This is a genomic window from Vibrio sp. Vb1127 (genome assembly GCF_033338735.1).
Classification (GTDB): domain Bacteria; phylum Pseudomonadota; class Gammaproteobacteria; order Enterobacterales; family Vibrionaceae; genus Vibrio; species Vibrio alginolyticus.
Window position 1 is genome coordinate 57672 of the sequence record NZ_JAWOTF010000012.1, and the last position, 57671, is coordinate 115342.

Annotated in this window: 47 protein-coding genes and 1 other RNA gene (2 of these 48 cut by a window edge); 15 read left to right on the top strand and 33 right to left on the bottom strand. The window is 43.5% G+C overall.

The window, feature by feature from the left end; translation table 11 throughout:
- The 9 genes from R7H07_RS16245 to R7H07_RS16285 all read right to left on the bottom strand — a co-directional run.
- Positions 1 to 76: the 5' portion of a riboflavin synthase gene (locus R7H07_RS16245; protein WP_005383626.1), read on the bottom strand. It extends 578 nt beyond the left edge of the window; only the first 76 of its 654 coding nucleotides appear in the window; the start codon lies at positions 74 to 76; the stop codon falls past the left edge of the window.
- Positions 77 to 84: 8 nt separating this feature from the next.
- On the bottom strand, positions 85 to 1212 hold the full coding sequence (gene ribD, locus R7H07_RS16250) for a bifunctional diaminohydroxyphosphoribosylaminopyrimidine deaminase/5-amino-6-(5-phosphoribosylamino)uracil reductase RibD (protein ID WP_033905840.1): 1128 nt from the start codon (positions 1210 to 1212) through the stop codon (positions 85 to 87).
- Between the two features lie 7 nt (positions 1213 to 1219).
- On the bottom strand, positions 1220 to 1669 hold the full coding sequence (gene nrdR / locus R7H07_RS16255) for a transcriptional regulator NrdR (protein WP_005381578.1): 450 nt from the start codon (positions 1667 to 1669) through the stop codon (positions 1220 to 1222).
- A 206-nt stretch (positions 1670 to 1875) separates the two neighbouring features.
- Entirely contained in the window at positions 1876 to 3126 is a 1251-nt protein-coding gene (locus R7H07_RS16260; RefSeq protein WP_017635685.1) for a glutamate-5-semialdehyde dehydrogenase, read from the bottom strand.
- A gap of 17 nt (positions 3127 to 3143) precedes the next feature.
- Positions 3144 to 4283: a glutamate 5-kinase gene (gene proB / locus R7H07_RS16265; RefSeq protein WP_017820604.1), complete on the bottom strand. Its 1140-nt coding sequence runs from the start codon at positions 4281 to 4283 to the stop codon at positions 3144 to 3146.
- Positions 4284 to 4404: 121 nt separating this feature from the next.
- Complete coding sequence (crl, locus tag R7H07_RS16270) at positions 4405 to 4794, bottom strand: sigma factor-binding protein Crl (RefSeq protein ID WP_005381584.1); 390 nt, start codon at positions 4792 to 4794, stop codon at positions 4405 to 4407.
- A gap of 115 nt (positions 4795 to 4909) precedes the next feature.
- A complete protein-coding gene (gene frsA, locus R7H07_RS16275; RefSeq protein ID WP_005381586.1) occupies positions 4910 to 6157 on the bottom strand; it encodes an esterase FrsA in 1248 nt (415 codons plus the stop codon).
- Positions 6158 to 6248: 91 nt separating this feature from the next.
- Positions 6249 to 6713 carry an oxytetracycline resistance phosphoribosyltransferase domain-containing protein Tet(34) gene (gene tet(34), locus R7H07_RS16280; RefSeq protein WP_005381590.1) on the bottom strand — a complete coding sequence of 155 codons (465 nt, stop codon included), beginning with the start codon at positions 6711 to 6713 and terminating at the stop codon, positions 6249 to 6251.
- A gap of 263 nt (positions 6714 to 6976) precedes the next feature.
- On the bottom strand, positions 6977 to 8266 hold the full coding sequence (locus tag R7H07_RS16285) for an NCS2 family permease (protein WP_005381592.1): 1290 nt from the start codon (positions 8264 to 8266) through the stop codon (positions 6977 to 6979).
- A 1023-nt stretch (positions 8267 to 9289) separates the two neighbouring features.
- Here R7H07_RS16285 and R7H07_RS16290 point away from each other — a divergent pair.
- A complete protein-coding gene (locus R7H07_RS16290) occupies positions 9290 to 10762 on the top strand; it encodes an aminoacyl-histidine dipeptidase (RefSeq protein ID WP_065274230.1) in 1473 nt (490 codons plus the stop codon).
- Positions 10763 to 10826: 64 nt separating this feature from the next.
- On the opposite strand, the gene R7H07_RS16295 is transcribed toward R7H07_RS16290, so the two are convergent.
- On the bottom strand, positions 10827 to 11366 hold the full coding sequence (locus R7H07_RS16295) for a DUF3332 domain-containing protein (protein ID WP_206959681.1): 540 nt from the start codon (positions 11364 to 11366) through the stop codon (positions 10827 to 10829).
- A gap of 330 nt (positions 11367 to 11696) precedes the next feature.
- Between R7H07_RS16295 and R7H07_RS16300 the strand changes: the two genes are divergently transcribed.
- From R7H07_RS16300 to R7H07_RS16310, 3 genes are all read left to right on the top strand, one after another.
- Positions 11697 to 12764 (top strand): succinylglutamate desuccinylase/aspartoacylase family protein, encoded by a 1068-nt coding sequence (locus R7H07_RS16300; protein WP_054576939.1) that lies wholly within the window; start codon positions 11697 to 11699, stop codon positions 12762 to 12764.
- Between the two features lie 263 nt (positions 12765 to 13027).
- Complete coding sequence (locus R7H07_RS16305) at positions 13028 to 15214, top strand: TonB-dependent receptor domain-containing protein (protein WP_065274229.1); 2187 nt, start codon at positions 13028 to 13030, stop codon at positions 15212 to 15214.
- A gap of 118 nt (positions 15215 to 15332) precedes the next feature.
- Positions 15333 to 15773 carry a hypothetical protein gene (locus R7H07_RS16310; protein WP_005381599.1) on the top strand — a complete coding sequence of 147 codons (441 nt, stop codon included), beginning with the start codon at positions 15333 to 15335 and terminating at the stop codon, positions 15771 to 15773.
- Positions 15774 to 15863: 90 nt separating this feature from the next.
- On the opposite strand, the gene R7H07_RS16315 is transcribed toward R7H07_RS16310, so the two are convergent.
- Positions 15864 to 16172 carry a DUF3622 domain-containing protein gene (locus tag R7H07_RS16315; RefSeq protein ID WP_025998700.1) on the bottom strand — a complete coding sequence of 103 codons (309 nt, stop codon included), beginning with the start codon at positions 16170 to 16172 and terminating at the stop codon, positions 15864 to 15866.
- Positions 16173 to 16467: 295 nt separating this feature from the next.
- Positions 16468 to 20361 (bottom strand): phosphoribosylformylglycinamidine synthase, encoded by a 3894-nt coding sequence (gene purL, locus R7H07_RS16320; RefSeq protein ID WP_137281754.1) that lies wholly within the window; start codon positions 20359 to 20361, stop codon positions 16468 to 16470.
- 299 nt (positions 20362 to 20660) lie between these two features.
- On the opposite strand from purL, the gene mltF reads away from it, so the two are divergent.
- On the top strand, positions 20661 to 22238 hold the full coding sequence (gene mltF / locus R7H07_RS16325; RefSeq protein ID WP_031779069.1) for a membrane-bound lytic murein transglycosylase MltF: 1578 nt from the start codon (positions 20661 to 20663) through the stop codon (positions 22236 to 22238).
- 588 nt (positions 22239 to 22826) lie between these two features.
- Here the strand turns inward: mltF and tadA are convergent.
- From tadA to R7H07_RS16355, 6 genes are all read right to left on the bottom strand, one after another.
- A complete protein-coding gene (gene tadA / locus R7H07_RS16330) occupies positions 22827 to 23375 on the bottom strand; it encodes a tRNA adenosine(34) deaminase TadA (RefSeq protein ID WP_082240141.1) in 549 nt (182 codons plus the stop codon).
- 212 nt (positions 23376 to 23587) lie between these two features.
- Positions 23588 to 25147, bottom strand: a complete 1560-nt coding sequence (locus tag R7H07_RS16335; RefSeq protein ID WP_017635695.1) for an AbgT family transporter — start codon at positions 25145 to 25147, stop codon at positions 23588 to 23590.
- A 394-nt stretch (positions 25148 to 25541) separates the two neighbouring features.
- On the bottom strand, positions 25542 to 25955 hold the full coding sequence (locus tag R7H07_RS16340; RefSeq protein WP_017635696.1) for a prepilin-type N-terminal cleavage/methylation domain-containing protein: 414 nt from the start codon (positions 25953 to 25955) through the stop codon (positions 25542 to 25544).
- Positions 25945 to 27255, bottom strand: a complete 1311-nt coding sequence (locus R7H07_RS16345) for a hypothetical protein (RefSeq protein WP_149192386.1) — start codon at positions 27253 to 27255, stop codon at positions 25945 to 25947. The genes R7H07_RS16340 and R7H07_RS16345 overlap by 11 nt, the downstream gene beginning before the upstream one ends.
- Entirely contained in the window at positions 27252 to 27842 is a 591-nt protein-coding gene (locus R7H07_RS16350) for a PilW family protein (RefSeq protein ID WP_017635697.1), read from the bottom strand. The genes R7H07_RS16345 and R7H07_RS16350 overlap by 4 nt, the downstream gene beginning before the upstream one ends.
- On the bottom strand, positions 27823 to 28329 hold the full coding sequence (locus R7H07_RS16355) for a GspH/FimT family pseudopilin (RefSeq protein WP_149192398.1): 507 nt from the start codon (positions 28327 to 28329) through the stop codon (positions 27823 to 27825). The genes R7H07_RS16350 and R7H07_RS16355 overlap by 20 nt, the downstream gene beginning before the upstream one ends.
- A 103-nt stretch (positions 28330 to 28432) precedes the next feature.
- Here R7H07_RS16355 and R7H07_RS16360 point away from each other — a divergent pair, with 103 nt between their 5' ends.
- Positions 28433 to 28864 (top strand): type IV pilin protein, encoded by a 432-nt coding sequence (locus R7H07_RS16360; RefSeq protein ID WP_033905821.1) that lies wholly within the window; start codon positions 28433 to 28435, stop codon positions 28862 to 28864.
- A gap of 69 nt (positions 28865 to 28933) precedes the next feature.
- Here the strand turns inward: R7H07_RS16360 and dnaJ are convergent, their stop codons facing one another.
- The 4 genes from dnaJ to grpE form a co-directional block, all read right to left on the bottom strand.
- Positions 28934 to 30082: a molecular chaperone DnaJ gene (gene dnaJ / locus R7H07_RS16365; RefSeq protein WP_005381620.1), complete on the bottom strand. Its 1149-nt coding sequence runs from the start codon at positions 30080 to 30082 to the stop codon at positions 28934 to 28936.
- A gap of 204 nt (positions 30083 to 30286) precedes the next feature.
- The gene (gene dnaK, locus R7H07_RS16370) at positions 30287 to 32200 is read right to left on the bottom strand and encodes a molecular chaperone DnaK (protein WP_149192387.1); all 1914 of its coding nucleotides are present in this window, start codon (positions 32198 to 32200) and stop codon (positions 30287 to 30289) included.
- A 347-nt stretch (positions 32201 to 32547) separates the two neighbouring features.
- On the bottom strand, positions 32548 to 33822 hold the full coding sequence (locus R7H07_RS16375) for a dicarboxylate/amino acid:cation symporter (RefSeq protein ID WP_206959682.1): 1275 nt from the start codon (positions 33820 to 33822) through the stop codon (positions 32548 to 32550).
- A 417-nt stretch (positions 33823 to 34239) separates the two neighbouring features.
- Positions 34240 to 34836: a nucleotide exchange factor GrpE gene (gene grpE, locus R7H07_RS16380; protein ID WP_021034134.1), complete on the bottom strand. Its 597-nt coding sequence runs from the start codon at positions 34834 to 34836 to the stop codon at positions 34240 to 34242.
- A 146-nt stretch (positions 34837 to 34982) separates the two neighbouring features.
- Here grpE and nadK point away from each other — a divergent pair, with 146 nt between their 5' ends.
- The 5 genes from nadK (at position 34983) to bamE (ending at position 40260) form a co-directional block, all read left to right on the top strand.
- Complete coding sequence (nadK, locus tag R7H07_RS16385; protein ID WP_005381631.1) at positions 34983 to 35867, top strand: NAD(+) kinase; 885 nt, start codon at positions 34983 to 34985, stop codon at positions 35865 to 35867.
- Positions 35868 to 36132: 265 nt separating this feature from the next.
- Positions 36133 to 37323, top strand: coding sequence for a DUF3103 domain-containing protein (locus tag R7H07_RS16390; RefSeq protein ID WP_005383752.1), 1191 nt, complete (start codon positions 36133 to 36135; stop codon positions 37321 to 37323).
- A 166-nt stretch (positions 37324 to 37489) separates the two neighbouring features.
- On the top strand, positions 37490 to 39154 hold the full coding sequence (recN, locus tag R7H07_RS16395) for a DNA repair protein RecN (protein WP_005383750.1): 1665 nt from the start codon (positions 37490 to 37492) through the stop codon (positions 39152 to 39154).
- Between the two features lie 21 nt (positions 39155 to 39175).
- Positions 39176 to 39658, top strand: coding sequence for a GNAT family N-acetyltransferase (locus R7H07_RS16400; RefSeq protein WP_005381636.1), 483 nt, complete (start codon positions 39176 to 39178; stop codon positions 39656 to 39658).
- A gap of 242 nt (positions 39659 to 39900) precedes the next feature.
- Positions 39901 to 40260 carry an outer membrane protein assembly factor BamE gene (gene bamE, locus R7H07_RS16405; protein ID WP_017820585.1) on the top strand — a complete coding sequence of 120 codons (360 nt, stop codon included), beginning with the start codon at positions 39901 to 39903 and terminating at the stop codon, positions 40258 to 40260.
- A 101-nt stretch (positions 40261 to 40361) separates the two neighbouring features.
- On the opposite strand, the gene R7H07_RS16410 is transcribed toward bamE, so the two are convergent.
- Both R7H07_RS16410 and R7H07_RS16415 read right to left on the bottom strand, forming a co-directional pair.
- Positions 40362 to 40721 carry an RnfH family protein gene (locus R7H07_RS16410; RefSeq protein ID WP_025768875.1) on the bottom strand — a complete coding sequence of 120 codons (360 nt, stop codon included), beginning with the start codon at positions 40719 to 40721 and terminating at the stop codon, positions 40362 to 40364.
- Positions 40711 to 41154 carry an SRPBCC family protein gene (locus tag R7H07_RS16415; protein WP_005381641.1) on the bottom strand — a complete coding sequence of 148 codons (444 nt, stop codon included), beginning with the start codon at positions 41152 to 41154 and terminating at the stop codon, positions 40711 to 40713. Before R7H07_RS16415 ends, R7H07_RS16410 begins: the two co-directional genes overlap by 11 nt.
- Before the next feature lie 119 nt (positions 41155 to 41273).
- Between R7H07_RS16415 and smpB the strand changes: the two genes are divergently transcribed.
- The 3 genes from smpB to R7H07_RS16430 all read left to right on the top strand — a co-directional run bounded on the left by smpB (position 41274) and on the right by R7H07_RS16430 (position 43594).
- Positions 41274 to 41759 carry an SsrA-binding protein SmpB gene (smpB, locus tag R7H07_RS16420; RefSeq protein ID WP_005381642.1) on the top strand — a complete coding sequence of 162 codons (486 nt, stop codon included), beginning with the start codon at positions 41274 to 41276 and terminating at the stop codon, positions 41757 to 41759.
- A 66-nt stretch (positions 41760 to 41825) separates the two neighbouring features.
- Positions 41826 to 42193: a transfer-messenger RNA gene (ssrA, locus tag R7H07_RS16425) on the top strand.
- Between the two features lie 159 nt (positions 42194 to 42352).
- On the top strand, positions 42353 to 43594 hold the full coding sequence (locus tag R7H07_RS16430) for an integrase domain-containing protein (RefSeq protein ID WP_206959683.1): 1242 nt from the start codon (positions 42353 to 42355) through the stop codon (positions 43592 to 43594).
- A gap of 54 nt (positions 43595 to 43648) precedes the next feature.
- Here the strand turns inward: R7H07_RS16430 and R7H07_RS16435 are convergent, their stop codons facing one another.
- Positions 43649 to 43849: a helix-turn-helix transcriptional regulator gene (locus tag R7H07_RS16435; RefSeq protein WP_206959684.1), complete on the bottom strand. Its 201-nt coding sequence runs from the start codon at positions 43847 to 43849 to the stop codon at positions 43649 to 43651.
- Positions 43850 to 43990: 141 nt separating this feature from the next.
- Here R7H07_RS16435 and R7H07_RS16440 point away from each other — a divergent pair, with 141 nt between their 5' ends.
- Complete coding sequence (locus R7H07_RS16440) at positions 43991 to 44293, top strand: hypothetical protein (protein WP_069513737.1); 303 nt, start codon at positions 43991 to 43993, stop codon at positions 44291 to 44293.
- 9 nt (positions 44294 to 44302) lie between these two features.
- Here R7H07_RS16440 and R7H07_RS16445 read toward each other — a convergent pair whose 3' ends face one another.
- The 8 genes from R7H07_RS16445 to R7H07_RS16480 all read right to left on the bottom strand — a co-directional run.
- Entirely contained in the window at positions 44303 to 45010 is a 708-nt protein-coding gene (locus tag R7H07_RS16445; protein ID WP_140338391.1) for a hypothetical protein, read from the bottom strand.
- A gap of 11 nt (positions 45011 to 45021) precedes the next feature.
- Positions 45022 to 45729 carry a hypothetical protein gene (locus tag R7H07_RS16450; RefSeq protein ID WP_206959686.1) on the bottom strand — a complete coding sequence of 236 codons (708 nt, stop codon included), beginning with the start codon at positions 45727 to 45729 and terminating at the stop codon, positions 45022 to 45024.
- Positions 45707 to 47686, bottom strand: a complete 1980-nt coding sequence (pglZ, locus tag R7H07_RS16455; RefSeq protein WP_206959693.1) for a BREX-3 system phosphatase PglZ — start codon at positions 47684 to 47686, stop codon at positions 45707 to 45709. Before pglZ ends, R7H07_RS16450 begins: the two co-directional genes overlap by 23 nt.
- Positions 47687 to 47688: 2 nt before the next feature.
- A complete protein-coding gene (locus tag R7H07_RS16460; protein WP_206959700.1) occupies positions 47689 to 50484 on the bottom strand; it encodes a DEAD/DEAH box helicase in 2796 nt (931 codons plus the stop codon).
- On the bottom strand, positions 50484 to 53270 hold the full coding sequence (locus R7H07_RS16465; RefSeq protein WP_206959703.1) for a DNA methyltransferase: 2787 nt from the start codon (positions 53268 to 53270) through the stop codon (positions 50484 to 50486). The genes R7H07_RS16460 and R7H07_RS16465 overlap by 1 nt, the downstream gene beginning before the upstream one ends.
- A 62-nt stretch (positions 53271 to 53332) precedes the next feature.
- Complete coding sequence (locus tag R7H07_RS16470) at positions 53333 to 57058, bottom strand: DUF6079 family protein (protein WP_206959706.1); 3726 nt, start codon at positions 57056 to 57058, stop codon at positions 53333 to 53335.
- The gene (gene brxF / locus R7H07_RS16475) at positions 57055 to 57564 is read right to left on the bottom strand and encodes a BREX-3 system P-loop-containing protein BrxF (protein WP_129147715.1); all 510 of its coding nucleotides are present in this window, start codon (positions 57562 to 57564) and stop codon (positions 57055 to 57057) included. The genes R7H07_RS16470 and brxF overlap by 4 nt, the downstream gene beginning before the upstream one ends.
- Positions 57561 to 57671 carry the final stretch of a WYL domain-containing protein gene (locus R7H07_RS16480; RefSeq protein WP_206959715.1) on the bottom strand. It continues 795 nt past the right edge of the window, so the window shows 111 of its 906 coding nt (coding positions 796-906); the start codon falls outside the window, past its right edge — the gene reads right to left on this strand; its stop codon occupies positions 57561 to 57563. Before R7H07_RS16480 ends, brxF begins: the two co-directional genes overlap by 4 nt.

Below are 57671 nucleotides of genomic sequence, written 5' to 3' on the forward strand. Positions count from 1 at the left end.
CCGTGACGGTGATGTCTTCGCCCTTCGGCGTAATCGCAGCTAACTTGCCAACTGCTTCTACTATTCCTGTAAACATACTATTTCTTATCTAATTTCATTACGTTTTATGGTGGCGGTGATGCGAATGTCTACCCCAACCATACGAACGTCTGTAATGTTTAAATCTATGACGTCAGCCATAGCGCTTAACCCTAAAGCACCGATAAGCCCCCGACCATCGCTGCCCATGAGTTTTGGCGCAAGGTAAACAATGAGCTCATCTACAAGATTAGCCTTTATCATCGCACTCGCTAGCGTAGCTCCAGCTTCAACCCATAAGTGATTGATGTGGTGCTCATCCGAGATACGTTTTAATGTCGTTGATAAGTCAATTTGGTCAGCGCTGTCCAATAGAGGGATACAGTCTCCATCAGAGCGAATAATAACTCGCTCTCCATCGGTGTGGAACAGCTTGAGCGCACCCGTTAAATGGTTCTGACGGTCTAAGATTACACGTACTGGTTGACGAAGTTCTTCTCGTAAATACTGCGCTTGAACACTGGTAGGTAAGTCATCCCAACGCACATTGAGTGACGCATTATCATCAATCACCGTTTTGCTGGTAGAGAGAATACCACCACTCATCGCTCGATAACGCTGCACATCTTGGCGGGCCGCAGGGGAGGTGATCCATTGGCTCTGACCATTACTGAGTGCGCTTTGCCCATCCAAACTGGCTGCCATTTTTAATTGAACAAACGGCATGCCTGTACGCATGTACTTTATAAAACCAGGGTTAAGGGCAAGGGCATCTTGCTCTAACAAGCCGATTTGTACTTCAATTCCTGCATCACGTAACATCTGGATGCCGCGACCTGCAACTTTCGGGTTTGGGTCTACCATGGCGCAAACCACACGTGCCACTTTGGCTTTAATCAGCCCTTCGGCACATGGCGGTGTACGGCCGTAATGAGAGCAAGGTTCTAGCGTCACATAAGCGGTTGCACCAACTGCTTTTTCACCCGCCATGCGCATCGCGTGCACTTCGGCATGCGGCTCACCAGCACGATGGTGATAGCCTTCACCGACAATTTCTTCATCACGAACGATGACACACCCTACATTTGGATTAGGGGCGGTGGTATAAATGCCACGTTTCGCTAACTTAATAGCTCGTGACATCATGGCGAAATCTAAATCAGAAAACGCTCTTTCAAGAGTGTGTTGAGTCATGAGCTACTCAGTCTTCTAGGCGGGCAATCTCTTCGCCAAACTCGCGAATATCTTCAAAGCTGCGGTAAACGGAAGCGAAACGAATGTAAGCCACCTTATCGAGCTCTTTGAGCTGGTCCATGACTAAATTACCAATCATTTCACTCGGAACCTCTCGCTCACCCGTCGCACGCAGTTGTGATTTGATCATACTGATCGCTAACTCTATAGAATCGGCACTCACTGGGCGTTTCTCTAAAGCGCGTTGAATACCGCCAACCATTTTATCTTCATCAAATGGTTCACGGTTGCCATTCGATTTGATCACTTTAGGCATCACTAACTCTGCGCTTTCAAACGTAGTGAAACGCTCGCTACACGCCAAGCACTGACGGCGACGTCGAACTTGATGGCCATCAGCCACTAAGCGGGAATCAATAACTTTGGTATCGTTCTCGGAACAAAAAGGACAATGCATATCACCTCCATATCTATACCAAAATAACCTCATGAGCAATCACGGATAACCACGCGTTCATGGTTATACGGACTCTATTAAAGCTATTTGGGTATAACGCTTTCAAACCGAAATAAAAGCTCATGTAGTGTAGCGGAATTGGTATGTTAGACAAAACAAAAAGGGGCGCAAAGGCCCCTTTTTCACTCAAGATCTCGTCGAATGTGTTAACTGCGTGCTAAGTAGTTCGCTTTACCAACCCACTTGTAGCTAGTTAGCTCTTCTAAGCCCATCGGACCGCGTGCATGTAGCTTTTGCGTAGATACTGCGACTTCTGCGCCAAGGCCAAATTGCGCACCGTCTGTAAAGCGCGTTGAAGCATTCACATAAACCGCCGCCGAACCGACAGAATTGATGAACAGCTCTGAGTTTTCCAAGCTATTGGTCATGATCGCATCTGAGTGGCTCGCGTTATGGACACGCATATGATCAATGGCATCTTTCACATCAGACACAACTTTTACACCAAGAGTGTAGCTCAACCATTCCGTATCAAAGTCACCTTCAACAGCATCGCGAATTTGTGTTGCTTGAGGCATCAGTGCTTTTGCCTTAGGCTCTGTCACGAAGGTCACTTTATCGTTCATGCGCTCTACGATCATTGGTAGGAATTGCGCTGCAATTTTTTCATGCACGAGCAGCGTATCTAATGAGTTACACGCAGATGGACGTTGAACTTTAGAGTTCTCAACCACATTCAGGGATTTCTCTAGATCAGCGGATTCGTCGACAAAGATATGGCTGATACCAAAGCCACCAATAATCACCGGAATCGTGCTGTTTTCTTTACACATTTTGTGTAGGCCAGCACCACCGCGTGGAATGATCATGTCGACGTAATCGTCCAACTTAAGCAATTGAGAAACAAGCTCACGATCTGGTTTTTCAATGTACTGCACAGAAGCGGCTGGAAGGTTCGCCTTTGCGAGCGCAGACTGAATAACCTTCACTAATTCCATATTCGAGAAAAAGGTCTCTTTGCCACCACGTAAAATGCTTGCGTTGCCGGTTTTCAAGCACAACGCTGCGATATCAATGGTTACGTTTGGACGCGCTTCATAAATTACGCCCACGACACCAAGCGGCACGCGACGACGAGACAGTGACATCCCATTTTCCAGTACCTTACTGTCTATTTCGCTGCCTACAGGATCGTTCAAGCTAATGACGTTGCGAACATCATTCGCAATTGCAGTCAATCGTTCTTCATTAAGCAAAAGGCGATCGAGCAGCGCATCGGTTAAACCCGCTTCACGGCCAAGTTCGATGTCTTTAGCGTTTGCCGCCAAAATAGCAGCAGAGTTTGCTTCTAGCTCATCAGCAATGATGGCTAATGCTTGGTTTTTTTGCGCAGTTGACGCTGTCGCTAATTCGAAAGCTGCATCTTTAGCAGCTTTACCCATATTCGTTAAATCCACTTTGCTTCCCTCTAATTCTATTCCTGAATGACGACCAAATCATCGCGGTGAATCACCTCAGAGCCATAATCATGACCCAAAATAGAGATGATATCTTTACTGTGCTTACCCGTAATTTTAGTTAGGTCATCACTTGAGTAGGCGCTGATGCCACGAGCCACCAACTTACCGTGAGCGTTTGTTACACGCGCCACTTCGCCTCGTGCGAAGTCACCACTAACTTTGATGACCCCTTTAGCAAGTAGGCTACTGCCCTTGCCGACCACAGCATTGACTGCACCATCATCAATAATGATGTCGCCCGATGCCGCAGGTCCCGCTAGAATCCAGCGTTTACGGTTCTCTAAGGCTTCAGCGCAAGGTAGGAAGCGCGTGCCCTGAGGTTCAGCACTTAAAGAGTCAAAGATAACATTCGGCGCACTACCAGCAGCAATAATAACCTCTATACCTGCGCGGCGAGCGATGTCTGCGGCTTGCAACTTCGTTGCCATACCACCAGTACCCAATGTTGTACCGCTTCCACCTGCGATTTTACGCAGCGTATCGTCGATGGTTTTTACTTCCTTGATAAGCTCTGCGTTCGGATCTCTACGAGGGTCAGCAGTAAACAGACCTTTTTGGTCCGTTAAAAGCAAGAGCTTATCTGCACCACATAAAATGCCTACCAAAGCGGAAAGGTTGTCGTTATCGCCAACTTTAATCTCGCTAGTCGCAACGGCATCATTTTCGTTTACGATAGGAACAATATCGTTCGCAACGAGCGCATTAATAGTGTCACGCGCGTTAAGGAATCGCTCACGATCTTCTAAATCGGCACGGGTTAGTAGCATTTGGCCGATCTTGATACCATAAATACCAAACAAAGACTCCCATGTTTGAATCAAGCGACTCTGCCCCACCGCGGCAAGTAACTGCTTACTCGCCATCTCGTTGGGCAATGCGGGGTAACCAAGATGCTCACGGCCTGCTGCAATCGCACCAGACGAAACCATTACGATTGAATGGCCTTGTTTTTTAAGCTCAGCACACTGGCGTGCTAACTCAACCATGTGTGCACGGTCGAGTGCCAGAGTGCCGCCTGTCAGCACACTTGTACCCAGTTTCACAACGACAGTTTGTGGTTGTGAAACAACTGCATTTTGTTGATTCGTTGTCATGATGTCTTCTGAAGTGAAAAACAAATAAAGAGAGGATGTTTTAACAATCAAATAGGGAATTAACAAGAGAAAAGGTGCGTTTTCGCACCTTTTTGTTTGGTATTAAATGAAAACAACCAAATTAAGCGAAATCGAAAGACTCCGTGTGATATTCGACTTCTAATTTGAAGTGTTCTTCTAAAGTATCAACCAGCTTTTGATGGAATGTGCTCTGCGTGAGATACACTTCCTCTACCACTTTTTTGGGAAGGGCTTCAGATACCCATTGCCCTTCTTTGTTGTACTTGCCAATATGATATTTAGCAGTAAAGCCTCCCTCGATGGATTCCAAATCCATCCACCAGCCCCAAAATTCACGCTTCTCAGGCGATTTTTTGTCGTCTACACATACAGATAAACAATCAAAATAATAGCGCCCTTCTTGCGATTGTGGTTCGCGCAGGTAAGGCCCTATCGCCTTCAACTTTGACATCAAGCGAAAGTGAGTCGGGCCCTGAGTCGTCTCTGACATATGAATCTCCGTTTTCATAGTTAAAAGTAAACACCCAAGAATGATTATTATTTTTAATTATCATGAGCTTATTTTTTGCTCAGATATATCACTCTTAACTAATTTAGGAGAATTGTCACCCTAATAATTCATCTTCTAGCCACTTTATGGCTAAATCGAGGGATTGCTCATATCCTTTTGTAATTGTTTTGGAACTGATTTTTTTTGCTCTACCATACTGGCTAAATAGAGCAACAAGTTGATTATCACTGTGTGGCGACACTGGATCGCCTTCAAGACTCAAAGCCAAAATAGGCACTTTGGTTTTTCGACTGCTCAGGAAGCCCTGAACCTTCAATGACCACGCCATCATCTGACCAGCCATGCTATTAATATCAACCGCATTTTTCCCCAAACGGGAAGCCAAAAGATCTAAATACATCTTCGGCATTTTTTGTAACTTCTGAGGGGAAGTAAAAATATCATGTACGGGTGCGCCTAGAGCGACACAAGCTTTGATCTTTTCCTGCTCGACAAAAGAGAGTCTGATCATGGCATTACCACCAAAACGAAACCCAACTAACCCCACTTTGTGATGATCAACCCAAGGTAGCGAGTAAAGCTCATTCAATACCGCTTGATGTAGGCAACTTGAATTCTCGGTCAAGGGCCAATGAGAGCTATGCCCTACTGAAGGCATGTCTACGGTTAACATCGCAATATCTCGCGGTGCAAGACGATTACGGAACAAACGCCACATGTCGGTTTGTAGAGTATCCAAACCAGCGCTCACCATGACCACAGGCAACTGTTTATCCGTTCTTGGTAAATGGAGGTTCGCGATGATTTTGCGATTTTGGTAAGGCACTTCAATTTGCTTGATGGTGTACTTAGTTTTTTCTGCGCCGTCAGAATACGCTTTGTTTGCCAGTACTTGAGCCTGCGATGCCAAGTTATCATTTTTTAAATGTGGGTAGCCTGCAATACTAAAACACAAAGAAGCAGTGAAGAGTTCATCCGCTGCCTCTTCTCCTTGCATTTCATTTGCTCGCTTCTGATGATCCATACCAAGCTTGATCCACTCAAATGTCCAGTTACCACTGTGATAACCCATTACAGTGTCTAACCAATCATCATTGGTTCGCGAGTGAGATGATGAAGCAATTTTGGACAGTACGCCTTCCATTTCGATCGGAGACAATCCTTGCCAAGCCCATTGCAAGCGACGCAAATGACGATACCAAGCACGATCACCCTGCGCTTCTCGTTCATCAAGTATTTTTTTACTGGTCGGCATGTACTGGGTAAGCGCGGAGGTTTCTTTTGCTTGCTTATGTTTCACGAACAAAGTTTCGGAAAGATTTTTACTGACGTCTTCAGACATAGGAAGAACCCTAGGCTATTAGCATGATTTAATATCATAATAAAAAAAATGCCCCTATAAAGGGGCATTTCTCAATATTCTTTAACCGCGCTTATTTTTGCTTGCGGTTTACTGGCTCAGCATACTGGATTGACATATCCCAAGGCTGCTCGATCCAAGTGTCTTGAGCAATATCTACAACGTAATCATCCAGCAGCTCTTTGCCTGATGGTTTCGCACACACAGCGATCATTTTCGCTTTTGGATACATCTCACGTAGTTTGCGCGCTGTATCACCACTGTCTACTAGGTCTTCAACGATTAGGTAACCTTCGCCATCACCTTCAGGTGCTTTTAGTACCGTCATATCGCGCTGATGATCATGGTCGTAGCTTGAAATACAGATTGTATCAACGTAACGAATACCCAGTTCACGAGCTAAAATAGCGCCAGGAACCAAACCGCCGCGGCTTACCGCCCAAATTCCTTTCCATTGCTCAGCTGGCATTTGTTTCTCAGCCAGTTCACGGCAGTAAGTCTGCATTGCATCCCAAGTGATAATGAATTTTTTACTCATTGTAATAACCTAATAATTTGAAAATATGCATCCTCAAAATCTAGCGAAGTCACTCAAAAGCGGAATGCTCACTAACTTCTCCAAAATGTTTGGAGACGAGGATTTCAAGCTGCGCAAACGATTATTCTACCGAAACACACCGCTAATACCAACGGTGATATCAAAATTCTCTGCCTATTCCGCAGAAAAACCGTCTTCTGTGAACAACGTAAAAAAGAAAAAGCCAGCGTGAATAAATCCACACTGGCTTTTTGCTCGAGAAATTAACCGACGAGGTATTTAACGATGAAGATGGCTGACATCACCCATACACTCATCGACACTTCACGGCCCTTACCGCTGAATAACTTGATCGCCGCGTATGCGATAAAGCCTAACGTGATACCTTCTGCAATCGAGAATGTTAGCGGCATAACTAAACAAGTCACAACAACTGGGGACGCTTCAGTTAGGTCACGCCAATCAATGCTTACTAGCCCAGACAGCATCAAGATCGCCACATAGAATAGCGCACCTGACGTTGCATAAGCAGGGATCATACCCGCAAGTGGTGAGAACAATAGAGCAAGTAGGAAGAGTACACCAACAACCACGGCTGTTAGACCAGTACGCCCACCCGCAGCTACACCAGAAACGCTTTCAATATAAGATGTCGTGTTGGAGGTACCAAGTAATGCACCTACTGACGTTGCTGTTGAGTCTGCAAGTAACGCTTTGTTTAAACGAGGGATGTTGCCATTCTCATCAGTTAGACCAGCTTTTTGAGAAACGCCAACGAGCGTACCTGCGGTGTCAAATAAATCGACAAATAGGAAAGCAAATACGACGGAAATCATGCCTACTTCAAACAAACCAGAGAAATCCAGTTGCATGAAAGTTGGCGCAATGCTTGGTGGCGTTGACATAATACCGCCCCACTGCACATCACCAAATAGAAGACCAAGCGCTGTAACGCCAAGAATGGCGATCATCACCGCACCTTTCACACCACGGTGAACCAGTGCAATCGTAAGAAAGAAGCCAATCGCGGCCAATACAGATGGCAATGATGTGATCTCTCCCATAGAAACTAATGTCGCTGGGTTATCAACGACGATACCTGCATTTTTTAATGCGATAAACGCTAAGAAAAGACCAATACCAGCTGAAATACCTGTTCGTAGAGAATGCGGGATCGAGTTAATAATCCACTCACGGATCTTAAATACGCTTAAAAGAATGAACAGAAGGCCAGAAACAAATACAGCCGCCAACGCAACTTGCCACGTATAACCCATTCCCAATACAACAGAGTAAGTAAAAAATGCGTTCAGGCCCATTCCTGGTGCCTGTGCGATTGGGTAATTGGCAACAAATCCCATGATAAAACAGCCGATTGCGGCAGCAAGACAAGTCGCGACAAAAATGGCGCCACGGTCCATACCGGTATCCGACAGGATCGCTGGGTTTACAAAAATAATGTAAGCCATAGTTAGGAAGGTCGTAACACCTGCAATGATCTCAGTGCGCACATTTGTGCCATTTTCACTGAGTTTAAAAAGCCTCTCGAGCATGATCGAATCCTGTAAAGGTAAAAAGTAAACGGTTGCGTAATCGATTGGCGGGAATTATAAAGTTATCAAATAGCAAATTCTAGATAGAATCTTCACTCTAATGCGTTTTTTTTCTTTGGATATGAAACACATTCTCTAATCTATCATAGCAAGCAAAGAAATATATTCTTATAAAACAATAGGTAACCCAGATAACACAGTTCTCTAAAAGAGAATAAAAACTGAGCAATGTACTAAACTTTCAGATGAAAAAGGCCCATTTTAAACATGGTATCTAACAGATTTGATGGAAAAGTCGATAAAACCGAAGAATGGGGAATAGAAGAAGGCTTTGATGGCAATAAGTGAGTCAGGAAGAGAAAATAGAGATAAAAAAACGCCACCCAATTTGGGTGGCGGTGAATCATGTCAGCACTATCACTGAAAAAAAATTCCAATTTATAGGGGTGAACAAACTGTTCGAGTCACATGCGTTGACTTCACTTAGTAGCCAAAGCTTGTTGGGTATACAAAGTTACCGGTGTAAACAGACTTGCTATTCCAGAACATTGTACTTGGTAAACCTTTCATAACTATCACCTTTTAAATCAATTAAACATTCGTTGATTTCTCGGTTCCTTGGAGGCGATAAAACGGACTCATCCTTTGAGCATTTCATTCTTCTCTCAGAAGCTGGTTACAAATATACCACCAAGAAATTTAATTACAAGCATTTTAGTGATTGGAATCACAAAAAATGCACAAATTGACCTTTATCAAAGTTTACGTGTAATTAAATTACAATTTTATGAATTAAAAAATAAAGCCACTTTCAGAATATATGATAGAGAACACATAGTGCTTGTTATTGTATTCACAAACTGTGACAGTTCTGAGAGAAATCCTTGTGATCGCGACTACTCGTACTCTTTATCTGGTGGTATGCTAACGGCAATTTGAAGGCCAAGTCGTATAGCATTTAATGCTACCTTGATAATATTTTTACGGTATATATTTGGCAAAGCACATCAAAAGGAGTCATCCGTGTCTGAGTTCCATTCTGAGATCAGTACCTTATCACCTGCTCCACTTTGGCAGTTTTTCGATAAGATTTGTTCTATCCCTCATCCATCGAAACATGAAGAAGCATTAGCACAGTACATTATCAACTGGGCAACAGAGCAAGGCTTTGACGTTCGCCGTGATCCAACCGGTAACGTGTTCATCAAAAAGCCCGCGACACCAGGAATGGAAAATAAGAAGGCTGTTGTACTTCAAGCACACATCGACATGGTGCCGCAGAAAAACGAAGACACTGAACACGACTTCACCAAAGATCCAATCCAACCTTACATCAATGGCGAATGGGTAACTGCGAAAGGCACGACGCTTGGTGCAGATAACGGTATTGGTATGGCTTCTTGCCTTGCTGTATTGGCATCTAAAGATATTAAGCACGGTCCACTCGAAGTTCTGCTGACGATTGATGAAGAAGCAGGCATGACTGGCGCATTTGGCCTTGAAGCTGGTTGGTTAGAGGGTGAGATTCTTCTAAATACAGACTCTGAGCAAGAAGGCGAAGTCTACATGGGTTGTGCAGGTGGCGTTGATGGCACCATGACTTTCGATATTTCTCGAGAATCAACGCCTGCAGGTTTTGTAACACGCCAACTGACGCTGAAAGGCCTAAAAGGCGGTCACTCAGGTTGTGACATTCACACAGGTCGCGGTAATGCCAACAAATTACTTGGTCGTTTCCTTGCCGGTCATGCTCAAGAGCTTGATTTACGTTTAGTCGAATTCCGTGGTGGTAGCTTACGTAATGCAATCCCACGCGAAGCGTTTGTTACTGTCGCGCTTCCTGTCGAAAACCAAGACAAACTTGCTGAGCTGTTCAACCACTACACTGAGCTGCTTAAAACTGAATTGGGTAAAATCGAAACAGGTATCGTAACCTTTAATGAAGCGATCACGACTGTCGCGCAAGTATTTTCAATCGCCGATCAGCAACGATTCATTGCGGCACTTAACGCTTGTCCAAACGGCGTAATCCGTATGAGTGATGAGGTGGAAGGCGTTGTTGAAACTTCTCTAAACGTTGGTGTGATCAGCACAGAAGAAAATAAAGTCACCGTGCTTTGCTTGATTCGTTCTCTCATTGACTCTGGCCGTAGCCAAGTGGAAAGCATGCTGCGCTCGATTACTGAGCTAGCAGGCGCACAAATTCAGTTCTCAGGCGCTTACCCTGGCTGGAAGCCAGATGCAGATTCCGAGATCATGGCAATTTTCCGTGATATGTATGAAGGCATTTACGGTCATAAGCCGAACATCATGGTCATCCATGCTGGTCTTGAGTGTGGCCTATTTAAAGAACCATACCCACACATGGATATGGTTTCTTTCGGTCCAACAATAAAATTCCCTCACTCTCCAGATGAGAAAGTGAAGATTGATACTGTTCAGTTGTACTGGGATCAGATGGTCGCGCTTTTAGAAGCGATTCCAGAGAAAGCATAATTCAATCACGAAAAATGACAAAGGGTGCCATACGGCACCCTTTTTTTGGTTTAGTTGAACCCAACTACACACGGTCTTGCGCGTAAGCGGCTAATTCATCCATTGAGGTTTGTGCAGCAACTTCACCATCAATGTAGTAAGTAACAAACTCACCATCGCGTACACCCATGAGTGTCGCCTTTTCACCGTTACTGTAAGTAATATCCATTTGAACAGTGTTCTCATCGATTTGCTGCATTCGCCCCTGCTCAATGACACGGTTATCCGCTAATGGTGCGATTGGTGCCGTCGTTAACGACTTATCTAACTGGTGATTGACATCAATGTAAGTATCTACCTTTGTATCGAAGATATGTGGCTTACCATTTAACGGGTTCTTACCCGTCCAAAATTCTAGAGAGTTAAACACGATATAATCCGCTGCGATCGCGACACCATAAACAGGCGCTAAAAGCATATTTAGGCCACCTCGAGCGTAACGGTTGTCAACAGCTTTCAAGTTAAACCCCATGACATAACCTGTCACGGCATTACTACCTACGCAACCTGAAAGTGAAACAGCTACCGCAGTCAATGCACCAATTTTAGCAATTGCCTTTTTCATCAAAACCTCTAGTTAGAAAGTGTGAAACCTCAAATTCGGCGCGGATATTATCGGATAAAAAGTAGGGTTAAAAGTCCGTTTTTTTGTCCTCCATGAACAGTATTATTTTTAATACAGTCACATTTTTTAAGGCTATTATTGCGCTCTCTTCTCTATGGCTTGTTATGTATTAAACTGATAGAAAAGATCATATTGAAAACAAAAACTTCACACATACCAAAATTTCACGCATGACGATTAAAGTAATTTGTCGTGTCCTTAATGAGAATGATTAGTGCGATTTTGCAGCAATTGTTACATTGCTGATGACGCATTTGACAGAGATGGTTTATGGCCAGAAGTAAAAAAAGCAAAGTGTTTGAGCTCTTAGGACATCAAATACAACCAGGGCAACGATTAGAGATCGAATTTGAAGCAGCGAAGCTATATACACATTCGCCTTTATCTATTCCTGTGGAAATAATCCATGGGAAACAAGAAGGACCAGTTTTAATGGTGAATGCTGCTATCCATGGTGATGAGCTTAATGGCGTAGAAATCGTTCGTCAGATCATTAACCAACTGGATCCACAAAAACTGAAAGGCACTGTCATTGCAGTACCTATCGTTAACGTTTTTGGTTTCATCCATAAATCTCGTTACTTGCCCGACCGACGAGATCTCAACCGTTGCTTTCCTGGCAGTGAAAAAGGCGCACTTGCATCTCGTATGGCACACGGGTTCTTTAACAACATTGCCAAGCGTTGTGACTACATTTTGGATCTACACACAGGGGCCATTCATCGCACGAACTTGCCACAGATCCGCGCAAACTTAAGCAACCCAGAAACTCTGCGTATTGCTCAAGCATTTGCAACGCCAGTGATTGTTGATTCAGCATTGCGTGATGGCTCTTTACGCAGTGAAGCAGAAAAATGTGATATTCCAGTGCTCACCTACGAGGCTGGCGAAGCATTGCGCTTTGATCCACTTTCGATCAGCGCTGGTGTGTTCGGGGTTCGGCGCGTAATGCAAGCCATTGGTATGTTGCGAGCGAGCAGGAAAAAGCTGCCTGAGCCTATCATAGCGAAGTCCACCAGCTGGGTTCGCGCGTCAGGTAACGGCATTTTGCGTACTGTCGTTAATCTGGGAGACAAAGTAGAACAGGGTGAAACGCTCGCTTATATTAGCTCTCCTCTTGGTCATGATGAGATAGAACTAAAAGCCCCGAAGCGTGGTTTAGTTATCGGTCAACAAACATTACCATTGGTGAACGAAGGCGATGCAATTTTCCACCTTGCCTATTTTAACCAAGGTGATAATGCTTTAGAGCAAGCAGTCGAAAGCTATATTGAAGGCCTCACTGAATTCGATGCCGAGCCGCTGACCACCGGACAGATACCGTTAGAAACTCAGTAATTCCTACCAAGTAGGCGCCTGATTAGCTCAAAAGGAGCAACAGTGCTCGCACTATCTTGTTTAAAGCCAATAAGCTCAGCGTCCATGATGCTGGGCTTTTTGTTTTATGTACGCTAACGATACTTATCGTAGTTTCCACGAATGGATAAAAAACTTTACAATCCGTCGCAAAAACACATTTGATAATTAATCTCATTATCATTTATTAATCGTAATAATGTTCTTATAATCCGAGCTTCATAAAAACACTATAAATCATCAATATGAAACGATTAATAAGTCATCCATTCAAAGTAAATCTCATTTCACTAGCTTTGCTCTTCCCTCTTTATTCATATGCTGAGACAACGCCAAATGAAGAGCTTGAAGTCATAGGCGTTCGTTATGCCAAACCTATTACCATTGCTGAGCCTGCGCAAACCACCATTAATTGGTCAGAGATTGAAGAGCAACAGTACTCTAATTTTGCCTCAATGATCGATGCCGTTCCCGGTGCATCATTAGATGGTGGCGGTCGTTCTGGTGGCGAACGTATTAACATTCGTGGTTTTGATGATCCAAGCGATATCGCCGTGTTTGTCGATGGCGCTCCAATTGGCTTTCAACAATACCGCTACGGTACCTTCTTTTTTGATCCGTTCTTAATTGGCGAAGCAGAAATTATCAAGGGCGCGCACGACTATCGAGCACTCAACGGGAAGTTTGGTGGCTCCATTCGCATTAAAACCAAAAGTGTCGATGATCTCCTGTACGGCGAAAGAAACTTTGGTGCTCGCATCTCAAGTGCATACAACACCAACGGCGATGAGAACGCCTACACGCTAACACTCTATGGTAAAAACGATACTGGTTTTTATTTTCTAGCGAATGGCTCGGTAAAAGATTCTGATGACATTAAAGTCGGAGGTGGTGAAACGCTAGATTACTCAGGTTATGAGCAAGAAAACATGCTCGTAAAGGTCGGTTATGAAAATAACGATCACGAGTTTGAAATTAGCCATACTCGCTACAAAGATGAAGGTCGTAAACCTTGGGCTAACCGCCGCGGAAAAATGCCTAACATCACCGAATACAATATCAAGAAATACGGCTCATTAGAAAAAGCCCAATACGCTTACACCGTCGATAACAAATACACGGACAACACCACGACCATCTCTTACCACTACATGCCGACTAACCCGTATATTGATTTCAATATCAAAATGGCACGTTCCGAAAACGATCGTCATTGGGTTCGCCCTGACGTAGCATTCGAGAAAATGTTCGTTTCTGTTGGCAGTTACGGTCATGAGTCATGGCTGAGTTACGAGCGTGACTACGTTGATGTGTTTAACCAAGCACAATTCGGAGACCACACTCTAATCACTGGGCTTCAATATCAAAAAACCGATAGAGACTCGTTAGTATTCAACGCATCATACGACAGTAATGAAGCGAAAAACTACGGTTGGTACACCCCTTACTACGAACCATCTGGCACGCAGTCAATTTATGCCGCTTACATTGCTGATCACTATCAAGCAACAGAGCGCCTAACAATCACACCTTCTCTGCGTTACGAATACATCAAGAGTGAAGGAAAAGGGAACGCAGCGCCGGATTATAATGATCCAGCTGCCGGACATAACTACACTGAAACGACGCATAAAGGCTTTAGCCCACGTTTGGATATCGACTTTGATGCGAGCAATAATACGCGTTTAAACGCCTCCTACGCCTACGCTTTAAAAGCACCAACCGTTGATAACATCTACTCAGTGCAATATGCGCGAGCTACCGCTACGGCTACTGCTTTGAATCTGGACGTGTCTCGTATCCATGCTTATCAAGCAAGCGTTATCAACTTAACGGAAGGGCTGGTGAACTCTCGCGATAACCTCGCAACAGAGTTAACTATGTTCTATAACGATGTTAGCGACACAGTTGATATACGAACGGGCGAAAACCTCGACAAAAATACTACTGAGTTACAAAGCTGGAATACAAACCTAGATGGCTTTAAAAACTATGGCTTTGAGCTAATTTCACAATACCGGATTGAAGATTTCTACAGTAATTTCTCAGCAAGTTACATTCGCGGCAAAAACAAAGGCAGCCTATCTGACTCTACAGGTTCAGATGATGATCATCCTGATGTACCGCCATTAAACATTAATCTGGGTTTAGGTTACGAATGGATTCCTGGTTTACGTACTGGCTGGGAAGTCCGTTGGTATGATGCGCAAACCAAAACCAAGGCAAGCGGTAACAATTTAAAAGTGAAATCGCCAAGTGAGCAATACACGCTACAAAACGCTTACGTGGTTTGGGAAATACAACAAGTCGAAGGCTTGAGCGTTGGCGCGGTTGTGAAAAACTTAACCGATCGTTACTACGAAGCATACCTATCTAATGGCGTGCCTTCGCCTGGTCGCGAAGTCAAACTGCACCTCACTTATCAATACTAACCATACCTAAAAGATGCAGGGCAGACATTAACTGCCCTGTTATATCGTATCCAATGGCCATAATTGCACGCCGTTTTATTTATCAGTATTATCATTTCCTTTTGCTTGCATACACATTATGAACAATCTAAAAACACGGCTTCTTCTGATTTGCTTCTTCCCTGTAGGTAGCCTAGCGCAAGCTTCTGAGAACATTGCAGACTACTTACAAGAGCAAAGCAAGCACCAAGTTTCAGAAGATTTTTACGCACAGCCAACAGCAAATAACCTGAATCTAGATGCAAAAACTAACTCTTTAACTTGGCACGAAGATGGTAAGCCGGATCACTGTCGTTACGCCAAGCAGCCCAAAGACGTCGCAACACATTTCGACTACGGTGAAGCAAACGATCTATCTGACGGCTTACAACACTTTGATTTACCGGAAAGACATTCTGCAAAGGTCAAATCGACACATCGCACTTATGCTAATAACCCTCACCTTCTTCCTGGCAATAAACAATTTGCAGCCCCTGAAGACGGCACGTTTAGCTTGTCCGTATCGTCGGATTGTTTTTAGCCGATATAAATAAAAAATGCCCTGAGACAAAACTCAGGGCATTTTCACTATTTGTTTGATGGGTAACGTCACCATCTCACCGATTTAAACTTATTCTTCGTCAGTGTCTACTTCGGTTTCACGTGCTTTGCGGGCTTCTTCTTTACGAACTTTTGCCGCTAGTTGTTCTGCTTCACGCTCTTGACGTTGCGCTGCTTTACGCTCGTTACGAACCACTTGGTTTTGGATAAATCCAGCCAGTTCTTGTTCAGCCCAAGCTTGTGCTTTCTCTTCGCTGTCAAAGCCTGTTTCACGCTTTGATACTACAGTCTTACGAGATGTCACTTGGCGAGTGATTTCTGCGCTCCAGCCGTTACGTTTTTCAGTGACGCGGATAGCAAATTTTGGATTCTTAGACATTTCTTTCATTTCCTAAGGGATTTAGGGATCAATCAGGGATTCGGTCAACTTGATAACTCCATCTAAGCTGAGCTGTTTAACACCATCCCTTGGTAAGCGCGGTATTAGAGCATAAAAGTAATCTAAACGCTGCAAGTTTTTTACGCTAGATAATAGATGACAAAGAAGAGGCAGAACAAAGCAACGTTTCGCCAAGTCACTAGAAAGAGCGACGAAGAAAAAAGAGTGATAAGAAAAAAGAAAGCGCTGGTCTCTCAACCAACGCTTTACTTAAGCTAGATTAACCTTTGGTTAATTAACCGATATTCTTACGGGCATTTTGGAACATACGCATCCAAGCGCCATTTTCACCCCAACCTTCCGGAGCCCAAGAATTTGCAACTGTGCGGAATACGCGCTCTGGGTGAGGCATCATGATAGTTACGCGACCGTCTGCTGTTGTTAAACCGGTAATCGCGTTTGGCGAACCATTCGGGTTGTTCGGGTATTGTTGTGTTGGGTTACCGAGGTTATCCACGTAACGAACCGCAACCGTACCTGATGCTTCAATCGCTGCTAGGTGCTCTGCATCACGTACTTCTACACGCCCTTCTCCGTGGGAAACCGCGATTGGCATACGCGAACCAGCCATACCGTCGAAGAATACAGAATCAGATTTCTGAACTTCAACTAGACTAAAGCGCGCTTCAAAACGCTCAGATTCGTTGCGCACAAAACGTGGCCACAAGTCTGCACCTGGGATCAGCTCTTTCAGGTTTGATAGCATCTGGCAACCGTTACATACACCTAAAGAGAACGTCTCTTCACGGTTGAAGAAGGCTTGGAATTGTTCACGAGCTTGTGCGTTAAACAGGATAGACTTAGCCCAACCTTCACCCGCACCTAATACGTCGCCGTAAGAGAAGCCACCACAAGCTACTAGGCCATGGTATTCATCCAGTACCGCTTGGCCCGTTAGGATATCGCTCATATGGATGTCGGTTGCTTCAAAACCAGCTCGGTCAAACGCTGCTGCCATTTCGACGTGGGAGTTAACGCCCTGCTCACGTAGAATTGCCATCTTAGGTTTAGCACCTTTCGCAATGTACGGTGCTGCAACGTCTTCATTTACGTCGAAGCTGAGCTTAACGTTTAGACCCGGGTCAGAGTTGTCTTTCTTAGCTTCGTGCTCTTGGTCTGCACACGCTGGGTTATCACGTAGGCTTTGCATCTTATGCGTTGTTTCAGCCCAGATAACGCGTAGTTCGGTACGTGAACGTTCAAGCACAACTGCATCACCAGAAGTGATAACAAAGTCGTCTGAAGCTTCAACAGAACCAATCACATGTGAGCATGCCTCTAAGCCGTTTGCCGCCAGAGTAGATAGAACTGAATCTAGATCATCATTCTTAACTTGAACAACCGCACCTAGCTCTTCGTTAAATAGAACGGCCAGCGCATCGTCACCCAGCTCTGCGATGTTCGCTTTTACGCCACAGTGACCCGCGAATGCCATCTCAGCCAGTGTAACAAACAGACCGCCGTCGCCTTTATCGTGGTAAGCCACTAGCTTGTCATCACGTACTAACGCTTGCATTGCATCAAAGAAGCCTTTTAGCTGCTCTGCATTATCTACGTCAGCAGGTTTGTCACCCAGCTGTTTGTATACTTGTGCCAATGCTGTCGCACCTAAGCGGTTTTTGCCGTTACCCAAGTCAACAAGAACTAGAGAAGTCTTTCCTTTGTCAGTGCGTAGTTGTGGAGTCACGGTCTTACGTACGTCTTCCACACGACCAAATGCCGTGATAACTAACGACAGTGGAGAAGTGACTTCTTTGCTCTCGCCGTTTTCTTCCCACTTGGTTTTCATCGACATGGAGTCTTTACCAACTGGGATAGTCAAACCTAACGCAGGACACAATTCTTCACCAACCGCTTTCACTGCTTCGTAAAGACCCGCATCTTCACCTGGGTGACCCGCTGGAGACATCCAGTTCGCAGACAGTTTAATGTGTTTAATATCACCGATGTCTGTTGCCGCAATGTTCGTTAGTGACTCACCAACGGCTAGGCGAGCCGATGCTCCAAAGTCTAGTAATGCCACTGGCGTGCGCTCACCCATCGACATTGCTTCGCCATGGTAAGTGTCGTAGCTTGCCGCTGTTACTGCGCAGTTTGCTACTGGTACCTGCCAAGGACCAACCATTTGATCACGAGCAACCAGACCCGTTACTGTTCGGTCACCGATAGTAATTAGGAATGTTTTTTCTGCAACAGCAGGAAGACGAAGTACGCGATCCACCGCTTCATTAAGCTCAATACCATCACGAACAATGGCAGGGCTTTCCACTTTTAGTGTGGTTGCGTCACGGTGCATCTTCGGTGGCTTACCAAGCAGGATATCCATTGGCATATCGATTGGCGTATTGTCGAAGTGAGAATCTTCTAGCGTTAGATGACGCTCTTCTGTCGCCACACCCACCACTGCATACGGTGCGCGTTCACGCTTACAGATGGCGTCGAATGCTTCCATGTTTTCTGGCGCTACCGCTAGAACGTAACGTTCCTGTGATTCGTTACACCAGATTTCCAGTGGGCTCATGCCCGGCTCATCGTTTGGTACATCGCGTAATTGGAACTTACCGCCACGCTCACCGTCGTCGACAAGTTCAGGCAATGCGTTAGAGATACCGCCTGCACCCACATCGTGGATAAATGCGATTGGGTTGTCGTCGCCTAACTGCCAACAACGGTCGATCACTTCCTGACAGCGACGTTCCATCTCTGGGTTTTCACGCTGTACTGAAGCAAAGTCCAGATCTTCTGCTGACTGACCAGATGCCATGGAAGATGCCGCGCCACCACCAAGACCGATGTTCATTGCCGGACCACCAAGTACGATGAGGCTCGCACCCACTGGAATCTCTTTCTTCTGTACGTGTTCATCGCGGATGTTACCCATACCACCAGCAATCATGATTGGTTTGTGGTAACCACGAATTTCTTCACCCGCATGAGAAGTGACTTTTTCTTCGTAAGTACGGAAGTAACCCAATAGATTTGGACGACCAAATTCGTTGTTGAATGCCGCGCCTCCTAGAGGACCTTCAAGCATGATGTCTAACGCATTTACAATACGACCCGGCTTGCCGAAGTCGGTTTCCCATGGCTGTTCAAAACCAGGAATACGTAAGTTAGAGGTTGTAAAACCAACCAGACCCGCTTTTGGCTTACCGCCGATACCCGTCGCGCCTTCGTCACGGATTTCACCGCCTGAGCCAGTCGATGCGCCCGGCCATGGAGAGATTGCCGTTGGGTGGTTGTGCGTTTCTACCTTCATCAAGATGTGCGTATCTTCATGGTGGTACGTGTATTGACGAGATTTAGGGTCAGGGAAAAAACGCCCCGCTTTAGAACCTGTCATAACGGCTGCGTTGTCTTTGTATGCAGACAGCACATAGTCAGGTGTCGTTTCAAAAGTGTTTTTGATCATTTTGAACAAAGACTTAGGTTGATCTACCCCGTCGATAGTCCAATCTGCGTTAAAAATTTTGTGGCGACAATGCTCTGAGTTCGCCTGAGCAAACATCATCAATTCAATGTCGTTTGGGTTACGCCCAAGCTTAGTAAAGTTCTCTACCAAGTAATCAATTTCATCTTCTGCGAGTGCCAAGCCAAGGGAAACGTTTGCCTCTTCAAGCGCAAGACGACCGCCAGCTAAGATATCAACATGTGCGACAGGCTTAGGCTCTGCAACAGTAAATAATGCTGATGCGGCTTCAAATTCTGTGAATACTGTTTCCATCATGCGGTCGTGAATTAACGCTTTAACAGCGTCAGCTTGAGCTTCTGATAGAACAACTGAAGACTCGACATAATAAGCCGTACCACGCTCTAGACGTTTCACTTTATCCAGACCACAGTTAACAGCGATATCGGTAGATTTAGAAGACCAAGGCGAGATAGTGCCAGGACGAGGCGTGACAAGAAGTAGAAGACCTTCAGGCTCATGCTCTTCGATGGTTGGGCCGTAAGTTAGTAACTTTTCAAGTTTTTCTAACTCTTGGTCATCAAGGTCTGACTTTAGATCGGCAAAGTGCATAAACTCGGCATAAATGCCAGTTACAGGCAGATCTTGTTCACGACAAAGTTCCAGTAGTTTATTAACACGAAACTCAGAAAGAGCTGGGGAGCCACGCAAAATTCTCATGTGCTTAGGTCTCTTATGCAATTGATTAAGGTGATATTGGAATAAATTCAGACACTTAAAATAAGCCCTATCGAACCTATGCCGATTCCACCTCGTCATTGCGAGCGCATTATATAGTAATTGTTTTTGTGATGTAACACCAAAAGCAACCGTTTGCGTCATTTTTTTTGTCAAATTTGAATTACAACTAAAATGTCGATAAAACACACAATGTCACGTTATAAGTGTGTGATTCACTTTGCCCCATGAGCTCGCTTTGATATAAAGGCAAATAGAAATTTTCCAAGATGTACCTATTAATGCAAATAAGTCACTTCAACCGGCTCAAGCGCAGTGCTCTAATTTTAGTTTCTGTTCTTTTACTCTCTGCTTGCCAGATTGAGTCGGAGCCCAAAAGTGAATTTGAAAAAATTCAAGAACGTGGTGTGCTTCGTGTTGGCACGCTAAACAATCAGCTTTCCTACTACATAGGTCCCGATGGTCCCGCAGGGTTGGATTACGAATTGGCGCGTCAGTTTGCGGAGCAGCTCGGCGTCAAACTCGAGATTAAACCAGCCTTTCGCCAGGCTGAGCTTTTTCCTGCTCTTAAGAAAGGAGATATCGATATCATCGCTACGGGTTTAAATCAAACGTCACAAGCAGTCAAACGATTTAGACCAGGCCCTGCCTATTATTATGTAAGCCAACAAGTGGTATATAAAAAAGGGCAACTTCGACCACGTGATATCGAACAACTCATTGAATACCAAGCCTCGAAAGACGACGAGTCCGACGAAGATACAAATGCAGGCGCTCAAACATTAAAGATCGTTGAACAATCGCAATATGTTCCGACCCTAACAGCGTTAAAGAAGCAGTATCCAGAACTTCAGTTTGAAATTGTTGGTGATGCTGACACGAGAGACTTACTCAAATACGTATCGACGGGTGAGTTACGTTTTACTGTGACTGATTCGGTGGAACTTTCCTTAGCTCAACGCCTTTACCCCGATCTTGCGCTCGCGTTTGAACTTACAGAAGATCAACCAGTATCTTGGTTTACTCGACGTTCTGAAGACGAAAGTTTGTATGCGATGCTGATAGAGTTTTTCGGTAACATCAAACAATCAGGAGAACTGTCCACCCTCGAAGAAAAGTACATTGGTCATATTGAAGCATTTGATTACGTTGATACTCGCGCATTCATTCGAGCTCTGGATGACAAATTGCCTAAATGGGCACCTTTATTCCAAAAATACAGCGAAGAGTTCGACTGGCGCTTAATTGCAGCATTGGCTTATCAAGAGTCACACTGGAAACCAACAGCAAAATCGCCAACGGGTGTTAGGGGGATGATGATGCTGACTCTGCCAACGGCGAAAAGCGTCGGGGTGACTAACCGTTTGGACCCTGAGCAATCTGTTCGTGGTGGTGTCGAGTACTTACGCCGTATTGTAAGTCGCGTGCCTGATAGCATTAACGAGCATGAAAAAATATGGTTTGCGTTAGCTTCATACAATATTGGTTACGGCCACATGATGGACGCACGACGACTCACCAAAGCACAAGGTGGCGATCCGAACGCTTGGGCGGATGTAAAAGACAGGCTGCCTTTACTACGTCAGAAGCGCTATTACAGCCAAACTCGCTATGGGTACGCCAGAGGCGATGAAGCGCGTAATTACGTAGAAAATATTCGACGTTACTACCAATCCATCATTGGTCATGTCAGCCAACAGCCAGCGATTGATGAGAATAGCGATGACTTGCAAGTGATTCCGCCGCTCAACCCCGACATTTTGATATCGGGCGCAGTAGAGACCGTCGTAGAACAAGTCTCTGGCGCTTCTGACGTCACGGTTGAAGAAGACACCGAACAAGAAAGCATTGAAGAATAAACCCGCGGTAAACTAAAAAATGACGAGCCTATGAAGCTCGTCATTTTTGTTGAGTCCTAACGAAAACTTATCTAGACTCCAATATTCTGAGTGACACCAACCACACTCAACCATTCCTTTGGTTGGTCGCCTTTTCTTCATCGTTAGTAAAACTGATTGCTTTGTAACAGATTACTTTACAACCACATGGTTTAGCTCACTTGATGAAGCGGCGCTTTCGGCTACACTCTGCCGAAATAACGTCACTCCTATTATTAAGCATCGTATTGAAATTGTTTGCTGGCTCTGTGCAATGCAGAAGTCAAATGAAGAACGTTTAAACCATACAATGTTTAGTGCGATTATCGAGCCTATTGCCAAGCATCGATGAGCCGCGCTTTACTGGTATAAGTCTTGTCTGCAGGAGGTTTTGAATATGAGAAGACGTAGAGTGCAGTCAAAGCGTTTAAATAACACAGTAGCTGCTATCCGACGTAAACGTAAACTGACATGTATGAAAAAGAAAGTAAGTTCACGTAATCGTGTTTTTGTACATTTAGTCAATCACTAGTGCGTCCAAGCAAACATCTACCACGTTGTAGGTGTTTGCTAGCCCTCACTACTCCTACTACCTTGTTCGCTCTCTCCATTTTCTAATGCTTTTTGTGCTTGCTTCTTCGCTTTAATTTCCTTTCGGCGGCGCTTAAAAAACGCTTGTAGCTGAGTACGGCACTCATCTTCTAGCAGCCCCTTTTCAATTAAGGCGTAATGGTAAGCGGCTTGACTTTCAAACAAATTAAGCACTGTTCCTGCTGCTCCAGCTTTTAAATCTGGCGCTCCAAAAACAACCCGCTTAACGCGGCTATGCAATAAGGCTCCGGCACACATTGGGCATGGCTCAAGTGTTACATATAACGTCGTATCCAGAAGGCGGTAATTTTCTAGCTTTTGGCCTGCTTTACGCAGCGTTTGGATCTCAGCATGTGCGGTAGCGTCATTAGTACCAATAGAGCGATTCCACCCCTCAGCGATAATTTCACCATCTTTGACAAGCACTGCGCCAACAGGTACTTCCCCCTCAGCTTCTGCTTGCTCAGCAAGCTCCATCGCTCTGCGCATAAACAATTCATCTTGAGGGGAAAACGGATGGTTAGACAAAGGAGGCTCCAAAGAAACAAAAAACGATTGAAGTCAGGAATTTTATCACCAACTTCGGTTTCACTACAGCAACACATCACGGGACAAAGTCTGCAACTCCAAAAAACTAGTTACAAGACCTATCGATGTTCGTTTTACGAGAACAAAAAAACGCAGATCGAAGACCTGCGCTTTTTGGCTGCCAATTAGCGGCTTTCACACCCTACACGTTTTTACATTGTGTAAGTGTAAGGAGCTTGAATGCCTAGCGGGATACCTACCATCCAATAAGCAACTAGGAAGATAGACCAACCGATCAGCATTGCGATCGAGAATGGCATCATTAGTGACGCAAGCGTACCGATACCAGCCGACTTCACATAACGCTGACAGTAAACCACAACAAGAGGGAAAAATACCATTAGAGGCGAAATGATGTTCGATACAGAGTCACCCACACGGTAAGCCGCCTGAGACAGCTCAGGCGAGATACCAACCGCCATTAGCATTGGCACTAGGATTGGACCAATTAAAGCCCATTTTGCCGATGCCGAACCAATAAGTAGGTTTACAGACGCGGTTAGAAGGATCATACCGATGATGGTCACTTCACCTGGTAGGTTCATCGCTTTTAAGCCTTCTGCGCCATACAACGCTAGCATCGTACCGATGTTTGACTGAGCAAATGCAGATAGGAACTGAGCACAGAAGAACGACATAACAATGTATGCGCCCATGGTTGACATAGTATCAGCCATCGCTTTGATAATGTCGTTGCTGGTCTTGAACGTTCCAGACACTTTACCGTAAACGTAACCAGGAATGATAAACAGAATAAAGATCAACGGCACGATAGACTTCATTATCGGTGCTGAGAAGGCTGTAATTTCACCTTCAGGCGAGCGAAGTGCTGATGTTTCTGGAATTAACGCTGCAACAAGTAAAGCAATACCCGCCATCATTGCCCAACCTGCATAACGGAAAGCTTTTGATTCCAGTTCAGTAAATGAACCTAGGTTTGGCGCGGTTTCCGCATCATCATCAATTGGCATTTTTGATAAACGAGGCTCGATGATTTTCTCTGTCACGTACCAACCAATCCCCACAATAATGATAGAGGATAGGCCAGTGAAGAAGATGTTCGCTAATGGGTTAACCACATATTCAGGATCAAGAACCTGCGCCGCAGTTTGCGTAAAGCCAGCCAATAGCGGATCGATACCTGAAGGGATAAAGTTTGCAGAGAAGCCGCCAGATACACCTGCAAATGCTGCCGCAATACCTGCTAAAGGGTGACGACCTGCCGCATGGAAGATAATACCGCCAAGAGGAATAACCAGAACATAGCCTGCATCTGCCGCAGTATGCGATACAATGGCAACCAAAATAAGCATTGGAGTAAGAAGCTTAGCTGGCGTGAAGTTCAGCATCTTCTTAAGACCCGTCGTAATAAAGCCCGAAGAATCTGCAACACCCACACCTAGCATTGCGACAAGTACGATACCCAGTGGCGCAAAGCCAGTAAACGTCGTCACCATGTTAGCAAGGAAACTTGCTAGCGCTTCGCCCGTAAGTAAGTTGGTGATAGTAAGAGCTTCGCCCGTTCGAGGGTTTGGAAGATCGAATGATACATTCGACAAAAGTGCTGACGCCGCCCAAGTAATGATCAATGCCCAGAAGAACAAAATCGCAGGATCAGGAATTTTGTTACCTGTCCTCTCGATAAAGTTTAAAAAGCGCTCCATCCCGCTCGGCTTCGATGATGGTGCTTTATTTACAGCTTGGTTACTCATGGTAACTCCATAGTGAATGATGTTGGTGCCAAGGCCTATTTGAATAATTATAACGGCCTACTATCCAACGAGTATTCTAGTAAACACTAATGGAGAAAGCACAAGGTTCTAGATTTTTTTTCATAATTGGAGACATATTTTGCAAAAAAACAAAACCAAAGATACAAGCCTGAAACATTATGGAAAAATCAACATATACATTTAGTAAACGAGCTGGCAAAAACAGAGGTTGCATAGAGCGATGAATAGATAGTTTTAAGAAAAGAAACTATACGTGATGAGAAGCAAGAAATAATTCTCTTCAATATAAAAAGGGCAACGCGGACAGTGAACACCTTATCCAGAACTCCAATCGGTTTTGATTGAATCGGCGTAAAACAGGAACCTAGACTATTTAATCAAATTCGCTATGTTTAGAGATCATGGTTTTCAGCTCTACCGATTGTATTTTACCGTGGCGATCTTGCCATAGAGCTTCCATATGTATCGTTTTAAGTGCGCCCGACAGAGTTGCCGTTGGCACAGACCAAGATAAAGTATACAAGGGGTGCGTAGTATCTTCCCCAGAGACAATATTTGTATCAAAATTAGCGGCGGGCATCGAGGGGACTGCAGAAATAGCCCCACGCGTACGAAACCACTCTAATTTCTGCTCAGCAAGATTTAGCGCTTCAATGCTATGCATCGCGTAATCTGCCCGCAGCTCAATGTAAGCTTGCAACTTAACCAATCCAAGAGCACCGACACCAATTAAAATAAAAGAAATCATTATTTCAATTAAACTAAAACCATGTTGTTTACTTGGCATTCCAACTTCCCTCTTGCCAACGAACATCATTTCTCCTTGTTGTAGGTCTTTTGCTGGAATCAAATAGTAACTCCATTGAGCCCGCAATTGAGGTTTTTAACCCATCAGTATCAAAACCATAACCACCCGTTGCGTGAAATGCCCCTGCATCAACATAAACAGTTTGTGTAAGATCAGTATATTGTTTACCAATGGTAAAATTAGTCGGTGAGCCATCAGCATTCGAGAACAAACTTTCCCAATAGCTTTTTAACTCATCAGGAGCAAACTGTGGTTTAGTTTTATCGACTAAATGAAAAAGCGAACCCTGAAATGTTGTTGAACCAGTATTGATAAAAATACCATCTTGAATAACTAACGTATATTTCTCATGGTTGCCTTGAAGTGCTAAATTCCCGTGAATGGCGCAGTCACCAGTAATCCAAACCTTATCTACTTCCTTAAAAGCATTTTCGATAACTGATTTACACTGTGTCGCATTTGACAAATTGATTTTCCCAGCTTTCGGAAATGAAGCTTTGACTTTATCAATATTTTCCGGTGTTTTTTTGTAATCAAAAAAGGTTTGGAAAGGATCGACTTCAGAGTCATAAACAAAATCGCCTTTTAGCTGCGGATCAGAAGTTTCAGGTTTATTAGTTTTCGTAATTGCATTCCCAGCTTTTACTGTAACATTGGTTGTCGTTGCAGCGGTACACCCTCCAGCAGGAGAACCATCATATAAGCTATTCGCTCTTATTGATGCAGTGTTATATTTTGATCCTGTGCTTCCGCCTTCCATGGTATAACTATACCGATAAGTCAGTGATATGCATTCATACAGATTGTCAGAATTAAGATCACCTTTCGCATCTGGATGAACCTTTAAATCACCATAAGTAGTTAACTTGGATGTGGTTTGTATCGCTCCTTTTCCATGATTACTTAGTGTACTGAAAGTTTTATTGAGCTGGGCCCAACCATTGTGAGATATAGAATTAATACGATAGACTCCTGCCCCTATATCAGTAACGTTCAGCTGGCTAAGGTTTAATTCCCTCTTACATAAGGTATTTAAATTATTGTGATTAATTGGGATGAGCTCGTTCACTATGGATACATCATCTGTGACATAAGCAAATAGACACTCAAGCCCTCCTTCCGCTTCCCAGTGCTGTTGCCGAGAACTAACTTCATTCTGCGCACGCTTAATTTGATAAAATAGATTCTTATATGAGCCTAACGTCACAACCAAAGCGACAGAGAGCAGTATGGAAGTAATAAGTAACGTGGCCACTCCTTGTTGATGCTTACGTATCATTGCCAATTCCTTTGCTGAACTTGTAATAAAATGGCGTGAGAAATTGCCGGATCATTTTTTAATTCAGCGGCCATTGAAATAGAAATAAACGCACTCTCTATTGACGAACCTGATAGTAATGTTCGACTAACACCAAATTGAGTTACTTTAATTTGCTTAGGATCAAAAAGATCAAAACATCCACTAGCAGCAGACACGACACTTAAAGGTGATGGTGAATCATCCTGGCAATATTCCAACATATTATCCTTTAACCGATATATCGTATTACTCACAGAGCTTGCTGTGTTTCGATAAACATAACCGATTTTTTCGGATTGTTGATATAGAACGCTAGGAGAACCGGAAAGCATCATTGATTTTGTCGTAATACCATCAAACCCTGCTCGCTGAATATCCTCTTTCACTTGTTGAATTACACTACTCATCTGCTGAAGTAGCATTATTTCCTTGCTTCGCTGCACAGCTGTTTTTTGGTTAGAAAGAAACACTGCGCCAACAATGCCCAAAGCGACAAGTCCTAACAACGCAGCAATCATAAACTCAACAAGTGTACTACCCTGCTGTTTAGCATTGTTCAAAGCCATATTTTGCCTTATTCATAGCGCACACTTTTACTCGCCCTGCTCCGTTATGAACAGTTACTTTTATCGGACTGGTATCCGCTTGAGATTTCTTCAGGTGAATACTTCCCGCATTTTTGGGATTCCCCATAACACGATCAAACTTGACGCTAGTTATATTACTCGACACCACCAGACCCCGATATAGATGACCTTGCAGCTCAGCAACAGTATTCATTGAAGTAATGTCAGTGACATTCGATACACTCGAGAGTGTGAGCTTCCAGCTTCCGGTGGATGAAGGCAAGCCTTGAATATGAACCCAAAAATCTTGATTTCTCATCACCGATTCCGATTTCGCTTGGATCAACAAACCCTGTAATTCGTTGGCTAAATTCACTATTTTCATGTGTTGGCTAACTTTTGAAAAACTTGGGGCGACAAAAAGTAGTAGTACTGACAAGGCAGCAACAGTAATAAGAAGCTCCAACAACGTAAACCCGCGAGGCATTTCCCAAATTCCTATGTAAACGGCAAAAGGGCCGTAATTCATCTTGCACAGATGCTATCACCTGCCAAAAATAGGCGGAAAAGTGAAAAGGAAACTACTCGTGATGATTCGAATTTCTCGTTGTAACGGCTACAAAAAAGGATTGAGAGGGATGACATTGATCGAATTACTGATAGCTGTCGTGATTGTCGGGATCATTGCTGCGGTCGCCTACCCCTCTTACACTAATCATGTAATCAAGTCTCATAGGACGGTTGCCTTGAGCGATCTTAGTCGAATTCAGCTAGAGCTAGAGACATCTTATGATGGTGGGTACGACTGGAGTCATATTCTCTCTGGAGGCACATGCACTCTATGTGACTCAGACACAAATAGATTTTCTTTCGATATTGCGAGCTCTGCAAGTACGGCCTATACCATTACAGCAACAGCAAAATCGGCTCTGGGACAAGATGACGACGAGTGCTTGACTGGTTCTAAAACGATTACTTTAACGTCAACAAATGTCGAAGAACCAAGTGATTGCTGGAACTAGCAAGAACACCGAGATGCAAAAAGGCCTGCATTTTAGCAGGCCTTTGTATTTGTGCTTTTCACTAACGTCTTAGCTGGTTAAATCATCAAAGAACTTTTTCACACCGTTGAAAAAGCCTTCTGATTTAGGCTTGTGCTTTGTCGCCGCTTCACCACCACAAGACTCTTCAAACTCTTTGAGCAGTTCTTTTTGGCGTGAGCTTAGGTTTACTGGTGTTTCAACAACCAACTTCACAATAAGATCACCAACACCGCCACCGCGAACGCCTTTCACACCTTTACCACGCATGCGGAACATACGACCTGTTTGCGTTTCTGAAGGTACTTTTAGGCTTACGCGACCATCTAGAGTTGGCACTTCAACTTCACCACCTAGAGCCGCCATCGCAAAGCTTACTGGCACTTCACAGTATAGGTTGTTGCCATCACGCTCGAAGATATGGTGCTCTTTCACGTGCACTTGTACATATAAGTCGCCAGCAGGCGCCCCCATTTCTCCCGCTTCACCTTCGCCAGATAGACGAATACGGTCGCCAGTATCAACACCTGCTGGGATCTTAACGTTAAGTGTTTTTGTTTTCTGCTTACGACCTTGACCATGACACTCATTACAAGGGTCTTTAATGATTTTACCTTTACCGTGACAGGTAGGACAGGTTTGTTGCACTGCGAAGAAGCCTTGTCGCATCTGTACTTGACCATGACCATGACAGGTACCACATGTTTCAGCAGATGAACCTTTCTTCGCGCCACTACCATCACAGGTATCACAGTGTACTAGTGTCGGTACTTCGATCTCTTTCGTTACACCACGAACTGCTTCTTCTAGCGTTAATTCCATGTTGTAACGTAGGTCAGCACCTCGCTGGGCACGGTGGCCACCACCGCCACGACGACCACCACCAAAGATGTCACCGAATACATCGCCAAAGATGTCGCCGAAATCAGCACCGCCGCCGCCAAAGCCGCCGCCACCGAAACCACCGCCGCCTTGTTCAAAAGCAGCATGACCGTATTGGTCGTACGCCGCTTTCTTTTGAGGGTCGGTCAGAACTTCGTACGCTTCTTTTACTTCTTTAAACTTGTCCGCCGCAGAATCATCACCCTGGTTTCGGTCTGGGTGGAATTTCATCGCTAGACGCTTATACGCCTTTTTGATATCGCGCTCTGAGGCATCACGGCTTACGCCTAATACTTCGTAAAAATCACGTTTTGACATGTTCTTCGTCACCAGTTAATTACTACAAACGGCATCGATTCACCGCTTGGTGTTTGTATCGTTCTAGGTAAGTGCACTTGTCTGCAACATACTTAACTAGAAAGACAGCGTTTACAAACAGACGGGCGTAAGAGTTGCCCCAAACGCCCGCACACGAAGTCTTATCGACCCCAGATGGCTATGCAGCCATCTGGTTAAGAAATATTATTTCTTGTCGTCTTTAACTTCTTCGAACTCAGCATCTACAACGTCGTCTTCTTTAGACTGTGCACCTGCGTCAGCACCTTGTGCTTGCTGCGCTTGAGCTTGTTGTTGAGCGATTTCCATCAGCTTTTGAGAAGCAGTCATTAGTGCTTGAACTTTAGCATCGATAGCATCTTTGTCTTCGCCTTTACGTGCTGTTTCTAGCTCAGAAATTGCTGCTTCAATCTTCTCTTTCTCTTCTGCAGGTAGCGCTTCACCAGCTTCTTCTACTTGCTTGCGAGTACCGTGAATCATTTGGTCAGCTTGGTTACGTGCAGTCGCTAGCTCTTCGAACTTCTTGTCCGCTTCTTTGTTAGCTTCTGCTTCTTGAACCATTTTCTCGATGTCTTCATCGCTTAGACCGCCAGAAGCTTGGATAGTGATCTTCTGCTCTTTACCAGTCTGCTTGTCTTTCGCAGATACGTGTAGGATACCGTCCGCATCAAGGTCAAACGTAACCTCGATTTGTGGCATACCACGTGGTGCAGGCTGGATGCCTTCTAGGTTAAATTGGCCTAGAGACTTGTTGTACATCGCTTGCTTACGCTCACCTTGTAGAACGTGGATAGTTACCGCGCTCTGGTTGTCTTCCGCTGTAGAGAAAACTTGGTTCGCTTTAGTTGGGATAGTTGTGTTCTTCTCAACTAACTTAGTCATCACGCCACCCATTGTCTCGATACCTAGAGACAGTGGAGTTACGTCTAGTAGTAGTACGTCTTTAACGTCACCAGCAAGTACACCACCTTGAACTGCAGCACCCATTGCTACTGCTTCGTCAGGGTTTACGTCACGGCGCGCTTCTTTACCAAAGAACTCAGCAACTTTCGCTTGAACCATTGGCATACGAGTCTGACCACCAACTAGGATTACGTCAGTGATGTCGTTTACTGATAGGTCAGCGTCAGCTAGAGCTACTTTTAATGGTTCAAGAGAGCGTTGTACTAGGTCTTCAACTAGAGATTCTAGTTTTGCACGAGTCACTTTAATGTTCATGTGCTTAGGACCAGTTGCATCTGCAGTAACGTAAGGTAGGTTTACGTCTGTTTGAGAAGTAGAAGAAAGCTCGATTTTCGCTTTCTCTGCTGCTTCTTTAACACGCTGCATTGCTAGTGGGTCGTTCTTAAGGTTGATGCCTTGCTCTTTGTTGAACTCATCAACCAAGTAGTTGATTAGACGGTTATCAAAGTCTTCACCACCTAGGTGAGTATCACCGTTAGTTGCTAGAACTTCGAATGTTTTCTCGCCTTCAACTTCATCGATTTCGATGATTGAAATATCGAATGTACCACCACCAAGGTCGTATACCGCGATAGTGCGATCGCCGCCTTTCTTATCAAGACCGTAAGCTAGCGCAGCTGCTGTTGGTTCGTTGATGATACGTTTAACTTCTAGACCTGCGATACGGCCAGCATCTTTTGTCGCTTGACGCTGAGCATCGTTAAAGTAAGCAGGTACTGTGATAACTGCGCCAGTTACTTCCTCACCAAGGAAGTCTTCAGCAGTTTTCTTCATTTTCTTAAGAACTTCAGCAGAAACCTGAGGAGCTGCCATTTTTTGGCCTTTCGCTTCTACCCAAGCATCACCGTTGTCAGCCTTAACGATTTTGTAAGGCATGATTTCGATGTCACGCTGAACTTCTTCGTCTTCAAAACGACGACCGATTAGACGCTTAATTGCAAATAGCGTGTTTTCTGGGTTAGTTACTGCTTGACGTTTCGCTGGTTGACCTACTAGCGTCTCACCGTCAGTGTAAGCAATAACCGATGCAGTAGTACGTTCGCCCTCTGCGTTTTCAATTACACGTGGTTTGTCGCCGTCTAATACAGCAACACATGAGTTAGTAGTACCTAAGTCAATACCAATGATTTTACCCATCTGGCTATCTCCGAATAAATTCTATTTTCGTTTGGTTATAACCCCAATGTGGGGGGAGGAGAATCGGGTTTCAACCCTTGCTCACAAACAAAAATAATCAATGTTTGCTTCTCTATGCCACATAGATAAGGGCGGCAAAATGCTTTTCAAGGGCAGAATTAAAAAAAAGCGTCTTTTTTCGAAATTTATGTGTTTCTTTCTGATTAGTTGGGAACTCGTCACACTGCTGTAGCGCAACAAAACGTCATTTCCCAGATAAATTTATTTATGTCCGACTCTTCCTAAATAAAAAACGAGCTCATAAGAGCTCGCTTCAATATTAGGGTTAAAATAAATTATTCAAGGTATTAGGCGTTCGCTTGAGCAGGCTCAGCATCAACCCCTTCTTCTTTACCGATCTCACCTTCTGTTTTTGCAACAATGGTGTTCACTGCCGTGTCGCCGACAACGTTAGATGATGTACAGAACATATCATTAATACGGTCGACCGCTGCAATGATTGCTAAACCTTCAGGTGGTAAACCTAGTTGGTGAAGCAAAACGCCTACCATTACCACGCCGCCCCCAGGAACACCGCCAGCACCAATAGATAACAGAAGAATAGTTAAGCCAAGTGTGAAGATGTCTGCGGTGTTAATTGGCTGGCCAAAAGCGTTCGCAACAAACATCGTTGCTAGAGCAATATAGATAGAAACACCAGACATATTCATCGTTGCGCCCAGTGGTACACCGAAGCCAGCAACCGATTTAGAGACCTGAAGCTTTTCTGTCAGTGTGCGCATCGTTACCGGGATAGTCGCGTTTGAGCTCGCGGTAGATAGAGAGAAAAGAATCTGCTCACGAGTTGCACGTAGGAAAGTCTTTGGAGAAGTTCCTGTCGCAATACTCACTGCCATTGGGTAGAAGAAGAAGATCCAGAACACCAACATCGCAACCACCAAAGCCACGTAACCGGCAACGGACATTAATGTATTGGCGTTTAGCGTTGCACCTAGTTGAATCATTAGTGCGAATACACCATATGGTGCAAGACTCATCACTAATCCAACCAATTTCATCATGATTTCATTTGCCATTTTGAATGTGCGAATAGCTGGGCCACCACGAGAATCCAAAGCTTGAATTGCAAGCCCCGTCAAAATTGCCATAAAGATGATTTGCAGCATGTCACCGCTAGCAAACGCTTGTACAGGGTTGCTAGGAACAATGTTAACAACTAAAGAGAAAATGTCCGGCGTCTCTGTCGTTGTCAGCTGTACAGCCTCAGATACCGTTCCTGCTAGATTAGCGCCCGCTCCTGGCTGGAAGATCAAGCCGACAGTCAAAGCCGCCGTAATCGCAATGATGGTGTTAAGAATGTAAAGGGTAAAAGTTTTTCCACCAAGACGACCAAATGCACTGATGTCTTTCAAGTCAACAATGCCGCATACGATTGAAACGTAAACTAAAGGAACAACAAGCAATTTGATCAGTGAGACGAACATGCCGCCAACACCTTCTGCTGCTCCAAGTAGGTACGCATCAAAAATCGCAATACCGCTAAATAAGTACTGAATTGCTGTCCCCAGCACAAGGCCGGCAAACAAGCCTATAAAAATCTTACTAGAAAGCGATTTATCCATTATAAATCTCCGATATGTTGTGTTTACTATTTACATTTTTGTAGTTATATATGCTTACTTTTAAAGCATTAGTCGCAAATCATACACACCGAAGTTACAAAATAAAGTGATAATTTACATTTTTGTTAACGACATTGTTTTAGAAAAAATGACTATATTTACATTCCTATGCAGAACAAACATTCACACAACGAATGATTACAATCACTTATAGCCCTTTCCGTTAATAAACACGCAGCGAGATGAGAGAAAATCTCCTATAGGAAAATAATTAACCAATAGGAAAAAATATGAAGGGGATCAAATTTTCATTTATCGATATACAACGAAGTTCGATGCAGTCATTTATGTTTAAAACAAAAAAGCGCCCATCAAAAATGATGGGCGCTTTTATATTTAAAAAACAGGTAGTTAAAGTTACTTAGCAACCATTACCATTGCCGGACGAATCACACGGCCGTTTAGTTCGTAACCTTTTTGCATAACAAACATAACAGTGTTTGATTCATGATCAGGGCTCTCCTGAATCGACATCGCTTGATGGAACTCTGGATTGAATGCTTCACCTTCAGGGTTGATTGCTTTCAAGCCAAATTTCGCTACAACGTCTACAAACGTTTTATGTGTTAGTTCAACGCCTTCTAGGAACGGCTTCACAGTTTCATTCTCTGTATCTGCCGCTTGAATTGCACGCTCTAGGTTATCAATAACAGGAAGCAGCTCTTCTGCAAACTTGTTCAACGCAAACTTACGTGCTTTATCGATCTCTTGCTCAGTACGACGACGCATGTTTTCTACTTCAGCTTTAGAACGCAACACCGCATCTTGTTGCTCTTTTACTTTTGCCTCGCTAGACAATAGTGCCGCTTCTAGTTGAGCAATCTTAGCGTCTGTCTCATCACCAAGCTCTTCAAGCTCAGCTTCAACTTCTTGTGCTTCAGCTTCTACTTTTTCAGCCTCTTCGATGATTTGATCAAGCTCTTCTTCTGTAACTTTGTTTTCTTCGTTGCTCATGATATCTCCAGAATTCAACATAATGCCCTTAAAGCCATGCGCGTTTTTGCGGGCTTTAACCACATAAAAATTCGCATATTTAGGTGACTTGCCATTATTATGGGGATGAAGATTCCTGATTCAAGCCTCTTTAATGCGGAAATGCTATGAAAAATCCATGTAACGTGATCGCGATTATCGGAAAACCAAGAGATCAACAAGCAATTCAAACTCATAAAGAGTTGTACCAATGGTTGACCTCTGAGGGCTATAAAGTATTCATTGACGATCGCCTTGCCGCAATACTGGATGATATCCCACAGAGTCAGTTTGCTAGCTTAGTTGAACTAGGAAAAAATGCCGATCTAGCCATTGTGGTTGGTGGCGATGGCAACATGCTAGGTGCAGCAAGAATTTTATCCCGATTTGATGTACCAGTTATAGGCGTGAACCGTGGAAATCTGGGCTTCTTAACTGACTTGAACCCAGACGACTTCCAAGCGTCTCTGCAAGCGGTACTCGACGGTGAGTATATTGAAGAGGAGCGTTTTCTTTTAGAGGCGGAAGTACACCGCCACGGACAAATAAAGAGTCATAACGCTGCGCTAAACGAAGCCGTACTTCACCCAGGGCAAATTGCCCATATGATTGAATTTGAAGTGTACATAGATGAAAGCTTCGCCTTCTCTTTACGGGCCGACGGTTTGATTGTCTCCACTCCGACTGGCTCGACGGCATATTCACTTTCTGGCGGCGGCCCAATTCTTTCTCCTAGCTTGAATGCCATTTCACTCGTGCCAATGTTCCCGCATACATTGTCGAGTCGACCTTTGGTGGTTGATGGAAAACGTCGAATTAAATTGGTGGTATCACCAGAAAACCGTGGAACACAAGAAGTTAGCTGTGATGGACAAGTCTCACTTCCAGTTACCCCTGGCGACGAAATTCACATCTATCAAAGTCCAAATGTACTAAAGCTCATCCATCCAAAAGACTACAGCTACTATCACGTCTTACGGAATAAGCTTGGCTGGTCTAGTAAATTGTTCTAACACTTGTTACTCAGGGTAATAACTTCAATAAAAAAGCCAGCAGCTCAATTGCTACTGGCTTTTGGCTTTCTTAGACAAGAAATAGACACAAAGTAGTGAGGCGACACGATATTTGTCATCATTAAAGAGAAGCTTATAAATTTTGATCCTGTGGGCAAACTTTACACAAAAGATAGAAAAGCAAATTCAATGATCTATGTCCGGTGATATTCTCACCATGAATAGAGTATTAACTCTATTTCATACAATCAATAAAGGACATATTATGAAGAAAACCATCATTCTATCTGTTCTCAGTACATTAGCACTTATTGGCTGCCAATCAGAGGAAACGCAAGTCAACAGTGTGTCCAATGCAAAAGCGGAAGATATCACTAAGACGAAACGGGCCCTAGCTCAACAATTGAGTGAGAATTATGCTGCCATTGAACCCATGCTGAGAAGAGATATTACTCCGCAACAGACTAACGTGTCTGTATCAGCATTTGTTAAGCAAAACCCTAACTCAGAGTTCAGCCGCCAGCTTGTACAAGCTGACACTCAAATTCGTAGCTGGAAAGGTATTTCTGAATACTCTGATCAGTTGTTAGAAGTTCGCTTGGCAAATGAAGCCATGATAACAGCATGGCAAAGTGGCGAGGTCGAGCCATTATTTGCATTTGAACCAAGTGGTGATGATGAGAATTGGCAATACATCGAAGCATTTGATGTTTATGGCAACATCCATCAACTCGATGTTTACCAGCTCCCTGAGGTACCTGTACTTGTCGTTGATAACAATAGCTCTGCAGAGCTAAAAGCAGGCTTGCAAGCTATGCAAGCTGAGATGAAAAAACTCGGTCAACCAGCTTTAGTTCAACCATATATTGCTGATGAACAACGCCAAAATACACCGCTATTGTCAAGTAGCGCAGTGGGCGAAGCGGCTCCAATTCAAACCACGCAGTTGAAAAAGATCCGTCTAGCCGATGACAAAGAACCTTGGATCTCTGGCAAGGCAGAAATCTACGCTATCGTAACGGGCGTCAATCCAAGTCGTGATGAACCTACTCTCGATTTGGTGGAGCTTCCATACTTAGACTACGATAACCAAGATTACTATCCAAATCAGATCATTATTCACTGGTCTCGTTACCGCTGGGGTGCGGCAGACATTGTGCTCATGGAGCAAGATGACGGCACAGACTATAAACAATTAGCAAAACTCCTTGTTCAAGTTGCCGAAGAAGTATTGAAAGCGATTCCAGATCCAGAAGTTCAGGCTTACGCGATTATTCCGCAAATCACGAACAAGATCATCGACACTATCCCCGATGGTGTACTCACGAATGATGATGACTTCGTCGACGTTTACTACACTCTAATGCAAGACACTTCATACGTGGATCACCCAGGTGCAGGTGTGAATGCAGTCGTCACACTAGAACCACTAACGATTAACCCAACTCGTCCGTAACCTGTTCAATTTTAATGAGTCGTTGTAATCACATCGGCTCATTTTTCCCACTTCATCACAAAAAAACAGCCTACAAAGAAAATTTTCCTCACCTGACTTTACTGTATAAAGAAACAGTATATACTGTTCTCTTATACAGTATTGTTCAGTTATACAGGTAAATAAAATGCTGGCTCATCTAAGTGTTAATAATTTTGCGATTGTTAAGTCTTTACAACTCGAGCTTTCTAAGGGCATGACCACCATTACAGGTGAAACAGGCGCGGGTAAATCCATTGCTATCGATGCTTTAGGGCTCTGCTTAGGCGGACGAGCCGATGCCGGCATGGTGCGACAAGGTGAAGAGAAAACCGAAGTTAGCGCCGCTTTTTTATTGGACAACAACTTACATGCAACACGTTGGTTAGAAGATAACGATCTGCTAGATGGCAGTGAGTGTATTTTGCGTCGTATTATCACAAAAGAAGGCCGCTCAAGAGCCTTCATTAATGGCAGCCCTGTTCCACTATCACAACTCAAATCTCTAGGGCAACTACTTATCAATATCCATGGGCAGCACGCTCATCATCAATTGATGAAAAGTGAGCACCAAATGGCCATGCTCGACCAATATGCTGGGCATTTAAACCTACTAAAAAGCACACGAAGTGCTTACCAGCATTGGCGTCAGGCGGATAATAACCTCAAGCAGCTAAAAGAAAATAGCCAGCAAAACCAGGCGCAAAAACAGTTGCTTGAATACCAAATCAAAGAACTGAATGAGTTATCGCTAGGTGAAGAAGAATTTGCAGAGCTCGAGCAAGAGCATAAACGACTATCCAACAGTGGTGAACTCGCCACTACCTGTCAGCAAGCCATCGAACTTATTTACGAAGGTGAAGAAGTCAATGCGCTTGGTATTTTGCAATCGGCCAATCACTCCCTAATTCAATTAGCCGAATTAGATGAAAAGCTATCTGAGCTACCTAACATGCTGTCAGAAGCGATGATTCAACTTGAAGAAACGAAGAATGAATTACGCAGCTACTTAGATGGCATCGATGTTGATCCAGCTCGTATGGCTTATGTAGAAGAACGTTTTTCTAAAGTGATGTCTGTAGCTCGTAAACACCACGTAATGCCAGAAGAACTCTACCAGCATCATCAAGATCTTCTGGCCCAAGTAGAAGCGTTAGATTGCTCCGATGAACGTTTAGATGAACTTGCTCAAGAAGTAGAACACAAGTACCAAAGCTTTCTAACACAAGCAGAAAAACTGCACAAATCACGCAGCCGTTACGCAAAAGAACTGAACAAACTGATCACACAAAGCATGCACGAATTGAGCATGGAGAAAGCAGTATTCAGTATCGAAGTTAGCAATGACAACACGCACCCATCGCCGCTTGGCATGGACAGCGTGTGCTTCTTAGTATCGACCAACCCGGGACAACCATTGCAACCTATAGCAAAAGTTGCGTCAGGCGGTGAGCTATCACGTATCTCTCTAGCTATCCAAGTGATCACCGCTCAGAAAGTAGATACACCAAGTTTAATCTTCGATGAAGTGGACGTAGGTATTAGTGGCCCAACAGCTGCCGTAGTGGGCAAAATGCTACGCAAGCTTGGCGAATCTACTCAAGTATTGTGTGTCACTCACCTCCCTCAAGTTGCCGGATGCGGCCATCAACAAATGTTTGTTGCTAAGCAAACCAAAGCAGGCCAAACCGAAACCCAAATGCACGCATTAGATGAACAACAACGTGTGGCAGAATTAGCTCGCTTACTTGGTGGTAGTCAAATAACCGACTCAACGTTGGCAAACGCAAAAGAACTGCTTATCGCCGCTTAATAAATCGACAAGGGATGAGATATGGATATCAGAGCAATACACAAAACCAACTGCTTAGATCTCATCCCTATTTTTATTGAGTTAGAACATTACTACTTCAAAGAAAAAGCTTCATCAAAACACGATCTGGTCCATTATCTAAAGAGCCAAGTCTTCTCTGAACATTCTGGTGTTAATATCATTGCGGTTTACGATAATGATGACGTCGTAGGCTTTGCATCTTATACCGTCATGTTCCCTGCCCCAAAGCTCTCAGGGCAGATGTACTTAAAAGATCTGTTCGTATCTTCGAAGGTTCGAGGAAAAGGGGTTGGTCTCAAGTTAATGAAGTATCTGGCATCTTTGGCGATCAAGTGTGGATGCCAAAGGTTGGACTGGACAGCTGAAAGTAGTAACCCTACCGCAGGTCAGTTTTACCGCTCAATTGGTGCAACACTAATTCATGAAAAAGAGTATTATCGTTTTTCAGGTGATGCATTACGCGAATTCGCCAAAACCGACTAACGAGTCACTAGGCTTGGCTCACCGCTGAAAGCGTCCATCACCCTACTTCCGATTGAAATTTGCTCTTCGTCACCTAACTAATACGTCATGTGGTGACATTTACCGTCTAATATCGGTGAATAAATGCAACTCAACTCAAAATTCGTTGTCAGATTGTCTACCATCCGACGCATAGCTTTTTACATCTGCGTCGAGCTTGTTTATTATCAGCGCAGTATTTTAAAGGTTACTAAGAAATTATTATGCAATTAAAGAAGTGGTTAGTTGCCGTACCATTAGCAATGACATTGCTGACAGGATGTTCGGTATTGGAAAGACTGGTTTATCGTATTGATATCAACCAAGGCAACTATGTAGAACAAAGTGCGGTTGATAAATTAAAGTTTGGGATGACTAAAGCACAGGTTCGCTTCGTATTAGGGTCGCCAATGCTTATTGAAAACGGCTATCCAAACACTTGGTATTACATCTATCATCATACTCCTGGTCATGGCGAACCAGTACAGAAAGATCTGATTGTAAACTTTAATGACCAAGGCACGCTCGCAGACATCAGTGGTGACTTTCCAAAAAGTGACGCATTTTACGAGCAAATTCAGTAAACTGACTTTTGCAAAAAAACCTCCCGTTTGGGAGGTTTTTTATTATATAGAAATCATGTTAGTCAAACTTTGAGTAACTCACATGAGCTATTGGGTTAATATTAATCCTGCTTATTTTTACGTACAGAACTAGGCTTGCCACCGGTGACTGGGTCTGCACTCCCCTCGGTTTTAGCCTGCTCCGCCCGCTTACGGCGAATCTCTTTCGGATCGGCAAGTAACGGACGATAAATCTCTATTCGATCTCGATCTCGAACGGTCGCATCCAACTTCACGTTACGACTAAACACACCCACTTTGTTCTTGGACAAATCAATTTCAGGGTACAACTCCAATACACCGGATTGTCTAATGATCTCTTCTACCGTTGCGTGATTATTTACCACTAAGTTAAATACACGCTGTTCATGAGGAAGAGCATAGACAACCTCAACGTGAATCATATCTGACTCAATACTCATAACACTCGTAGACCTGTTTTGCGCGTTTAGTAAATGCATTTACCATATTACTAGTAAGCTCGTTAAAAATCTTACCGAAGGCCATCTCAATCATTTTACTTGAGAATTCAAACTCAAGCTTTAGTTCAACCTTGCAAGCTTGCTCATCTAGCGCGGTAAAAATCCAACCACCACGCAACGTCTTAAACGGGCCATCCACCAAGTTCATCATAATTGCCTGACCGGGGATCAACTCATTTGAAGTCGTAAACGTTTTGCTGATTCCAGCCTTCGCCACATCGACAGAAGCCACCATACCATTCCCCGAAGACTCAATGATTCTAGAGCCCGAGCAACCAGGCAGAAATTCAGGGTATTTAGCAACATCATTAACCAGATTGAACATCTGTTCGGCGCTAAAAGACACAAGCGCAGAACGGCTGACTTGCTTCATACATACTCCTATCGATACATGTACAGATTTAAAGCTACTCGCCAATTTTACTTTTATTCCACGATTGCGCAAATAAAAGGATTTCCTATCCGATATCCAACCCGTATAATGACGCTATTATGGCAAAGAAAAAAACGAAACAAAAAGCGGGTAGCAATACTATCGCGCTGAATAAAAAAGCTCGCCACGAGTATTTCATCGATGATGAAATCGAAGCTGGCTTGGAGCTCCAAGGTTGGGAAGTGAAAGCCCTTCGCCAAGGTAAAGCCAATATTTCTGAAAGTTACGTATTTATGCGTGACGGTGAAGCCTTTGTGAGTGGCATGACAATCACTCCTTTAAATCAGGCATCGACACACGTTGTGGCGAACCCTACACGTGTGCGTAAACTACTAATGAGTCGTCGTGAGCTGGATAACCTATTCGGACGTGTAAACCGTGAAGGTATGACATTAACGGCCCTCTCACTGTACTGGTCTCGCTCTTGGGTGAAACTAAAAATTGGCGTAGCAAAAGGTAAAAAGCTGCACGATAAACGTACGGATCTAAAAGAAAAAGACTGGGCAAGAGAAAAAGCACGCGTAATGAAGAGCGCGCTGCGTTAATCTTGACCACTTAAACGCATAGTACTGGACAGCCAATGCTTTTCTGTTACTATGCGAATATTACCTGGGGCTGATTTAGGATTCGACGGGAATTCAGAAGTCTGAGGTGCATGCCGAGGTGCGGTAGGCCTCGTTAACAAACCGCAAAAAAATAGTCGCAAACGACGAAAACTACGCACTAGCAGCTTAATAACCTGCTAAGAGCTCTCTCGCCCTAGCTTCCGCACGTAAGACGGGGAACAACGAGGGATCAAACCCAAACGCGCTAGCCCGGATTCTCCCGCCTGAGAGATGAACGGCGAATTTTAATTCAGGCTAGTCATTCATTAGCGTGTCGGTTCGCAGGTGGGTGGCGAAATTAAAGATCGACTAAGCATGTAGTACCAATGATGAACGGTTTTCGGACGCGGGTTCAACTCCCGCCAGCTCCACCAATTCAATGAAAAAGACGTCTCTGGACGTCTTTTTATTGCCTAAATAAATTCAAATCAATAAGTTAGCGTCCACACTAGTCCAGTCTCCTCCTGGACAGCTCATTTTTTTAGCAGTACGCTTAGCAGTACCGATTCGATAATGCTAATTTTGGTACTGCTATGGCAAGAACAACCAAACCTCTTACCAACACAGAAATTAAACAGGCTAAGGCAAGCGAGAAGGTATATGACCTGCGTGATGGACAAGGACTTGTTCTTCGCATAAAGCCAAACTCTTCAAAGCTGTGGCTTTTTGATTACTATCGACCTTACACAAAAAAACGTACCACTCTTAGCTTCGGTAGCTACCCCGAAGTCTCTCTCGCTGAAGCTCGCGAACTTAGGGCGCAATCACGAAAACTACTATCAGATAATATCGATCCAAAAGAACACCGAGAACAAATCGCTTTAGAACAGCAAGGCCAGCGTAGTGCAACACTCGAACTTGTCGCTAAAGATTGGTTTGAAATAAAAAGAAAAAAAGTAACACCCAACTATGCCGATGATATTTGGAGCTCATTAAAGCTTCATATATTCCCGACACTTGGTGAGTATCCAGTATCAAAACTACGCCCTCAGCATGCTATCGATACAATGAAACCTCTCGCTCACAAAGGTAATTTAGAAACTATCAAGAGACTTTCTCAACGCCTCAATGAAATTATGACCTTTGCGCTCAATACAGGGCTGGTGGATACAAACCGTCTAACCGGCATAAAAGCAGCATTCGAAGCTCCCAAGAAGAAGCATATGCCGACACTAAAACCAGAAGAGCTTCCAGATTTAGTGCTCGCGATTAATCAAGCCAATATCAAACTTACAACAAGATGCCTTATTGAATGGCAACTACACACTATGTCACGCCCAAATGAAGCTGCAGGCGCGAAATGGAGTGAGATTGACCTAGACAACAAGTGCTGGGTAATTCCTGCTGAGCGTATGAAAATGCGCAAAGAGCACGTGATACCGCTCACAGAGCAAACTCTGAACTTACTAGACGTTATGAAACCAATCAGTGGGCACCGAGAGTTCATCTTTCCTTCAGATAGAAACCCCAAAACACATATCAACCCCCAGACAGCAAATATGGCATTGAAGCGTATGAACTACAAAGGAAGGTTAGTTGCACATGGACTCCGAGCTTTAGCAAGTACGACGCTCAATGAGCAAGGGTTTGATTCTGATGTTATTGAGGCAGCACTTTCCCATATTGACTCGAATGAAGTTCGTAAAGCATACAACAGAGCTGAATATCTCGATAGACGTAAGAAGTTAATGGCGTGGTGGAGCAATCATATAACAGAGGCATCGCAAGGGAACCTCTCTATTACTGGAACTCGCGCACTTCGCTCGGTTGGGTAAAATGTAAAAATAAAAAAAGAGCTAACCTGGTTGGTTAGCTCCATCTAATCTTCATTACTCGCGTCGACTTTCTTGAACTCGATGATCGATCCATTGCTGTACTTCGCTTTCCACCCATGCTACACATCGATAGCCCAAAGAGATCTGAGTGGGAAACCTATCTTCGCTGATGAACCGGTAGACACTGGCTCTTGAAAGCCCAGTCATAGCGATGACTTCTTTTAAGCGAATCAATCGTGTTGGTAGTTCTTGCATATATTCACCTTCATGGTAGTTGATGTCATTTGGTTATATATATCCATGAAATCTTTGTTGAACTGTCATCAACTCTAATTAACATTGAGATGTGGTTTAAAACCATTAACATGTCGTAAAGCTTCCTGATCAGGTAATCTAATGAAACAACTAAACACCTACGATACAAAAGAAGAAGGCGAAGCAGCACTTGCCAAAATTGATGAGCCCAAACGCCTTGCCAGTGAGCGTGACAGTACAGAGACAATATACAACTTATTTGGAATACCAAGTTGGGGAAACTTCTACAAGCTGGGCATGTTTAACCTCGTAGAGCTCAAAGTCATTGTTCAGCAAAAGCAAAACGGTCAGCCCTATGATGAAAAAAAGCACCGTGAGATCATCACGATGCTTGAGTATGCAGCGAAGAGCTTCGAGTTAAAAATCCCGAAACATTGGTTGTAGTTATTAAGACTAAAGAAAAACAACCGTGTCCGACGATTGAAGATGTGCTTCTAGTTCTTTGTTAGTTTGCACATCTGATAAATCAAAAAACAGCTTAAATGGAAACCAAACCGTATCGTCATTTATACTTGATAGACTCCTACTAGAGCTTTGGTTTGAATGCATTATTGCTTCTACTAGCCAACCTTTTACCTCTGGTTGTTCAATAGATACTGCCGTATTTAGCTCATAAACACCCTGCTTTGGATTTTTAAGTACTTCAAGGTTCATAAGAGTTCTTACAACAAACTGCATACTACGTTTTATTGTAGATGTATCGCCGTATTGCTCCGTTACACGATCTTCAAGCTGAGAGTATATAAAGGTATCGTTAAGCTTAGTCAACTTACCAATCTGACCTACAACAAAGGCAAAAAACGGATACTTCGACAGCATCATGCCCCAATGAAACACCAAGTGTTGCTCACTATGCTCCATTAACAAGTTAGCCCCTCTCAATTGAAATCTTTCTGAGATATGCTTAGGTAGCTTGTTCCAAATTCCAAATAACAAATTCCGAGTTTTATCTTTTGCAACTTTACTGGTAAATGCAGGTTCAAGCATGGAATCAATCCGGTCTTTCAACGCCTGCCCTTCTATACCATTAGCGACCCAAGATGCCGTCTGTGCTAGCCAATCAGGCTCTAAGTGACGATTAAAACCAATTGAAACTTTCAATACAACTCTCTCTACTTTTTAAATAAAACAAGGTCGTTTCCTTGTTGGTGAAGATCAAACCAAGTTGTCTCAAGCTCATTGACTGATACTGAGAATACAAATGGAAACCAAACTAGATCATCAAGCATATCTGCAAGAGAACGACTTCGATACCTTTGGTTATACATCAGAGATTGCAGAAGCCAGCTCTTATACTTACTTTCTACTTTATGTTCGAGCTTATGCGCTTTGTACGTCCTATTCGTTTGACGCTCAAGAACCCTAAAATCAACCAGTGTTTTTAACACAGAACGAAGACCACGTTTGACCGTCTCGGTATCCCCGTACAGTTCAACAATGTGCTTTTGAACTTGAGCATAGGTGAACACCTCAGCGTGTTTTTCACGTCGCCCGATGAATCTTACTACATCAGCAAAAAAGTTGTTTTTAGCAACTAACATTCCCCAATGCAATGCAAAGTCTGGACGTTCACTACCAAGCACGGCTTCAATGGCAAACTGAGTAAAGCTTTCAGTAACATCATCAGATTTAGGGGACCATAACTTAGTCAGCTGATTTCGAGTTTTCCCTCTATTTACTTTGCACGTGACCGAAGGCTCAAGCATCAAATCAATCTGTTCATCGAGTTCTTTTTTTTGTTTTCCCTCGGCGACCCAAACCGCAACGGAATCTAACCATTGAACCTCGATATGACGACTAAAGTTGACTCTCTTTGACATGCTGCTCTCTCGTAACAATAGCTAATGGGACAACCACCTCATGTAAGCTAATCCCGCCATGCCCGACAATCTGTTTGCCTTTCTGGACGAACGCATGACGACCTCTACTCACAAGCGGATATAAATCTGATGGTAGTCCAAATTTCTTAGCTGGCCATTCTAGCACGTCTGCCTTATCATTCGAATATTCAACTGTATTTTTATACAGTCTCACTCTTTCACCTTTCGTCTCTGCTTTAACACCTTCATTGGGCCAGCTTTGACCTATGGCTTCTTGGTTACCATGATCAGCCGTAATCACCACTTCAAAACCAGAATCCAGTAAAGCCTCTATCTTTGAAGAAAATTGCCATTGATCAAGCCATATATCCACTACAGCATTAAGCGGCGCCATCCCAGCTTTAATACCATGCATTTGCTCATCGATATAATTGATAACAAAGCCTGCAACCTTTAGCTTGGGTGAATAGAAGCGATCTTTGAATGATTCTAAGTCTTTACTATTCTCAACTTTAACTGCATAAGTTACTTCGCTCTTACTCAACCCTTGATCTTCCCAAAACGCCTGCCAAAGTGCTTTCTCTTTCGCGGTTGTATGCCATGAATCAGGAAACGAACGTGGCTGTTTGCCTGAGAATAAAGCTTGCCTTGCTATGGAGGTAATAGTTGGAACCCATGAAAAAACGCCTCTCTCCTCAACTCGGACGTCAGGTATATCAATAATGTGCTCTTTAACGTAATTCCACTGTTGAAACCCCATGCCATCCATCACCAGTAGACACACCTTTTGTCCATCACAGACTTTACGGCTCAACCATTCCGGTATTTTATGCAGCATCTTAGGGAAGCGGGCTGTCGGCGTGTTTATCAGCTTGCCAAAGTTCGCTTGCAACCACGTTTCAAAGTAATCATCTACTTTAGCGTTTAAGTTAGCGATCTCAGCGTTCAGAGCATAACTATCTGTGCCTTTCAAAGGGTGAGATAAGGAATTCAGTACACCAAGTTCTAGTGCGATCTCTTCCCACTGCTCTGAACCTTCAGGTAGCGGCAAATCCTGCACGATGAATTGATTCGAAAGCTTATTAAGTAGCTGCCTTACTCGTAATAGATCTCTAGACTCGTCATCCGCGATAACTCCAACCCATTCCCAATCATCTTTTCCTAAGCCGTCAAAATCTACGGCTTGGAGAATCCCGTCGGCAAATAGATTATCAACAAATACTTTAATATCTTGGTCGTCAAAGGGAACTACAAGCTCATCGGCAGGCCATGACGATTCCTTAATTTCATACCGCTGGGCTTTTCGCTGCAAGTGAAGCAACCACTGCTGTTGAAGAAACGCGAAGAACTCTGTTCTATCAGACACAACCCTTGAGAAATCCCAACGACTAAACTGCTCACGAACTTGGAGAGTTTCAATTAGCCTCTCTTCAAAGACCAGAGGCATCTCGATACCAAGGTAATGCTTTCGAATGAGCAATCGAACTAAATCTGTCTCAGATTGAATAATCTCCGGAGCAATTTTGTAGATATGTCGTAAGACAAAATCCAAACTAGCATTTCGGTTTAGTTTATCCGCACCATAGCTCTTCACTGCAGACTGCAGTTGCTCATAATCTTTAGGCGATAAAGCTCTCAGTACTGATGCATCCAACTCTGGTATCACTTCACTAATATCAAAATCAACACGCTTAGCTGAAAATTCAATATCATAAGGAATACTAGGCTGTTCATCGACAACCCTAATTAATAGAGCACTGCACTCATCACTATCAAGCCATTCTTCAAAACATAACCTTAGTGCCAGAGGATCAGTATCCGAGAAAAGTACAGCTCCCGCCTGTTCGATTAGGTCAGCTATTGCGGGTTCAAAACATAAATTATCAGGGTCGTTAACAATATAGTGAACAGGCTCTGTCAAAGCCATCTGACTAGTAAGCTTCTCTTGCCAGTTCATATCTATCCTTTAATTTCAAACACTAGATGAAGGTTTAACTCAGGGTATATCTCACGCTTTGCATCAATATCAACCTTCCATTGACTGTATTCAATATCCAACTGACGCATTCTATAGCTCTTAACTTCTGGCAGACCTATTCGTTCAATCGCATTTCTTCTGGCTTTGAAGGAATACTCTCCTTTCTCAACGCTAAGTTCTAGTTCGTTCAAATGCTCAGCTAGCATGGAATCAAACAAAATTTTGCCTTGGACCTCAGCAGACTCTCTAAGCAATTGATATGCTTTTTCAGGTTCTGGATTTGAGCTTAAGTCGGACTCGAGAATATCTGAACATATTGCATCCCACACTCGATTAGATGCGGTAGAGAAATACTGGCCTGCTGTATTTATATAGATTGGCAAATACTGCAATTGACGTTCATCCTGACCAGAAAATCGAACACTCCATAGGGACCAATAACCGGTCACACCGGAAGGCAGGGAAGAAACTCGCACAAGAGGTATATTTTGGACTTCGCTCCAAATTGGTAAGTGTGTGCTCAAGCCTCTCACCTTTGGGTTTTCAAGAGTAATGTGCTTTAACCCTGGTGTTTTCTGTGCTTCCTTACCAATAAAAGTAATGTCTTCCCAGTTAGCGCCATCTGGCCATTTAACACATATCGATCCATTCTCAGCACGAGTAAATGACGCATCCGCACCTTGAGAGCTCTTGAAACTTAGAAACTGACTCACCATCTGCTCAACCCAATACGGCAAAGGGTGATCAATAACTTTCTGATAATCACTTGGATTTAGCGACTTACCATCTGAAAACAAACCGTCTTGAGAACGTTTATCTCGAGCTCCACCCTGAATCACTTTCAAGGCTTTCGCTAATTCCTGATCCATCGTTGCCGGGTTCGATATGGATTCCATAAAGAGCTCATCAAAGAGATGATTTGCCTCGGCTGAGTCAAGTACGTCACTGGTTTTATCTACTCCGAATTCATCTAAGATGACTTGAAGCTTCGATTCCAGCACATCTCGCACTCTATGCTCTACAGAGTCTTCCAGTACAAAGTTTAGAGCTCGCACGAGATGGGGCTGGCCAATACGATCAACACGTCCAATGCGCTGCTCCATTCTCATCGGGTTCCAAGGCATATCGTAGTTTACAATGACGTGACAAAATTGAAGGTTTAAACCTTCACCACCCGCGTCAGTAGAGATCAAAATTCGCGTATCACCAGCAAACGAAGTCTGTGCTCTTTTCCGCTCATGCATATCCATAGAGCCATTAAGCGTGACAACACTGATCCCCCTATCGGTAAAGAACTTCGTTAGCATCTGCTGCGTTGGCACAAACTCAGTAAAGACCAACATTTTTAGTTCAGGATCTTGCTCTTCTTGTTGAAGTTGATAGAGCCAGTCAATCAGTGCTTCTGCTTTAGTATCACTTTCTTTGGCGACGCATTCATTAGCAATATTCAACAAACGCTGTACATCAGCTTTCTCGTCTGCCAACGCTTGCTTGCTTGTTGCAATCAACTCATCTAATTGCGCTTGGCCATCAAGGTCCGCCCAGTCATCGGCAAAAGCTAGCGGAAGCTCATCTTCAATAACAGTATTCTCGAGTGACTGTAATCGCCTAGACAATGTCATTGCAATTGCTGCACTACTCGAGCTAACAAGGCGCTGCATCAAGATCATCAAAAAGCCAATAGCGTTTTGTTTTTGAGCTTTTGCTTGGTTATAGCCTTCTTTTACATACTCAGTAACTTCTTCGTACAAGTGTCTCTGTAAAGCATGTTTACTTTTCCAGGCCACAGGAATTAGCTCTGTCTTTCTAGGCTTAAATAATGGCTTACCTGTTCCGTCTATTGATATTCGCTTTTCAGTTCTTACGACATAGGGCTGAACACGTTCTTTCGTAACACTCGAAACATCAGGAAAAGCCTCTTTATCAAGTAAGGCCATAAGTCTGTGAAAAGCGTCACTCTTGCCTTGGTGAGGAGTTGCCGACAGCAGCAATAAATAGGGTGACGCTTCGGCTAAGCCTTGCCCTAACTTATAACGAGCAACGAACTCTGTACTGCCACCTAATCGATGCGCTTCATCAATGACAATTAAATCCCAACCAGCAGACAACAGATCATCGAACCTATGCTTGTTGTACTCATGAACTTGCTTAACCGACCAGCCTTTTCTGCTCTCAATTGGCTTTATGCTATCAACCGGACAAACAACCAAATCATGCCGAAGCCAAACATTGTCATTTTCATCGACAGGTTTATTCTCCCCGGGGATGAGCAGATGAAATGATTCCCCAAAGTGAGTACTCATCTCACTCACCCATTGGCTTACCAAGCCTTTAGGTGCACACACTAAGATTCGTTTAGCCATACCTCTTAGCTTAAGCTCTCGCATAACCAAGCCAGCCTCGATGGTTTTACCAAGCCCTACTTCGTCAGCAAATAGATAACGCACTTGCTTGCGCGACATCGCTTTGTCGAGTGCTTTCAATTGGTGAGGCAATGGAATGACATTTGATTCTACAGGAGCAAGCAGAATATCCTCTTTTTGAGCATTCGCAATTTTGGCTGCGATACCAATGTAAGAGAAAAAATGTGGGCTAGGCGATTTATCCATAGAAGTTTTAGACAAATCATCCGAAGAAACTTTTACAACGCTATCTTGTTGTTGGAGCCAAACACGATAAAAGCTCTGGCCCCAAAGGCCAGAGCTTTCTATCACTTTTACATATTGTTGATGGGCCTGACTCCAAGCCCAATCACCGACATTTAAAAGTGTTGCCATTACCACTCATCATCCTCGGTAGAGGTTAGTGTTAATGCGTTATCGTAGAACATCAACAGCTTCTCATCTTCCTGGAGAACCGCGGGTGGAATTTTTGCTGAGATATCCAAAATGGTTTGGAAGTCTTGAGCTTCCCAAGCAGTATTAAAACCAGCTCGTAGTGCTTCAGCACGTGGTTGCTTGATTTTTTTCTTAGATTCTTTGTAGGTTTCAAACTCTTTGAGCAGTGCTCGGAAGCGAACTTTCTCTAAATCCGCAGCTTTGTTTGGATCTGGTACGAACCAACGGTCTTTAGCTTTCGCAACAAGTTTAGGATCGCTCTTATCTAAGCCACGCATATCCTTGAAGTTAGTAGACAGATAAGTATGGATCTGAGATGGAACTTCATCCATACCATCATATTTGAGGAAGTTATGTTCTAGTATCTCTCTCAACTCTAGCAACTGTTCATTTTTGTTCCAGGATGTAATTTCACGTAAGAAAATAGGCTGAATATCCTGCTGAGTCATAGGTTTAAACTTTAGCATTTGCTTAAGCCATTCAATTGTACTAATTTCATCCTCAATTAGTATACTTAACTGAGTCGGGCTATTGGTATTGCTTCGTTTCTTATCGTAAACCGAAACTTGGTCAGCTAAAAAGAACATTCCATCCCTTTCAACATAATCTACAGATAACCTTTGATGAAATTCTGAAGCCGAAATTGGAACTAGCTTATTATGCTTAATAAACCAAGCAACGGTTCTATCAAACAGTACTTTAGCAGAACGCTCAGGCATAAAAGAAATCTCACCACTCTGAGTCTTCACTATAGGCAAAAACTCTAAATGAGCTTTTACAAAATCCCACACTGCGACTTCGCTACCATCGGATACACAAAACCTTTTTTCTAAATCGCTCGTCGGTTTATATGCTGAAATAACGAGATCTTGTTTAACTGCAGTTGTTGAAGTAACCTGCCTGTAACTACCTTGCTTTTTATCCAAGGCGGTTACCTCTGCAACGACAAAGCCAGCTTGCTGTAAAGCAACCTGAATTGCATTCCATACAGCCGCTTTGCTATTTGAAAACACAACAGTCATCCAATGTCCTTCTTTCAATACTCTATAGTATTCCTTGAAAGCTAATGCCATTAATCTTTGATAATCAGATATTTCTTTTTTTCTGCAACGATCGACTATTGCCTCTTTTTGAGCATTAGTCGTTACTTTATGCCATGACTCAACAAGGTAATTCAAATCTGAATAATATATATTTTCCCCAAACGGTGGATCGGTAAATATGTAGTCTATTGAAGAATCACTGACACCTAAACTCGTAACGCTACCACATGAAACTACAGCATTATTGTACTTAGGCTTGAAATCACTAAATACCTTACTTAACCTTTTTAACTTATTCTCCAAGTTATATCTAGGTGATGGTTCTGCGTTTTGGGAAGGAACGTAATAGACCCCTGTTAAATACTGATTGACGTGCGAATAAGCTCTCAAACGATATCTATTCAAAAGAGAAAACCCCCAAATAGATTGATCTAACCAATATAATAAAAAGCTTCTAATTCTATCTGATGGATAAGCATTTGCTTTACTCCATAAAAGTGAAAGGCTTATCAGTGCTCTTTTTTCAAAAAAATGGTGTACATGAGTAATCCCTGAGTAATCCATTCTCGCTCTTTCATGAGTCATATGCATTACAGGTAAAATATGTTTCGGGAAATCACTTTCAATTCTGGTATTTTCTATTAACTTCAAAATACGAAGATCATTCTCGTCTGGTTCTTTTTCTACTCTCGACTTACCTAACTTATAACAAATTAAGACCGGTTCTCTTTTTATCACTTCAACATTATCATTAATCTCTAAGTCAAACTTGGAAACTAAAACTTTATTTAGTGACTTCTTATTTAAGCTCGCACTACAAGAAGGGCAATTAAATTCACTTTTAACAAGTTTATTTTCGTGATCGAGAGCTTCTTTGAAAAAGTTTATTTCAGCAGCGCAATGCGAGCATGAAAACACCTGGCTCCAAACAGTGTACTCGATAGGAACTTCCGTCTCACCATCAGAGTGTAATGTCGTGTACATCCAACCCAGTTCTCTTCCAACCTCATCTAACAAGTCTATCCCTGCTTGAAAAAATTCATTGGTGTTAAACGGAGTATTATAGTTTGCACCTATAAAACTAGCTGCAGGAGACAAATCATTGAGAACTACTTTTCTAGCTCCCCATTCCGGAAGTTCTCGCCCCTCCTGCACATTTTGCTTCTCTATCTCGTTTTTAAATTCAGCTGTTGGTTTTTGACACCACTGGGCCGCTACCCCGGTCATACCTGAACCAGAAAAACCATCTAACACAATATCGCCTGGTTTTGTGTAATGCAGGATTGAGGGAACTATCGCTTTATGTGGTACTTTTGTATGGTATGAGTGAGCCATGTATAGAGGGTCTGTCTTACCAACAGATACATCCACCGAAACAGGCTCACGGTGATACTCTTCATCAGTTATAACTTTCTCGGATTCCCACTGCTTAACAAGTTCATCCATCCATGGATTCGGGCATACCGTATAATATGGTGGATCAGAAAGCTCCAAAATGGCTTCATCGGTTCCAATAGGAAAGCCTTCAATCGATCTAAATTCTGGATCTTTTAATTTCTCACGCAGTTGTTCGATGAAATGAGTACGTCGAGCTTCATCACTCTCAAAAGTCATCCCCAGGCAATCTACTGGCCCAGAGTCTTTTTTTTCGTTTTCAGCACCAAACAGGTTTTCTTGATTCATTATTTACTCTCGATAGAAGCCAGTAACTCACACTGGCTTCTTGTGATTAGGTTAAAATTGGATTAATCAATAATGATTCGCACTTTGCTGCTATCTTTGCCTTTGCAATGCTTATTAAGCAGTTCATCAAAGCGAGCTTTAACATCATCCAATGTTTGCGGCGTTCCTTTACCTAAACTAGCAACTAAATCCATTGTTGAAATTTTCACTTCTTCTAAGCCAGAAAGAGCCTCATTTACACCAGCAATAAACTCTTTACTCACTGGAGTTGATAAACTTCCCGAACCAATAAAAGCATTGATTTCACCGCGTTGGACTTCGGACAATAGATCCAGCTGCAAGAACGGATCAGCTAGCGTCGATTTTAAGCTTTGGGTCCACTCAGACAACATCTCGGTTAACTGCGTATCTAACTGAGCTAAACGTTCACTTGCTGAAGCTTTACTTCCCTCACTGCGCGGTGAGAAGTTAACTGGGTTTGGCGTAAACTCAATTGTTTTAGGGTCTATCGACTCCGCAACTTGCAAAGACGCCCAATCTGACCTCCATTGCTTAACCTGCTCTGCAGGAAGTAATGAAATACCAGACAATGCTTCTAACGTTTGCAGACGTTCATCGCCGATCAGTGCCACTTTCTCTTTATCCTGCTCCATTGTTAAACGAGCCGATTGGTACAAAGCAACATAGCGCTGAATATACGCTTTTTTAAGCTGTTTCAGATTTGCTAGCTGCGCTTGCTTAAAGCTTGACTCTAAGCGTGTGGTTTTATCTTCAATACCATCTCTAAGTGCTAGCGCCGCATCTCGCACATCAGATTGCCACTCATCATTCTCATCAAGAATGAGCTGAGCTTCTTTAAGATATTGAGCGTATTCGGCGAAGCTATCCACCACTTCCGAAAGTTGGTTAAAGCTCTTCCACTCTTTCAAAGTTTCTGCGTGCTCTACAATTGACTCCGCCGACTCTTTGAAGTTCTTGAGTTTACCTGGCGTATTGAAACGCTGCAGAGACTCAAGGAATGTTTTCGTTTTACCCAAACGATCTGCTAACAATGTCGCTTCGTTTTCAGCAAGGACATGGTTACCCCACAACATAAGTCGATGTTTTACAAGCTGCTGATCGTTAACGAGAGACTTAACTAACTTTTCAATCTCTTGCCCCATAGTACGGACAACACTATCATCACCTTGCTGGATTGAAGTCGCTAAGCCCTCATTCATCCCAAGTAATTCAAGGACAGCTTTAATAGCACTAACATTAAAGTCTTTTGGTACTTGGATGTGTTTGAAGTTTGTCAGTGTTTCAAAGTCGATCCCTTTGAGTGCATCAACATCACTTGCCGTAATGACTTTGCCCACTACCGATAGCTCTATCTCCCCTGCATGAACTAACGTTGCCAAAATCACAAGTAGCCATTCAGGCTCCAATCTGTAAGTACCTGGTTTGAAATATAGGCGAGCGTGAACGGCCTCTAGTAGCTCACTTTGGTTAACGACTTGACCATGGCCTTTTGCTGCGAGTACTTCTAGTACTGCTTGAGCATAACGTGAGCTTCTTGGTTTTAGCTTATCGCCATCAAGTAATTCAAGTGCATCAAGTACAGCGGTAGCACGTTTAGTTGCAGCGCCACCAGCTAAATAGCTCAGTACATCTTTACTTGCGACACTGATTGTATCTTCAGTAATACGCTGTGAGAACTTAGGGTATTCTGGCGCAAGAGACTGGAAGTAACCTTCCAGAATAAAGCTTGCTACCGCTTCAAAGATGTCTTTCACACTGCCATGGTCACTGTCTGCAATACCAGTGATATCGCGAACAGTTGCTCCCTTCAACCAGTCCATGATGGGCTTAGACTTACCATTGTATTGGACTTCAAATGCGTCTTTGATATTGGCTCGAATCCATTTAATCATCTCACCAAGATAGCCGTCCGCTTTGATCTTGTATGTCTGCTGTGCACTGCCTGTCGCTAGTGCACGTAACGCTACAGATGCCGCATAGTTCTTTAGAGATTGATTAAACTCTTCACTACGGTTCTTTAGAACAAACTGCACTTCATCTTCACGGATAAACTCTTTCTTTTGCTTCGGTGGGTTCTCAGGCTGAATGAAGTACATGTAGTAATCTAACTGAGGTTTCGCGGTTTCACGCTCGTTAGGAGAGCCAAGGAACAGCCATCCAGGACGACTAACGTTTCTGTCCAACCACTTCAATTCATGCTGCCACATCGCTGTTTTTGATTGTTGAGAGTCTGTTTGCTCTAAGATCTCTAACATTGCCGCTCTGTAAGCAGAGTTGATGCTATCTGGGGACAATCCTGCAGCTTTTGCTTCAATATGTGCATCAAAGTCTTCGGTCTTTTTCAGATCCAGATAAAACTGATCGTTGGTTTTGTTCTTAGAGAAAAACTGACCATTAACAGTACGGCGAACCTTAGTTAGCACAGTGACAATGTGATTCTCCAAGTTCTTACTCTTATCGCCAGGCATGATCTCGATGTTCTTCAAATACAAACATAAAGAGTCACGTAGTTCAGCTGCTGTTGCACCCATCTCTGCATAAATATCGCCTACCGCCATACGGTGGATCGCGAGACCTGCTACCAATCGTTTGGCAAACTCTTTCTCACCTGGAGTTGGGTACGCTTGATCAATGCGATCTACTAGAAGCTCACCTGTTTCAATGACTTGACCAACCTCAGGGTTAGTCTTCATGCTTGGCTCACTGCTTAGCTCGTTCCAGTAGGTATCGTAAGAAAAGATCCCCGGTACATCTTGAGGCACTTCGTCTTCCATCAATTCTTTCATCTGACGGGAAAGACTTTTCAGTACTTGACGATTTTCAAGACCGGCCATTCGCACTCGTTCGAACGTGTTGATGTAATCTGGGTGCACAGGGAACATACGAACAAACTCGTCTAAACGCTCGTTCATTTTGTCGTAATAAGGCGTAAACTTTTGCAGATATTCGCGAATCCATTCCTGTTGCTGGGCATCTTTCTTTAGCAGACGTTCAGCAACGACATATTTGATATCTTCACGAGCAATCAGTACTTGCTCTGCACGGTCACGAATTCGTTTTACTTCCTTAGATAGAAACTCTAGCTGCGTGCTATCAAAAATCGCTTCCTGAACACCAGCCATAAAGCGGAAGCGTGTACCATCAATAACCTCACCGATAACTCGAAGAATCGCGATGTCTAACGGTAGCTCCTGTTCATTTCGAGAGCGGAAATAATCTAGCATCTCATCACAAACCAAAAGCAAACCATGATCTGGATATTTTTCATGGAATGTGGCCATCATCTCTTCAAAATAAGGTTTGTGGTTTGAAGAGATTTCGGTCATCGGAGGGAATTCATAATCCACTCCCATATCGGCTAAGCCATCAGTCAAGTTTTGTGTAACGATATCAGTCAGCGCCATTTTTGATGCACCGATTTCGAATCGAATAACTTTAAACTTACCCGCAATCTTGTCTGCTGCACTGCGAACAACATCATTTGAAATATGGCTTGCTAAATCAGGGAATTCTGCGACTGCGGAGATAACAGACATCAAGTGAGATTTACCTGAACCATAGTTACCCACGATCCAAAGCGCTTTGTTATCGACTGACTCTTCATACTGAAGTTGTTCGATAATGACATTACTCAGCTTCTGAGACATCTTGTCTGAGATTACATATGACGAAACCAAGCCTACTGCTTTGTCATGGTCACTTGAGGTCTTAAGCTGAATGTTTGCTGTTACAGATTCGAACTGAATCAAGTCGCCGTACTTCTTCATTTCATTACTCCGTTGCAGGCGTCGATCACCTGGATATCGTTTAATTCTTTTAATGGATAAGTTTTATAATCTGGTTTACCTGGTTTGGAGTAAACCACTGACGTTTCTGTTATCTCTCCGGGCCATATGGCTACTACAGTCTTAGACTTAGCTATCCCTTTTAATAGCCTCATAGGGTCATTATCTAAAGCTGGCTCAAACAACACATCGAGCTTTGTAAGCCAAACAGAACTTCCGCAATCATTGGCAATTTTGTCAACTTCAGCTTCAAGTCGCCTAACTCTCTCTCTAATCGACAAACTAACTAGCTTACGAGCAAGCTCTTTTGAGAGGTTAACGAAACCAATAGAGTTGTTGAGAATTTCAGCCTCAATTTCGCGACGAAAATCCTCCGGGATTACCACAAATACTAACTTGAAGGAGCGATACTCTGCTTCTAAACATGCATTTTGAACATGTTGTAACAATTGCTCTGTCAGGCGAAAACTAGTAATAGATGTGCTCATGAGCAGTCCTTACCATCTAGACCACGTTTATCAACCTGATAACCGGGTGCCAACTGAATGTTTTCGACACCAAAAATCGATTCTACTTCCTTGAGCGCTAAATGATA

What these genes read in the sequence shown, in the direction of transcription:
- nrdR (WP_005381578.1), bottom strand. Translation starts at nt 1,669, where the DNA reads ATGCATTGTCCTTTTTGTTCCGAGAACGATACCAAAGTTATTGATTCC.
- R7H07_RS16435 (WP_206959684.1), bottom strand. Translation starts at nt 43,849, where the DNA reads ATGCAAGAACTACCAACACGATTGATTCGCTTAAAAGAAGTCATCGCT.
- R7H07_RS16450 (WP_206959686.1), bottom strand. Translation starts at nt 45,729, where the DNA reads ATGTCAAAGAGAGTCAACTTTAGTCGTCATATCGAGGTTCAATGGTTA.
- R7H07_RS16390 (WP_005383752.1), top strand. Translation starts at nt 36,133, where the DNA reads ATGAAGAAAACCATCATTCTATCTGTTCTCAGTACATTAGCACTTATT.
- bamE (WP_017820585.1), top strand. Translation starts at nt 39,901, where the DNA reads ATGCAATTAAAGAAGTGGTTAGTTGCCGTACCATTAGCAATGACATTG.
- frsA (WP_005381586.1), bottom strand. Translation starts at nt 6,157, where the DNA reads ATGTCTGAAGACGTCAGTAAAAATCTTTCCGAAACTTTGTTCGTGAAA.
- purL (WP_137281754.1), bottom strand. Translation starts at nt 20,361, where the DNA reads ATGAGAATTTTGCGTGGCTCCCCAGCTCTTTCTGAGTTTCGTGTTAAT.
- pglZ (WP_206959693.1), bottom strand. Translation starts at nt 47,686, where the DNA reads ATGAACTGGCAAGAGAAGCTTACTAGTCAGATGGCTTTGACAGAGCCT.
- R7H07_RS16295 (WP_206959681.1), bottom strand. Translation starts at nt 11,366, where the DNA reads ATGAAAAAGGCAATTGCTAAAATTGGTGCATTGACTGCGGTAGCTGTT.
- R7H07_RS16345 (WP_149192386.1), bottom strand. Translation starts at nt 27,255, where the DNA reads ATGATACGTAAGCATCAACAAGGAGTGGCCACGTTACTTATTACTTCC.
- nadK (WP_005381631.1), top strand. Translation starts at nt 34,983, where the DNA reads ATGAAAAATCCATGTAACGTGATCGCGATTATCGGAAAACCAAGAGAT.
- dnaJ (WP_005381620.1), bottom strand. Translation starts at nt 30,082, where the DNA reads ATGTCAAAACGTGATTTTTACGAAGTATTAGGCGTAAGCCGTGATGCC.
- proB (WP_017820604.1), bottom strand. Translation starts at nt 4,283, where the DNA reads ATGACAACGAATCAACAAAATGCAGTTGTTTCACAACCACAAACTGTC.
- R7H07_RS16315 (WP_025998700.1), bottom strand. Translation starts at nt 16,172, where the DNA reads ATGTCTAAGAATCCAAAATTTGCTATCCGCGTCACTGAAAAACGTAAC.
- R7H07_RS16440 (WP_069513737.1), top strand. Translation starts at nt 43,991, where the DNA reads ATGAAACAACTAAACACCTACGATACAAAAGAAGAAGGCGAAGCAGCA.
- R7H07_RS16410 (WP_025768875.1), bottom strand. Translation starts at nt 40,721, where the DNA reads ATGAGTATTGAGTCAGATATGATTCACGTTGAGGTTGTCTATGCTCTT.
- R7H07_RS16350 (WP_017635697.1), bottom strand. Translation starts at nt 27,842, where the DNA reads ATGGCTTTGAACAATGCTAAACAGCAGGGTAGTACACTTGTTGAGTTT.
- R7H07_RS16415 (WP_005381641.1), bottom strand. Translation starts at nt 41,154, where the DNA reads ATGAAGCAAGTCAGCCGTTCTGCGCTTGTGTCTTTTAGCGCCGAACAG.
- R7H07_RS16335 (WP_017635695.1), bottom strand. Translation starts at nt 25,147, where the DNA reads ATGAGTAACCAAGCTGTAAATAAAGCACCATCATCGAAGCCGAGCGGG.
- R7H07_RS16285 (WP_005381592.1), bottom strand. Translation starts at nt 8,266, where the DNA reads ATGCTCGAGAGGCTTTTTAAACTCAGTGAAAATGGCACAAATGTGCGC.
- R7H07_RS16460 (WP_206959700.1), bottom strand. Translation starts at nt 50,484, where the DNA reads ATGGCAACACTTTTAAATGTCGGTGATTGGGCTTGGAGTCAGGCCCAT.
- ribD (WP_033905840.1), bottom strand. Translation starts at nt 1,212, where the DNA reads ATGACTCAACACACTCTTGAAAGAGCGTTTTCTGATTTAGATTTCGCC.
- crl (WP_005381584.1), bottom strand. Translation starts at nt 4,794, where the DNA reads ATGTCAGAGACGACTCAGGGCCCGACTCACTTTCGCTTGATGTCAAAG.
- R7H07_RS16340 (WP_017635696.1), bottom strand. Translation starts at nt 25,955, where the DNA reads ATGCCAAGTAAACAACATGGTTTTAGTTTAATTGAAATAATGATTTCT.
- R7H07_RS16375 (WP_206959682.1), bottom strand. Translation starts at nt 33,822, where the DNA reads ATGGATAAATCGCTTTCTAGTAAGATTTTTATAGGCTTGTTTGCCGGC.
- R7H07_RS16400 (WP_005381636.1), top strand. Translation starts at nt 39,176, where the DNA reads ATGGATATCAGAGCAATACACAAAACCAACTGCTTAGATCTCATCCCT.
- brxF (WP_129147715.1), bottom strand. Translation starts at nt 57,564, where the DNA reads ATGAGCACATCTATTACTAGTTTTCGCCTGACAGAGCAATTGTTACAA.
- R7H07_RS16430 (WP_206959683.1), top strand. Translation starts at nt 42,353, where the DNA reads ATGGCAAGAACAACCAAACCTCTTACCAACACAGAAATTAAACAGGCT.
- R7H07_RS16300 (WP_054576939.1), top strand. Translation starts at nt 11,697, where the DNA reads ATGGCCAGAAGTAAAAAAAGCAAAGTGTTTGAGCTCTTAGGACATCAA.
- dnaK (WP_149192387.1), bottom strand. Translation starts at nt 32,200, where the DNA reads ATGGGTAAAATCATTGGTATTGACTTAGGTACTACTAACTCATGTGTT.
- R7H07_RS16470 (WP_206959706.1), bottom strand. Translation starts at nt 57,058, where the DNA reads ATGAAGAAGTACGGCGACTTGATTCAGTTCGAATCTGTAACAGCAAAC.
- grpE (WP_021034134.1), bottom strand. Translation starts at nt 34,836, where the DNA reads ATGAGCAACGAAGAAAACAAAGTTACAGAAGAAGAGCTTGATCAAATC.
- mltF (WP_031779069.1), top strand. Translation starts at nt 20,661, where the DNA reads ATGCAAATAAGTCACTTCAACCGGCTCAAGCGCAGTGCTCTAATTTTA.
- smpB (WP_005381642.1), top strand. Translation starts at nt 41,274, where the DNA reads ATGGCAAAGAAAAAAACGAAACAAAAAGCGGGTAGCAATACTATCGCG.
- R7H07_RS16310 (WP_005381599.1), top strand. Translation starts at nt 15,333, where the DNA reads ATGAACAATCTAAAAACACGGCTTCTTCTGATTTGCTTCTTCCCTGTA.
- R7H07_RS16465 (WP_206959703.1), bottom strand. Translation starts at nt 53,270, where the DNA reads ATGAATCAAGAAAACCTGTTTGGTGCTGAAAACGAAAAAAAAGACTCT.
- recN (WP_005383750.1), top strand. Translation starts at nt 37,490, where the DNA reads ATGCTGGCTCATCTAAGTGTTAATAATTTTGCGATTGTTAAGTCTTTA.
- R7H07_RS16360 (WP_033905821.1), top strand. Translation starts at nt 28,433, where the DNA reads ATGATTCGAATTTCTCGTTGTAACGGCTACAAAAAAGGATTGAGAGGG.
- R7H07_RS16305 (WP_065274229.1), top strand. Translation starts at nt 13,028, where the DNA reads ATGAAACGATTAATAAGTCATCCATTCAAAGTAAATCTCATTTCACTA.
- R7H07_RS16355 (WP_149192398.1), bottom strand. Translation starts at nt 28,329, where the DNA reads ATGCCTCGCGGGTTTACGTTGTTGGAGCTTCTTATTACTGTTGCTGCC.